Consider the following 54,861-nt stretch of genomic DNA (forward strand, 5'->3'; position numbering starts at 1 on the left):
CACCGCCTCAGCGCCGCCCCGTCGTTCGGTGAGGCGGCTTATAGACCCCATTCCGCCAAACCGTCAACAACCAATCCCAAAAAAAATGACATTTTTGTTAAGTGATTGGTTTTTATGGGTTTTGATCAGAACTCCGCGGCAAGCAGGCACGCGCGCCCTATATTGATATAGGTGGGGAATGAAGGTTCCGCCTTCAATAGGCCATTTTCGCCGTAAAAACATCAAACTGATGAGGCTCACGATGACGAGCTCTGCGACGGCGCGTCGGGGCCGGGCGGAAGATCGGCGGGGAATGGTGATTTGACACGCGCGGCGATTTTCGGCACATCAATCGGACCAGTTGCGACTTCGGCAAATCGAGCTAAAGATCACAGGCATATGAAAGAAAAGAAAAACCCTGCGCGCTCGTTCGGCAGAGGAACGCCAATTGTCGTGGACGGCAAGACGCCGCCCGCGCGGCGCGATGTCTCGATCCGTTGGCTCGCGGGCGCCTGCCTGACAGGATTGACCAGCACCGCTCTGATGGCGATCGCCCTTTCTGCCGCCGTTGACGGGCGCGAGCGTCTGGCCGCGCCGGCCTCGGCCTTTGCCAAGACGGCAGCCTCGGGTACCGATGACACGGCGGTCAGGGGCAACCGCCTGATACCCACCACGGTGATTGCCAAACCCTCCAACCGCCGCGTCCTGCAGGTGCCGACCGCCGTGCGTCAGGGCGATCGCGATGTCATTCACTACGAGCCCTTCTCCGAAGTCCGGATGGCGCTTGCGGCCAATTACGGCAAGACGCCGGACTATCCCGCCTTCGATCCCTTCGAAGTGTTTTCGACGACCGAACGCGCCGGGCCGCGCGCGCGCGCTGTCGACGTGATTTACGATACCGATGTCGAGGGCGAGGTCGAACTCAAGTTCACGCCATTCCCGGCCGCCAAGCCGCCCCTGCCCTTTGCCGCGGGCCTTTCCACCGACGAGATCGAAGAGACCATTCTCGCCAACGAGACCATGCTGCAGAACAGCGTCGGCGATCTATCCATGCTCAGCTATGTGGACCCGGACCGCTTCGAGCCCGAACAGATCATGCTGCCGCTCAAGCCCTCCATGGCGGCGCAGATCGTCGATGAGAATGTCTCCGTAAGCGCGCTGCAGTCCGTCTTCACCCAGGATTTCAACGATGACATCCTGCCGGTTCGCCAGCGGGTCGATGTCGAGGCCTTTCTTGTCGCCGCCGGGTACCCCGCGCCGCTTGCCGCCGAACTTGACCGCCTGATCGAGGAAGGATCGGGAAGCCCGATGCTGAAGGCCGGCGATATTCTGCGTATCGGCCTCATGCGCATGGGCCGCAATATGCGCGTGGTCCGGCTCAGCCTCTACCGCGACGGCGAACATGTGATGACCACGGCGCTCAACGACAAGGGCCGTTTCGTCGAGGGCGTCGAGCCGCCGATGAGCGAAGCGGTTGCCAATGCATCCGCCGACGAGACGGATCTCCTGCTCGGCACCACGCAGAAGCCGGTGCGGGTCTATGACGGCATTTTCCGCGCCATGCTGACCTACGGGCTGACCAAGGACATGGCCGGCCAGCTGATCAATCTTCTGGCGAGCAAGGTCGATCTGCAGTCCATGGCTTCGCCGGACGACCAGCTTGAGCTGTTCTTCTCCGATGCCGATCAGAATGGCAAAGCGACGGCGACGTCCGAGCTCTTCTACATCGACGCGAAAATCGGCGACGAGACCATCAGGCTCTACCGCTTTGCCAACCCGAAGACCGGCGCGGTCGACTTCTATGACGAGAACGGCCGCAGCATCCGCCGCTTCCTTCTGCGCAACCCCGTTCCGAACGGCCGGTTTACCTCCGGCTTCGGCATGCGCCGCCATCCCGTGCTTAAATATGCCCGGATGCATCCCGGCGTCGACTGGGCCGCGCCAACCGGAACGCCGATCATCGCAGCAGGCGATGGCGTGGTGGAATCGGCAGGCTGGAACAGTGGCGGCTACGGCAACCAGACCATCATCCGCCACGCCAACGGCTACGAGACTTCCTATAACCATCAGAGCAAGATCGCTTCGGGTGTAAAGGAGGGCGCGCGCGTCAAGCAGGGACAGGTCATCGGCTATGTCGGCGCCACCGGTCTCGTCACCGGCCCGCATCTGCATTACGAAGTCATGGTCAATGGCACGAAGGTTGATCCGATGAAGATCCGGTTCCCGAATTCGGACGCGCTTTCGGGCGACAATCTCGCGCGCTTCGATTCCGAGCGCAAGCGGATCGACGCCCTGCTCGGCAACGAGAACGCAACGCAAGTCGCTTCCAGCAAGCGCAACTGAAGCCAGGTTTTCTTCATCCGTTTCAGGCAAGCAGGATTGAGAGGAATCTCACCAGAGCTTGGGATTGCGTGCCTGGAGCATTTCGCAGTCAGACGGACACATCTGACGTCAAGCGAAAATGCGTCAAAACAAATAGAGAGACCGTGTCCGCGCTTCCATGAGAGCCGGAAGCGATCTGGGCGCGCTTTTGCGCGCACGCCTCAGCCCTGGCAAAATTGTCGATAGATCGACACCCGCGTCACCGTCACTGCTGATTGTCTGCTCTTCAGCCGACAGAAGGTTACGACAAGCTTGGGATCGAAGACATGGCTGATGCATGGCGCCCGTTCTCAGAACTGGCGTATCCAGCCGTTCAGCGCGGAAAAGCCTTCGGGATTGATGGCATAAAATCGCTTCGTGCCCACTGGCGTGACGCGCACGAGTTTACTGTCCAGCAAAGCCTTGAGGTGTTGGGAAACAGCCGGGCGGCTGATCGGTAACCCTTCCGAAAGCTCGGTCACTGTTTTCGGCTCGCGCCGCAGGGCCATCAGGAGATGGCGGCGATTGGGGTCTGCAATAGCGACAAAAGGGTCAGATGTGCTCATGCCGTCATATTACGTTAAAGTTACCCCCGCGACAAGTAGTTCGTTCGTTCAATAGTAGATACTAAAATCTTTCTCGATCAAAATAATCAACAATCGATCTTTGATCGGATTTACTACTATTTGTACTTACAAGACTTGCGGACTGATGCCCATTGGCCGAGCGATAACGATCGGCGCTCACGTCCGCAGTTGACCCGGCGTCCCTTGGCAGGACCGTGCCGGGACGCGCACCCTTTGTTGGCTCATCGGGTGCAGTCGCGTTGATTCGCGCAAGCGTCGGGCGGAACAGGGTGCGGAAATCATTGTCCTCGTTATAGGCGAGTTCGGTCGTATCGCCCATTGCCGCAAGCTTGCGGGCAAGCTCGCTCTGGGCCGTCTTGCGCGGGTTTTGAGCCGGCTCCGGAATGGCCGCCCTGGCGCGGCCCGCAGCCTGCAACTGCTCGGGCGTGATCGGCGCGCCCTGATCAAGCCCGGCATAACTCATGCGCGGGCTCGGCACGGGAACCTCGCCATTCATGAAGCCAAAACGATCCTCTTCGAAGGACGTCTCGCCGCCGAGGGACGCGACCTCGACCGGGGCAGGCTCGACGGGTGAAGCGGCCTCCGCCACCAGCACGTCGGAGACGGACATGCCCTCGGCATCCCCGAGCGAGGATGGTCGCGACTGCGGCACCGGAATATTGGCGGCAATCGCCAGTGCCGGTTCTGCCTCTGGCGGGTTGGGATCGACGAGCGCCGTGGCGAGCGGCGTCCCGAGATCCGCGTTGTCTGCTCCGGGACGCGACAGCGGCAACGGAATGTCAAGATTGTCGAAACTGACGGCCGCCGTCAGGATATCGACGGGGCGCTGCTGGGGTGCAGATTGCTGCGGCGCGCTCTGGCGCGAAGGCGTTGCGGCACGCTGCCGCTGGCTGCTTCCCGCATCATCGTCATTGCGGGAATTGCCGCGGTTGAACAGCATCGAAAGCAGGTTCGGACGTTCGTCCTCGTCGCCATCATCGTTGCTGGCGACGCGCACGGGCTCGGACCCGGAGACGCTGCCCTTGGCCTTGTATTCAGCCAGCGCGTCCTGATAGCCGGGAAGCGGCTTGCCGTCGGCCGGCAGATGCAGCGTATGACCTTCGGGAAAGAGCGCGACGAGCTGGCTGCGGCTCATGCGCGGCCAGGCGCGAACGCTCGCTACATCGAGATGGACGAAGGGCGAGCCGGAGCTCGGATAATAGCCGACGCCGCCGCGCTGCAACTTCATCGCCGTCGCCCGCAGCTTGGCGAGCGGCACGCCGGGAATGAAGAAGTCCATCGCGTTGCCGAGCATATGCTGCGATTTCTTGGCAACGCCTGAGGACGTCTTGCGCAGCATGGCGTTGGTCTCGGGCGAGCGATAGGCGGAGACAACGTTAATGTAATCCTTGGCGCCGACCTGCTGATAGACTTCCCAGACCAGGTCGAACAATTGCGGGTTCATATTGGTCGGTTCCTTGCGGCGCCAGTCGCGCAGGAACCAGTTGAGTTGCTCGAGCCCCTTCTTGTCATAGCGCCCGTTGCGCTTGAAGGTGATCTCGGCCTTTTCACCGGTATGAATGTAGTAGAGCTTCAGGGTTCGGGTTTCGGCCTGCGCCTCCGACACGCCAAAAAAGCAGAAAATGGCCGCAAGCAACGCCAGAACGGCAATTGTCCGTTGCAGGAATATGCTTGATGGACGGTCACTCAAACCGGACTCTCCCTGGGTACTCTGAATGTCGTGATCGGGCCCCCGCACCGTCAGCAGCCTCAGGGGCGACGGACGATGACCTTCTTGAAGGTCCAATGCGGCGCAAACGAGGCATTTTCCCGCCTGACGTTCAGCTTGCCATTTTATAGGCAACATTTGGTTAAATTCCTAGAGCCATCAATAACCGCTTAGCCTTTCACAAGCGTTAAGTCTTTGCCGCAAATCAACAACGGCAAGCGGGGAGGCCGTGCATTGGATCGGCATATTTTGACCTTTGCCGATTGCGGGGCTTGCAGGCGACACATATGTTGAGGCCCCGCGCCCCCGAGGCGGCGACCGAATAACAACAGGAAAGACAGACCCATGTTCAACGCTTCATTTCCGCGCAATCCGGCCGACGGCTCGGCTCAGGCGACGAAATCCGGCGACGAGGCCCTGGGCCGCCTGCCCGAATGGGATCTTACCCATCTTTATCCCGGCGCCTCCTCGCCCGAATTCAACAATGCCTTCGATGAAGCGGCCAAGAAGGCACGGTCGTTTTCGGCCCGCTGGAAAGGCAAACTCGAGGAAGCCTCCGGCAAGACAGGAGACGACGGGCTCGGCGCGGCCATCGAAACTTACGAGGCGCTTGGTGACACGCTCGGACGGCTCGGCTCGTTTGCCGGCCTCTCCTATTATGCCAACGCCGCCGACCCGACGCTGCGCAAGCTTTATGGCGACACCTCGGCGCGGATCACCGAAATCTACGCCGACCTCCTGTTCTTCGAGCTGGAGCTGAACCGACTGGACGAGGAAACGATCAACAGGGCGCTCGAGGCCGACGCCCGCTTTGCCCATTACCGTCCCTGGGTGCTGGATCTGAGGCTGGAAAAGCCGCACCAGCTGGATGACCGGATCGAACAATTGTTCATGGAGAAATCGACCACCGGCGGCCAGGCCTTCAACCGGCTCTTCGACCAGACCATGGACCGCATGCGCTTTGATGTCGACGGCGAGAAAATGCCGTTGGAAAAGGCCCTCAATCTCTTGAGCGATACGAAGGAACCGGTCCGCCGCAAGGCCGCGGAAGCGCTGGCTGCGACCTTCAAGGACAACCTGCCGACCTTCTCGCTGATCATGAACACGGTGGCCAAGGACACCGAGATCAACAGCCGCTGGCATGCCTTCGAGGATATCGCCGATAGCCGCCATCTTTCCAACCGGGTCGAGCGCGCGGTTGTCGATGCGCTGACCGAGGCGGTGCGCGAGGCCTATCCCCGCCTTTCCCACCGCTACTATGCGATGAAGGCGAAATGGCTCGGCATGGAGCAGATGAACTATTGGGATCGCAACGCCCCCCTGCCCGATGTCGCCGAACGCGTGATCCCCTGGGACGAGGCCCGCGACACGGTGCTTTCGGCCTATGGCGCGTTCTCGCCGGACATGGCCGATATTGCGCGACGCTTTTTCGATGAACAATGGATCGACGCACCGATCCGCCCGGGAAAACGCACCGGCGCGTTTGCGCACCCGACGGTGCCCTCCGCCCATCCTTACGTGCTGGTCAATTATCTTGGCAAGCCGCGCGATGTGATGACGCTTGCCCATGAACTCGGCCACGGCGTGCATCAGGTTCTGGCGGCGAAACAGGGCGCGCTGATGTGCTCGACCCCGCTGACGCTCGCCGAAACCGCCTCCGTCTTCGGCGAGATGCTGACCTTCCGCGCGCTGCTTTCCCAGACGGCCGACAAGGCAAAGCGCAAGGCGATGCTCGCCCAGAAGGTCGAGGACATGATCAACACGGTCGTGCGCCAGATCGCCTTCTATCAGTTCGAACGCAAGGTCCACACGGCCCGCCGCGAGGGCGAACTGACGGAAGACCAGATCAACGCGATGTGGATGTCGGTGCAGGCCGAAAGCCTCGGACCGGCGATCAAGCTTGCCGATGGCTACGAGACCTACTGGAGCTACGTGCCGCACTTCATCCATTCGCCCTTCTACGTCTACGCCTATGCCTTTGGCGATTGCCTGGTGAACTCGCTCTATGCGGTCTACCAGAACGCCGAGAGCGGCTTCCAGGACAAGTATTTCGAGATGCTGAAGGCCGGCGGAACGAAGCATCATTCCGAACTGCTGAAGCCCTTCGACCTTGATGCGTCCGACCCCGCCTTCTGGAGCAAGGGGCTTTCGATGATCGAGGGGCTGATCGACGAACTTGAAGCGCTCGACAACGAATAGCATGCCGCGCGCCGTCTTCCGGGACGACCTCGCCGGTCGCATGCTGACATTTTCCGATCCGCATGCGCTGATCGTGGCGGAACGCCCGGACGAGGTGCCGGAGGCTTTCGCACGAATGGAAGACGCGCGCGCATCCGGTCACTGGCTCGCCGGTTATGCAGCTTATGAGGCGGGGTTTCTGCTGGATCCCGCCTTCTCCGACCTTCCGTCGGGCAAGACCGAAACGCCCTATCTCTGCTTCGGCGTTTTCGACCCTCCGCAAGTGGCCGCTCTGCCGGAGATGAGCTCCGAAACGCCGTTTCTATTCGACCTCGAACCCGCCTGGGATTTTGCCGCCTATCGGAACCGTTTCGAGCCGTTGCACGCCCACCTGATGGCCGGCGACTGCTACCAGGGCAACCTCACCTTTCCCATCTATGCCCGCTGGCAGGGCGATCCGCTTGCCGCCTTTCACGCCTGTGCCGGACGCCAGCCGGTGCGCTACGGCGCCTATCTCGAACTTGCCGGGCCGTGCATCCTGTCGCGCTCGCCGGAGCTCTTCTTCAAGGTCGACGGGGATGGCTTTATCGAAACACATCCAATGAAAGGCACGGCCCAGCGCGGGGCGAGCGCCGCGGAAGACGAGGCGATCATCGCCGCCATGCTGGATGACGAAAAGACGCTTGCGGAAAACTGCATGATCGTCGACCTCCTGCGCAACGACATTTCGCGCATTGCCGAGCCCGGCAGCGTCCACGTGCCGAAGCTCTTCGAGATCGAGACCTACCCCACGCTCCACCAGATGGTGAGCCATGTCCGCGCGAAACTGAAAGCCGATGCCGGTATCGAGGCGATCTTCTCGGCGCTTTTTCCCTGCGGCTCGGTCACCGGTGCGCCGAAGATTTCGGCAATGAGGATCTTGCGCCGACTGGAGGACGGACCGCGCGGGGCCTATTGCGGGGCGATCGGCCATATCGCGCCCGGCGGCGCCATGCAGTTCAACGTCGCCATCCGCACGATCACGCTTTTTTCTGACGGCCGCGCCGTCTTCAATGTCGGCGGCGGCATCGTGCTTGATTCGACCGCACGCGCCGAATATGAAGAAGCTCTGCTGAAAGCCCGTTTTGCCGGCGACCTTTCCGCCTCGCCGGCTGGTTGAGGAGACCGCCTTGATCCTGATTTCGCTGACCTATGTCGCGCCGATGGAGGCCGTCGAAAAACATTTCGACGGGCATATCGCCTGGCTCAACCGTCATTATGCCGATGGCGTCTTTCTGGCCTCCGGGCGCAAGGTTCCGCGCACGGGCGGCGTGATCATCGCAAGCGGCAGCCTCGATCAGGTGCGCGCCATCTGCGAGACGGATCCTTTCGTCAGCGAAGGCGTCGCGCAATATGCACTGACGGAAGTGGATTTCTCGAAGACGGTCGACAGCGTTTCGGGGCTGAAACAGGCATGACCGATAGCGCAACCGCCGACCGCCCGCTTCGGCTCATGCCCTATGGCAGGGCCTACAAGCCCTTTTCCATCGGTCTATCGCAGATTGCGACAACGGACTGGCTGGAAGCGGAGCCCGACCTCGCTCGCTATCTCGACGAGAAGCAGCAGCTTCTCGAAGCGAAGCGTGACGCCGTCTTTCGGGCGACAGGCGATAGCCTTGATGCCCAAAACGAAGCCCTCGCAATGATCACCCGGCATCTCGCGGATCATCACGCCGACGTCTATCGCTTGTCCGGCGAGACGATGACCATGGCCGGCCGCAGCGTCGACCTTGCCGACGAGGCGATGCCGCCCCTGATGCGGGCCGGGCTGATGATCGCCGACGATCTTGCCGTCCTCGCAAAACATGACGGCCACTGGCATCTTGCGGCAGGCTTCATCGCCTTTCCCTCCTCCTGGTCGCTGGCCGAAAAGGCCGGCCGGCCGATGGACGAGGTGCATGCCGATGTGCCGGGCTTTCAGGGCGGCACGCGCAACGCCGCCATGGTCAGCCGCATATTCGACAATCTGAAGCCCGACCTGCCCGCCGAGCGGTTCAACTGGTCGTTCAAGGGGTCGGACGCGCTCGCCATGCCGGTTTCCAAGCATCTGCCCGAGGACCTGTTCCGCCCGGTCCGCCCGATTGGCGAGAATTTCCTGCGCGTCGAACGCCAGACGCTGCGCCGCCTGCCGGAAACCGGCGCCATCGTCTTCACGATAAAAATCTACGCCGACCCCCTGGCCATGATTGTGCGCCATCCGCAAGCCCGCGCAATCGCCTCGGCCATGCTGAAACAGCTTGACGGGTTGACGGCAGAGGAGCGCGCCTACAAGGGCATGAAAGACGCCGATATCGACGCGCTGTCGGCTTATCTGCGAGAAGTTTTGGACTGACTTCTGGAACGGCGGCGATAAATCCGCTTTACTGTTGCCTGCAGCTGTGGTCACGCTTTTTGCGCGACTGGCAGGTCACGGAACAAAATAGCCGTGTCATAATTTGCCTTTACGTTCGCGGCAATCGCCTTGCGCGCAGGTTCTAACCGAGAAGGAAACGGAAATGCTTCAGGAATACCCGATCCACGCCGAAATCACCGGACCCATTGTCATGATCGGTTTCGGGTCCATCGGGCGGGGCGCGCTGCCGCTGATCGAACGGCATTTCAATTTCGACAAGTCGCGCATGGTCATCATCGATCCGAATGACGCGCATGCCAATATCGCCGCCAATCACGGCGTCCGCTTCATCCACGCGGCGGTGACCAAGGACAATTACGAGGAACTTCTGGAGCCGCTCCTGACCGAGGGCGAGGGCCAGGGTTTCTGCGTCAACCTTTCTGTCGACACCTCCTCCCTCGACCTGATGAAGCTCTGCCGCTCGCTCGGCGTACTCTATATCGACACGGTGATCGAGCCCTGGCTCGGCTTCTACTTCGACAAGAATGCCGACAATGCATCGCGCACCAATTACGCGCTGCGCGAGACCGTGCGCAAGGAAAAGCGCAAGAACCCGGGCGGCACCACCGCCGTTTCCTGTTGCGGGGCGAACCCCGGCATGGTCTCCTGGTTCGTCAAGCAGGCGCTCGTCAACCTTGCCCGCGATACATCCATGAATTTCGTCGAGCCGATGGCGGACGACCGCGAAGGCTGGGCGCAGCTGATGCAGGATGCCGGCGTCAAGGGCATCCACATTGCCGAGCGCGACACCCAGCGCTCCAAGTTCCTGCGTCCGCAGGGAACCTTCTGGAACACATGGTCCGTCGAAGGCTTTGTCGCCGAGGGCATGCAGCCCGCCGAACTCGGCTGGGGCACCCACGAGAAATGGATGCCGAAGAACGCCAAGAAGCACAAGAAGGGCTGCAAGGCCTCGATCTATATCGAACAGCCGGGCGCCAACACCCGGGTGAGAAGCTGGTGCCCGACGCCCGGCCCCCAGTATGGCTTCCTCGTCACCCATAATGAATCGGTCTCGATTGCCGACTACTTCACCGTCAGGAACGACAACGACAAGGTCACCTACCGGCCGACCTGCCACTACGCCTATCATCCGGCCGACGTCGCGGTCCTGTCTCTGGACGAAATGTTCGGCAATGGCGGCAATCCGCAGGAAGAAAGCCTGGTTCTGGAAGAGGCCGACATCCTGACCGGCATCGACGAACTCGGCGTGCTGCTCTACGGCCACGACAAGAACGCCTATTGGTTCGGCTCGCGGCTCTCGGTCGAAGAAACCCGCGATCTCGTGCCCTACCAGAACGCAACCGCGCTTCAGGTCACCTCCGCCGTTCTCGCCGGCATGGTCTGGGCGCTGGAAAACCCGGAAGCCGGCATCGTCGAGGCCGACGAGATGGACTACCGCCGCTGCCTGGAAATCCAGATACCCTATCTCGGCCCCGTCGAAGGCCACTACACCGACTGGACGCCGCTCACCGGCCGCCAGACCTTCTTCGAGGAACGCAAGGACGAGAAGGATCCCTGGCAGTTCAAGAACATTCTGGTGCAGTTCTGAAGAAGCGGGGAAACTGACCGGCACTCACACTCATGCGTCATCCTCGGGCTTGACCCTAGGATGACGCGCGTGGAGGGGGCGCGTCTCCTCAAAAAAGCGCGATTGCGAGCCAAGCCTGCCGTTCGCCATTCTGCTTCCGAACGCCCCTTCTTCCAACTTCACCCAGCCCGAAAATGCTTCGACAGCTTCAGCCCCTGCGCCTGATAGTTCGACCCGAGCCCTGAACCGTAAAGCGCCGTCGGCGGGTCCATCATGTGCTCGTAGACGAGGCGACCAACGATCTGGCCGTGTTCGAGAATGAACGGCACTTCGTGGCTTCTGACCTCCAGCACGGCGCGCGCGCCCCTGCCGCCGGCGTCCGCATGGCCGAAACCCGGATCGAAAAAGCCCGCATAATGGACGCGGAACTCGCCGACCAGCGGGTCGAAGGGCGTCATTTCGGCGGCATAAAGCGGCGGCACATGCACGGCCTCGCGCGAGACGAGGATGTAGAATTCGTCCGGATCGAGGATCAGTTCGCCCTTGCCGCGTCCCTGGATCGGCTCCCAGTAGTCAAGAATGTCGTAACCCGCCTTGCGGTCGACATCGATGACGCCGGTGTGGTGCTTGCCGCGATAGCCGACCAACCCCTCGCCTTCCAGATCGATCGACAGCGCAATGCCGCCGTCTGAAATGTTGGGCATGTCACTGGCGACCAGCGTTTCGGCGCGATGCAGCACCATCAGCGCGTCCTCCGCCAGCACCGCATGGCCCGAGCGGAAGCGGATCTGCGACAGCCGTGAGCCCTGCCGTACGATGACCGGGAAGGTGCGCGGCGAGATTTCCAGATAGAGCGGTCCATCATAGCCCGACGGGATGATGTCGAATTCCTGCGCGAAATCCGGAATCACGCGGGTGAAGATATCCAGCCTGCCGGTCGAACTTTTCGGATTGGTCGAGGCGGAGAGATGCTCAGGAAGGTTGAGACCTTCCATCAGTTCGACGATATAGACGCAGCCCGTTTCCAGCACCGCGCCCTGGGACAGGTCGATCTCGTGCATGGAGAGCCGCGACAGCTTGTCGGCAACGCTGTGGCGCGGTCCCGGCAGGAAACTGGCGCGCACGCGGTAGGCCTTCGCGCCGAGCCTCAGATCGAGGCTTGCCGGCTGGATCTGGTCGTGATCGAGCGGCTTGATCGTGGTCAGTTTCTTCTGCTCGAGCAAGGCGGCAATGGCGTGATCGGGCAGAATTCCGGGCTTTTTGGACATGTTTTGCTCCTGTTGGCCGACAAAACCAATCTTTCAGAATTGACGCAAGCGCTTATAGGGATTATGCCGCCTTATCCCTGTGGTGATTTGGCCGGTCGGCTTGCAGCCACGTTAAACAAGTAGCTAAAAGGCCGGGTAACCGGTCCCTTCGCGACCGGTTTTTTTGTTTGGAGACATGAGAATGAAGAAGTCCTGGCGTCCGCAAACCAAGCTCGTCCATGCAGGAAGCCTGCGTTCGCAGTATGGCGAAATGTCCGAGGGAATCTTCATGACGCAGGGCTTCCTCTACGAGAATTCGGCCGCCGCCGAGGCCCGTTTCAAGGGCGAGGATGACGGCTTCATCTACGCCCGTTACGGCAGCCCGACAAACGCCATGTTCGAACAACGCATGTGTGCGCTGGAAGGCGCGGAAGATGCCCGCGCCACCGCCTCCGGCATGGCCGCCGTTTCCGCCGCTATCCTCTGCCAGCTGAAGGCCGGTGACCATATCGTCGCCGCGCGCGCCCTGTTCGGCTCCTGCCGCTGGGTGGTGGAGACGCTTGCGCCGAAATACGGCATTGACTGCACGCTGGTGGACGGGCGCGACATCGCCGCCTGGGAAGCCGCCATCCGCCCGAACACCAGGCTGTTCTTCCTCGAAAGCCCGACCAACCCGACGCTCGAGGTTGTCGACATCGCCGCCGTTGCCGAACTCGCCCACCAGGCCGGCGCCCGGCTGGTGGTCGACAATGTCTTCGCCACCGCGCTCTACCAGAAACCGCTCGAACTCGGCGCCGATGTCGTCGTCTATTCCGCGACCAAGCATATCGACGGACAGGGCCGTTGCCTTGGCGGCGTGATCCTGTCGTCGAAGGAATGGATCGAGGAGGAATTGCAGGATTATTTCCGCCACACCGGCCCTGCCCTTTCGCCCTTCAATGCCTGGCTTTTGATGAAGGGGCTGGAGACCTTCCCGCTGCGCGTGCGCCAGCAGACGGCAAGCGCGGGCAGGATCGCGGACTTCCTCGCCGACCAGAAGCAGATTGCCCGCGTGATTTATCCCGGTCGCGCCGATCATCCCCAGGCCGACATCATCAAGAAGCAGATGACGGCGGGCTCGACGCTGATCGCCTTTGAACTGAAGGGCGGCAAGGAGGCGGCCTTCGCGCTCCAGGACGCGCTCGAAATCGTTTCGATCTCCAACAATCTCGGCGATGCCAAGAGCCTGATCACCCACCCGGCGACGACCACGCACAAGAACCTCTCCGAAGAGGCGCGCGCCGAACTGGGCATTACCGGCGGCACGATCCGCTTCTCCGCCGGCATTGAGGACAGCGACGACCTGATCAACGATTTCGCCCAGGCTCTTGCAAAACTTCCGGCATAAGCGTCAGAATTGCAGACCGGCCGGAGACAGCACGTCCTGACCGCCAAGCAAACGCATTTCGTGGCCAGGTGAGCCCCAGTGGACGTCTGCGACAATGCGTCGATACGAGTGAATAGAGCAGTTCCGGCGATCCGTTTTCGCCGGGATGCGCTCTTGCGGAGCCGAGTGGTGCAAAGCGTAACGACAGACGAGATCGAGGTCAGGGTGGAAACCCGCTTTCTGGACGAGCATTCCGCGCCGGCGGAGAACCAGTTCGTCTGGGCCTATGACATCGAGATCGTCAACCACGGCGCGGTCGACGTCCAGATTGTCGCCCGCCACTGGACCATCACCAACGCCGACGGCGTCGTCGAAATCGTCAACGGCCCTGGCGTTGCCGGCAAGCAGCCGGTGCTGGCCAGCGGCGAGCGGTTTTCCTACCAGTCGGCAGCCCCGCTCGATACGTCCTCCGGCATTATGGTCGGCCATTATGTGGTCCGCACCGGAGACAATCGCCTGCTGCAGGTGAACATCCCGCCCTTTTCGCTCGATTCCCCCTATGAAGACCGCTCTCACCATTGAAGACAGCACGAAGAAGCCGCCCTTCCCGGTCAAGGAAAGGGCGGCAATCCAGATCACATAAGGAAGGTGCGGGTTACTCGCGCGTCATGACGTCCTCGACATCGGCGCCGCCATATTCCTGCAGCTCGATATCGTGCTGCTCGCGACGGAAACGATCGAAAATGTCCTGCGAGATACGGCCGCGCACCGCCATCAGGAAGACGGCAAGCGAGAACAGGGCCGCCAGCACCGAATCCACCGGATGGGGGATGACGCCGAGCCCGCCGCCATAGCCGCCGAGATAGGAGATGATGGCGACACCCGCCATATAGACCCCGAACCAGACGGCGCTCATGGGTTCCAGATCCTCGCGACCGATCACCGCCAGGCGCAGGAAGAACAGAACGGCGCCGACAACCAGCAGCACCAGCAGAACCCAGATCGTGCTCCAGCCCGACCAGTAGATCATCAGCGTCGCGATCATGAAGGCAAGCGCCCCGATCACGCCCGCTGCCGGCACCACGAAGGGACGACGCGCATTCGGCGCCAGATAGCGGAAGGCCACCATGGAGACCGGACCGGCGATGAAGGACAGCACCACCGCCGCGCTGTTGAGCGCCAGGATTTCCTGGAAGGGCAGGATGATCAGCATCAAAAGCGCGACGACGTAGTTGAGGATCAGACCCCAGAGCGGCACGCCGTATTCGTTCAGCTTGGCGAAGAGGCGCGGAAACACGCCGTTGTTCGACATGGCGAGCGCCAGACGGGCATTCGAGCTGACCGAGACGAGACCGCTGCCGGCCGGCGAAATCACGGCGGCGACATTCAGCATGCTCAACAACCACAAGACCCCGATCGATGTGGCGAGTGCCCCGAGCGGGCCGAGCTCATGGCTCGATTCGATCGTGTGCCAGCCGCCTGAAAGATCGGTCGGGTTGATGGCGCCGACAAAGGCGATCTGCAGGCCGACATAAATGGCAAGGCAGATCAGCACCGAGAGGATCAGCGCCAGCGGGATCACCCTCTGCGCGTTCTTCACCTCACCGGCAAGATCGATGGCGTGGCGGAAGCCGATGAAGGCGAAGACCACGCCGCCGGTCGAAACCGCCGCGAAGATGCCGGGAACGCCATAGGGCGCAAAGCCGCCGGCCGAGGTGAAGTTCGACGGCTCGAACCGCGATGCGACGACCACGACGATGAAGATCACCGGCACGATCAGCTTGAACCAGGTCATCGTGGTGTTGATGCGCGCGAACCAGGCGACGCCGAAGACGTTCACCACGGTCAGCACGGCAAGGAAGATCGCGGCCGCGATGTAGCCCGAGACGGTCAGGCCGCCGGTGGCATTGGTCAGCCACGGCAGATAGGACGAGGCATAACCGAGCGAGGCCTTCACCTCGATCGGCGCCGTGGTGCAGTAGCCAACCCACGCGCTCCAGCCCATGGCCAGCGCCAGAAGCCGACCGTGGGAAAATTGCGGAATACGGGCAATGCCGCCCGCGATGGGAAAGAGTGTGGAATTCTCTGCATAGGTCAGGGCGATCAGCAGCATCGCCACTGCCCCGATCAACCATGAGATAACCGAGGCCGGTCCCGCCAGTTGCGCCGTATCGAGCGGGGCGAAGAGCCACCCCGATCCCAGAACGCCGCCCACGGCGACAAACGTCAGGCCGATCAGGCCGATTTCGCGTCGCATTGCCATTTTTATGTTCCCCTAGCTAAACGCGCTTCACTGTATGCAGCCGGCCACCCCTGCTGGCTCACCGCAGCGACTGTCTATACTCACAATCTTAAGTATTCATGCGCACGCCGATTCAAGTCAATCGCTTTACGTGCCGTTCCGTCAGATTCTGACGCTGACGTGAAGGCGTCGATCGGCCTGAATGAAAAGAGAACTTGCTACCTCATTGCGATCAAAGAATGACCGATATTCTAGCCGTTATTTGCCCGGATGCGAACCAGATCCTCGACGGGGCGGAAGCTGTCGGAACTCGCCGCCCGCCACCAGTCGGCATAAATCGTGGAATCCGGGTCCGACAGCAAAATGCCTTCGGCGAGGAAGGGATGGAGCTTGTCGAGCGGCACGGAATCATGCGAGCCGACGCGATGCATGATGTGGTGCGGCTGCAGGTCCTGGGGATGGGCGAAGCCGCAGGCGGCAACAATATCGGCCAGCGCCTCGAGCGTCTTCTTGTGGAAGCGGGCGGCGTGATGTCCCTGTTCCTCGGGCACAAGCGCGCGCTGGCGCCACTTGTCCTGGGTGGTTACCCCGGTGGGACAGGTGCCGGTATGGCAGCGCTGCGCCTGAATGCAGCCGACGGACATCATGAAGGCGCGCGCGGCATTGCACCAGTCCGCGCCAAGGGCGAGGTTATGGGCGAGCCCCATGCCGGAGAACACCTTTCCGCTGGCGGCAAGCCGCACATGTTTCTTCACGCCCGCGCCGACGAGGGCGTTGCGCATCAGCACCAGCCCGTCCCACAGCGGCATGCCGACCCAGTCGGCAAGTTCCAGCGGCGCGGCGCCGGTCCCGCCTTCGGCGCCATCGATGACGATGAAATCAGGGTAGATGCCGGTCGTCAGCATCGCCTTGACAAGCGCGAAGGGCTCGTGCGGCTGGCCGACGCAGAACTTGATCCCGACCGGCTTCCCGCCCGAAAGCTCACGCATCGTGGCGGCGAAGTGAAGCATTTGCGCCGGCGTTGAAAAGGCGGAATGGCCGCGCGGCGAAAGACAGTTCTGATAGGCAGGAACGCCGCGCACCTCGGCGATCTCGGGCGTCACCTTGGAGCCGAGAAGCATGCCGCCATGGCCGGGCTTGGCGCCCTGGCTGACCTTGATTTCCGTCATCTTCACGGCGTCATTGGCGGCCTTGTCGCGGAACATGTCCGGATCGAACCGGCCGTCCTTGTCGCGCGCGCCGAAATAGCCGGAGCCGATCTCCCAGACGAGATCGCCGCCATGTTCGAGATGATGGCGGCTGAGCCCGCCCTCGCCCGTATCCTGATAAAAGCCACCGTCGCGCGCGCCAATATTCATCGCTTTCACGGCATTGGCCGACAGCGCCCCGAAACTCATTGCCGAGATATTGAGGATCGAGGCAGAATAGGGCTTCGACGTCTGCTCATTGCCGACCATGATGCGCGGAGAAAGGTCCGGATTGGCTTCCGGCGCCATCGAATGGGAAATCCAGTGATGCGGATCCTCGTAGAGTTCGAGCTCCGTGCCGAACGGGATCGTGTCGGGTTGCCCGTGCGAACGGGTCTTGATCAATTGCCGCGCGGCGTAGGAATAGGGCGTTCCGTGGGTATCATCCTCGACTGCATAGGCGCGGATGAAGGGGCGCAGCGAAAGCGCAAGCCAGCGAAAACGCCCCAGTACGGGATAATTGCGGGTAATGGTCCAGGAGGACTGAAACCAGTCATAGGCGGCGACCGCCAGAGCGGGAATGGTGAACAGCAGGATCCAGAACCATCCCGCCGCGATCGCCACAATCGTGAAGAAAGCGGCCGCGATCGGCACGATGCCCCGCAAAAGCATATCAACCATCGAGACCTCCCCTTTCATGTCCTTCATGCGCTAGCAGAACGCGCGCGCTCTGGCTAGCTGGTCTCTGCAATTTCAGGTGTTATTTCCGCAGACTGGATAAGCCCATAATGGGTGCGCTACCGTTCCCAGGGTTTCTTCCGGTGCGGCGCAAGAGGCTTCATCGGATGGCTCGCATAGCGGGTCGGCTTGCCAAGCGCCTGGGCCACGATGCGATAAGCGCGACGATAGTTCAAAAGACCGCCGATGAAGAACAGGCCGCTGCCGACGAGATATTGCCAGGCGAGAAAACCGTCGATCCGGACCTCGTCGGCGGGGCTTGAAACCTCCCAGAGATAGGGGATGGAGGCTACGGCGAAGAGCGTCGACCCGACCACGAAGGTCACCGCGGTCAGGTTCATCATCTGCAGGGTCACAAGGTCATCGGCCTGCACGATCTGGATGACGTTGATGACCGCGCCGACGACGAACAAAACGCTGCCGATGATGAAGCACCACGCCCCGGCCGTCTCCCAGCCGACGGCGGAAAGAAAGAAGATGCTGCCTGCAACGAACAGCAGCGTGCCGGCAACATAGGTCCAGGCGGCCCAGAATTCGAGCCTGTCCCACACCGTCGCCGCGCCCTTTCGCTCGCGGGCATGGACGAACACTTCGATCAGGTCATGACCGGTGACCAGCAGATAGAGCAGCGAGCCGAAGAAGAAGGTCCATGCGCCAATATCGGCAAGGAAGGAAAGGGTCGGGAAGAAGCAGATGCTGCCGAAGATGAACACCAGCCCGCCCAGCTGATAGGCGGCGGCATTGATGGTCTCCCAGCGGAAGTTCTTTCTGTTGTCCGGGTCGTCGGCGACAAAATCATGAATACGCGGTCGGTTGACGAACATATGCGGCATGGCGGATCGGGCTCCCTCTGTCGCCGCCGATAATGGCCTTTGGGAACCACATCAAACAACCCCCGCAAAGCCGAAACCTCGAAGAAGCGGCATTCCGGAAAGCCGCCACCAGACGAAATGGCGCTGCTCCGCTCCCGTTTCATCGAACCTGTCCTCTCTGGCGACACGCCCTTCCCTCTGCTACCGTCGCCGGAAAAGAACTGGGAGATATTCGATGCGCCAAATTGTTCTGCTGACAGGCTTTGCCGCGGTTCTCGCCGCCTGCACCCAATCGGCTCCGGCTCCGACAGGCCTCGCCAATCCGGCATCCGAATATTGCGCGAGCCTTGGCGGGCGCACCGAAATCCGCAACGAGGCCGGCGGTCAAGTGGGCTACTGCCAGTTGCCCGATGGCAGCATCACCGAGGAATGGGCGCTCTACCGCGCGCGCGTCGGCCAGCAGTAGAGCGCTGAGGAAGACAGGCCAACGCCCTGCCCGCGGCGCTTGCCGTCAAGGCTCCCGGGCGTTTCCCGTCAACCGCGCGTTCTCCTACTTTCCCGCCGTGAAATCGAACCGCATCAGGTGCCGGTAGGTTTCGCCGGGCCGCAGCACTACGGAGGGAAAGTTCTCGTGATGAGGGCTGTCGGGGTAGTGTTGGGTCTCCAGCGCGAAACCGGCGAATTCCCGGTAAAGCGCGCCATCTTTCCCTTCGGTGGGCTGGGCCTGATAATGGCCGGCGGTATAGAACTGAATACCGGGCTGGTTCGTGGAGAGCGTGAACCCGCGTCCGCTTGCCGGATCCTCGGCCTCAGCCACAACCCGCATCGATCCGTCGTAACCGGCCACGCAGAGATTGTGGTCATAGCCGACACCCGGCCATGTCTCGGATATCCTGTCGCCGATCGGGTGCATCTCGGTAAAGTCGTAGGGCGTGCCGGCGACCGCGACGATCTCGCCGCTCGGGATCTTGTCCTCGCTCACCACCGTATAACTGTCGCAGAGCAAGCGCAGGCGCTGGCTCTCGACGTTGCCGCTGGCGTGGCCGGCAAGGTTCCAGTAGCCGTGATAGATAATGTTGAGGATGGTCGCCCGATCCGTGACCGCCTCCATCTCGATCGCCAAGGCACCGTCTTCACATATCCGATAGGTGACCGTGGCATCAAGCGCGCCAGGATACCCCTGATCGCCATCCGGGCTTTCCATTCGGAAGGTGACGGCGTTGTTTTCCGGGGCGGGCTCGGCCTTCCAGAAACGCTTGCCGAAACCCGGCAACCCGCCATGCAGATGATGCGGGCCGGAATTGGTCGGAAGCTGATGGTCGACGCCATCAAGGGTGAACTTGCCGAGCGCAAGCCGGTTTGACAGCCTGCCGCATATCGCGCCCGCATTACCGGGCTTTGCCACGTAATCGGCCGGATCGTCATAGCCGATGACGATGTCCGCGATTCTGCCGTTGCGGTCTGAACGCATGACCCGGCGCAGGATCGCGCCATAGGTCATCACCTCGATTTCCGTGTCGCCGCCCCTCAGGCGATAGGCATCAACCGCCTGTCCGTCGATTTCGCCGATGACGGCATGTTCAATTGTGTGACCGGCCAAGGCCGTATCCTCCCGAAAATATTGGAAAATGCGTTCGCCTTCCTCAAAAGCGAAGACGTTCCCTTTCCTTGTGATGCAGCAAGCCCGGCGGCCAGCGCCGGCCATTATCCATTCAGTGCGCAAGCGCCGCCCACCCATGCCGGAGGGGCGGCGCTCTTCGATGACAGGCCCTCGCGACTAGCCGATCACCGATTTCACGGTCTTTGCGACCCCTTCGGCGGTAATGCCGAAGAGCTCGAACAGGACCGGCGGGGGAGCAGACTCGCCAAATGTGTCGATGCCGACGCAACCGCCTTCAAGACCGACATATTTGCGCCAGTACTCGGTTCCGGCGGCTTCGACGGAAACGCGCGGGATGCCGGCCGGCAGGACCTCGGCCTTGTAAGCCTTGTCCTGGCTGTCGAAGACGAAGGTCGACGGCATGGAGACAACGCGGACCTGAATGCCTTCCTTGGCAAGTGCTGCCCTGGCATCAAGTGCCTGGCGGGTTTCCGCACCCGTGGCGATGATGACGGCGGCAGGCGTTCCTTCGGCTTCCGCCAGAACATAACCGCCCCGGCGGATGGCGTCGGCCTGCGAAGCCGAGCGGGAAAGCGGCGGCAGGACCTGGCGGCTGAGCGACATCAGCGTCGGCGTGCCCGTGTGCTTCAGCGCCGTTTCCCAGGCGATTGCCGCTTCCACGGCATCGGCCGGACGCCAGACATCGAGGTTCGGCATCAGCCTGAGCGACCCCAGATGCTCGATCGGCTGGTGGGTCGGGCCGTCCTCGCCGACGGCAATCGAGTCATGCGACAGCGCATAGACGACGCCGAGCTTCATCAGGGCCGCCATGCGGATGGCGTTGCGCTGATAGTCAGAGAAGACCACATAGCCGCCGCCGAAGGGCCGGAAGCCGCCATGCAGGAAGATGCCGTTCATCATCGCGCCGAGGCCGAATTCGCGCACGCCGCAATAGATGTAATTGCCGCCCGTCTCCGCCGTCACCGGCTCGATCTTGTCCCAGATGGAAAGGCAGGAGCCGGCGAGGTCGGCGGAAAGGCCGACCAATTCCGGTAGTTCGTCGCCCAGCATCTGCAACACGTTCTGGCTGGCCTTGCGCATCGGGATCGTGTCCGTCAGCCCTTCGGCAGAGGCGATGAAGGCGCCCATTTCGGCATCGAAATCGGCAGGAAGCTCGCCGCTCATGCGACGCTGGAATTCGGAAGCCTCTGCCGGAAAAGCCTCTTCATAGGCCGCAAAGGCTTCTTCCCAGGCGCTTTCGGCTTGTTTGCCGGCCTCTTCTGCGTTGAACGTCTCATAGACATTGGCGGGCACTTCGAAGGGCGGAAGCGTCCAGCCTAGCGCCTCACGCACGCGGGCAATCTCTTCGTCGCCCAGAACATTGCCGTGGCAATGGGCGTCACCGGCATAAGAGGGCGAACCCTTGCCGATCGTGGTCTTGCAGCAGATCAGCGTCGGCTGTTTCGTGTTCTTCTTGGCTTCCGCGATCGCGGCATCGATCGCCTCGACATCATGGCCATCAACATTGCGGATCACCTGCCAGCCATAGGCTTCGAAACGCTTCGGCGTGTCATCGGTGAACCAGCCGCTGACATGGCCGTCGATGGAAATGCCGTTGTCATCGTAAAGCGCGATCAGCTTGCCGAGACCGAGCGTGCCGGCGAGCGAGCAGGCCTCATGCGAAACGCCTTCCATCAGGCAGCCATCGCCGAGAAAGACGAAGGTGTTGTGGTCGACGATCTTGTGGCGGGGCTTGTTGAAGCTTGCTGCCAGCATCTTCTCGGCAACGGCCATGCCGACGGCATTGGCAATGCCCTGGCCGAGCGGGCCGGTCGTGGTTTCAACACCGGGCGTCACGTCATGTTCGGGATGGCCCGGCGTTTTGGAATGCAGCTGGCGGAAATTGCGGATATCGTCCATCGACAGGTCGTATCCGGTCAGATGCAACAGGCTGTAGAGCAGCATCGAGCCGTGGCCGTTCGACAGCACGAAACGGTCGCGGTCAAGCCAGTCAGGATTCTTCGGATTGTGCTTCAGATGGCGGGTCCACAGCGCGACGGCGATTTCGGCCATGCCCATCGGCATGCCGGGATGGCCGGACACGGCCTTCTGCACGGCATCCATGGAGAGGACGCGGATGGTGTTTGCAAGCTCGATGGACGAGGCAGTGGCGGGGTTCTTGTTCAGCATTTTCTTGTCTCGAAAGGCTGGGGAAAGCATGAGGGGGCGCTTTGGAACGCGGGGCTCAAGGCTTCCCGGATCATTATTTGTAGGCGATCAGGGTGACTTCGATCAGGACGCCCGGGCCGAGGTCGCCGGGGCAGATGGTGGCGCGCGCCGGCAGGCTTTCGGCCGGTATCCACTCGGCCCAGACATCGCTCATGCCGGGTTTCAGGCTGAGATCGGAGAGATAGATCGTCGCGAACAGCAGTTTGGACTTGTCGGAGCCCGCAGCCTCAAGATAGGTTTCGAGCTTGGCGATGGTCTGGCGTGTCTGTCCGGCAATATCGAGACTTGTGTCGTCGCATGCGGTGCCACCGACAAAGACCAATCCGTCTTTTTCGACGACACGGTGCAGGACAGGGGTTGGAAGATATCTGTTTGTCACGGTGTTTCCTTTCCTTGTGAGGGGCTTGCCGCAATGCTTGTGGAAGGGCGCGGCAAGCCCCGTCTTCGTCTTCCGGCAGAAGCGCAATCTCCTGATCGCGTGTCGCCCGCCGGCGTGGTGTCTCCTCAGTCCGTCATTTCCGGCGTCTCCTGAGATCGTCGTCGATAAGGGCGGTCATGCGTTCAAGCGACGCCATGGCGCTCACTCCATCGGTGATATCGGGGGCAGTGTTGGCCTCGCCCCGGAAGGCTTTCGCCGCATCGGCCATCAAGGCGGCATAGCCCTTGTGGTCCTCATTGGCAGCGGCGGTGAAATTCGGCGTCCAGCTCAGCGTGTCGGCGCCGCCGGCAAGCGTTGCTGCCGGGTCCTCGGCCTTGAAGGGCGGATCGCGGAAATAGCGGACATTGATGACATTCTCGATCTCGAGGCGACGATGATCGCCCATGATCGTGATGTCTTCCGTCGGCGTGCCGCGCGACTGGATCGTGCCCATGACAATGGTGCCGATCGCGCCGTTTGCGCAGGTGAAATTGAGGTGCAGCAGCAGGTGGCCGGGCGCGGTCTCGAGCGTGCGCACCGCCATGTCCTCAAAAGCCGATCCTGCAAACCACGGGATCAGGTCCATGTAGTGGACGCAGTGGTGCAGATAGAAGCCGGAATAGTCCGGCACTCCGGCGAAATAGGCGGGACCTGACATATAGGAGCCTGTCACGCCGAGCACCTTGCCGAACCCCTCGCCGCGCAGGATGTTGCCGGCGATCCGGTTGCCCGTCGAATAGCGCTTCATGAAACCGACAATGACGGGCTTGCCCGCCTTCTCGGCGGCGGCGGCGATTTCCTGCGCACCGGCCGCGTCGCGTGCCGGCGGCTTTTCGAGAAACACCGGAAGACCCTTTTCCAGCGCCGCGATCGCTGCAACGCGGTGCAGGTCCGGCCCGACAGCCATGCAGATGGCATCAAGCCCCTTGTGGGAGAGCAGCTCCTGGTAGTCGCTGTAGATCGCCTCGGCGCCATATTGCCATGCGGCAGAGGCCGCTGCATCGCGGTTGAGGTCGCAGACGGCGGCAATGCGCATGTCATTGCGGCCGAGCTGCGGCATCAGCATGTGTGTTGCGTGGCGGCCGCAGCCGATCCAGCCGATATTCAGCGTCATGCCCGACCTCCCGTCTTCGCGAGGAGGTGACGAATGAAGGCGATGGCCGCTTTCAGCTTTTCACTCTCGTCCTCATGCGGCGCACGCCACTGGGCAATCGGCAGGCCGATGCGTTCATCGTCGTCGCGACGGAATGGCTCCAGTGTCAGCGGGCCCTGATAACCGACATCGGCGAGCGCCTGCATGGTTCCGGTCCAGTCGATATGGCCGGTGCCCGGATAGCCGCGATTGTTTTCATTCGCCTGGAAATAGACGATACGGTTCCCCGCAAGCCGGATCGCATCGGGAATGGACTTTTCCTCGATATTGGCGTGGAAGGTGTCGAAAAGGATGCCGAGGGCCGGATGGTTGACGGCATCGACAACGGTGACGGTCTGCGAGACCAGCGAGATGACGTCGGTTTCGTAACGGTTGAGCGGCTCCAGCGCGAGCCTGGTCCCGGCCGCCAGGGCTTCGGGCGCCAGAACGCCAAGCCCTTCGATCACCCGCGCGCCGCGGGCTTTCATTTCCTCTTCAGCGACAGGCGTGGGCGCGCGGCCGGCGAAGACCATGGGCGCGCCGTAGAGCGGGCCGCCGAGCGTCGAGGCGCCAAGCGCATGGGCGACCTCGAGGCAATAGCGGAGATAGCCCATGCCTCCTTCGCGGATGCCCCGGTCGGCATCGGATATCGAGCGCTGCAGATTGACGCGGGCGGCCAGCGCCACGCCAAGTCCGGCCTCGTCCAGCGCTGTCTTGAGCGCCTTGAGGTCAAGACCATCCTCGGGCTCGGGGACGAGCAGTTCGACAAGGTCGAAGCCGAGCGTCCGCATGTGCCTGAAGAGGTGCATGTGCTCCCGGCCGAAGGGCCGGGCAAACTGCATCGATATGATACCGATCGGGTTGGTCACGTTATGCTTTCTTTCTCTTTTCTACAGTTGGTGGTTAGCTATCAGCCCTTGACCGCGCCCTGGGTCATGCCGCTGATGAGACGTTTCTGGACAATCAGGAAGAGCACCGTTGCCGGCAGCGCGCCGACAATGCCGCCCGCCGTCAGCAGGCCCCACTGCACCTCGTATTCGCCGATAAGCGTCTGGATGGCGACCGTGATGGTGCGCACATTCTGGCCGCCGAGGGTGAGGGCGTAGAGGTACTCGTTCCATGAGGTGATGAAGATATAGATGCCGGTGGCCACGATGCCGGGCGTGCACAAGGGCAGGACGACGCGACGCAGCGCCCCCATCCTTGTGCAGCCATCGGTCATGGCGGCCTCGTCCAGCGATTTCGGGATACCGTTGATATAGCTCGTCATCATCCAGGTCGAGAACGGAATGGCGACCGTCGAATTGGCGATGATCAGCGCCAGATGCGTATCGAGCAGACCGAGCACGCGCATCAGAACGAAGAGCGGCAGGATCAGCAGAACGATCGGGAACATGTTGATGATCAGGAACTGGATCATCAGGTATTTCTTGCCGCGGAAGGAAAACCGCGAGAAGGCATAGGCCGCCGTGACGCTGAGCGACAGACCGACGATGACCGTGCCGACGGCAACGATCAGCGAGGCGATCATGTTGTTGAGAAAGCCGACCGTCTTGAACAGGCGAATATAGTTCTCGAAGGTGGCGCCGATAATGCTGGGACCTTCGGTAAACAGCCGGTTTTCGGCCGTCAGCGAGGTCAGCAGCATCCACAGATAGGGCCCCAGCGTGAACAACAGGATCAGCACCATCGGCAGTTCGACGAACAACAGGGTTCTGGTTCTGGACTTCTTTCCGGCGATCATTTGTTGTCACCTCCGACCTTGCGCAGATAAACGATGACAAGACCCAGAAGCATGATCGTGAAGAGCACGGCGAGTGCCGAGCCGTAGCCGAAATCGAGATTGGTGCGGGCCTTGATGAAGGCATAGAGCGGCAGCGTGTAGGTGGAGTATCCGGGGCCGCCGCCGGTCATGACGTAGATGACGTCGATCGAGTTCGCGACCCAGATGGTTCGCAGAAGCACGGCGGTGACGAGCACGCCGGAAATGCCGGGCAGCGTGATGTGCCAGAACTGTCGGAACTTGCTGGCGCCGTCAATGGAGGCAGCCTCGTAGTAGCTCTTCGGGATCGACTGAAGGCCGGCGAGGATCATCACCGCGAAGAAGGGGAACCCCTGCCATGTGAGCGTCAGGATGATGGCGTAAAGCGCGGTGTCCGGATCGGCAAGCCATGGGATCGACTGCTTGATGACGTCGATCCTGAGCAGGAAATCGTTCAGGACGCCGTAATTGCTGTCGTAGATCCACACCCACATCAGGCCGATGACGACGCTCGGCAGCGCCCAGGGAATGATAATCAGCGCGCGCGCCAGGGGCCGCCAGGAAAATTCCTGGTTCAAGAGCATGGCGGTCGCCAGGCCGAGCAGCATCTGGGCCGGGATGGTGATGCCGATCCAGATAACCGTGTGTTTCAGCGAGATCCAGAAGACCTCGTCCTGAAAGGCGGCAATGAAATTCTTCAGGCCGACGAAGGTGATCGCTTTGGGCTTCCACAACACGTAGTCGTGCAGTGACATCCAGGCCGCCTGGATCATGGGGAAGAAAACGATCGCCAGCGTCACCAGAACGGCGGGAGACAGCAGGGCATAGGGCAAGACGCGCTTGGCTAGCGCCACGCGCCCCGCCGGCATATCGGGGGCAGTCATGGTCATGGTCCGTTTTCGCCGGTTGATCCGGCGTCCTTATCGCTCCAACACCTCAGGGGCCGGCAAAAGGGTCAGTCTCGAAGGTGATACGGATGGGAGGAGCCCGGCCCGGGAAATTCGGGCCGGACGGTTTTTTACGCGGCTCTTACGGATTGAAGAGCTCTTCGATGTTCTGGTTCATCTTCTCGGCCGTGATTTCGCCGGTCAGCGCCCGCTGCATGTTGACGGGCCAGACCGTGTTGACGAAGTCCGAGGTCTCCGGCGTGTTCGGCAGCGTCACCGCGAAAGGCAGCGAGGCGACCGTGGCATCAACGAAGCGCTTGGGATGCAGGGTCCAGTTGGCCGAATCCGACTTGGTGACGGGCAGTTGGCCGGTCGCCTCGTTGAATTCCTTGTTGTTGCCGGTCGTCGACAGGAAGGAGATCCACTTCCAGGCGGCGTCCTTGCTTTCCGCGCTGGAGAAGATCGCCGTCGATTCATCGCCGAAGGTCGTCCAGTGGCCGCCGCCGCATTCCGGCACGGTGGTCGCGGAAATCTTGTCGCCAAGAGCCGCCACCATGTCATTGGCCGAGCCGATATGGTGGATGGTCATGGCCGTCTTGCCGGCCTTCAGCGCGCCCGTGACTTCTTTGAACCCGTCATTGGGGGCGGACGGCGGGAAGACATGGTCCTTCTCGAACAGGTCGACCACCCATTGCGTGCCCTCGATCGCGGTCGGATTGGTCAGGCCGCCGGGCTGATCAAGGCTGACGCCGTCACGCGAAAGCACGAGGGACCCCCAGTGTTCCTGGCCGCCCTTGGCGCCCCGGAAGCCGAAGCCGTAGATGTCGGGATTGCCGTCGCCATTGGTATCCTGGGTAAGCGCCTTTGCCGCTTCGCGGAACTCTTCGCAGGTCTTCGGCACCTCCATGCCGAGTTCAGCCAGCATATCGGCGCGGTAGTAGAGATAAAGCACCACATACTGGATCGGCAGGTAGTACTGGTTGCCGTCGGGACCCTTGGTCAGTTCCAGCAGGTCATCCTGGAGGTCAGCCTTGCCGTCCCAGCCGGCGATATAGTCGTCAATCGGCACCAGAGCGCCCATTTCGACCAGACGCGGCTGGGCGTACAGCTTGACCATGGCGGCGTCAGGCGCATTGCCGGCGATGATCGAGGTGTAGAGATTGTCGTAATAGCTGTTCCAGGGAACGTTTTCGGCCTCGATCGTGATGCCGGGGTTCTGCTCCTCGAATTTGGCGATCAGATCGGACATCGGATTGTCCGCATTGTCGAAATGATACCAGAAGCGCACGGTATCATCGGCATTCGCCGCAGCACCATACGCGATGACCGACGCTGAAAGCGCCGCAATCGTCAGTAATTTCCTCATTTGCTCCTCCGCTTTGTTCCGCCTTTTGAGCGGTTCAAGTGGTTTTCATTTTGCCCGCAACTTCCAAGAAGGCGCTCGCCGCCTCCTCTGCCGCCGTCCGGGCTTCGGCGAGAACGGGGTTCATCTGCATGAAGCCATGCACAACACCGGGATAGAGCCTGTACGTGTCCCGCCGCCCGAGCGCTTCGAGCCGGCGGGCAAGATTTGCAGTGTCAGAACGCAAGGGATCGATCGCCGCCGCATTCAGATAGAGCGGCGGCAGCTTCAAAAGCGCCGCGTCATCGGCCTTGAGCGGCGAGACGAACGGGTTTTTGCGAACGGATGTATCGGGCGTGTAGAAATCCCAGTAGCGCATCATCTTGGCACGCGTCAGACCGGGGCCCTCGGCGCTGTCGACATACGAACGAGAGGCGAAATCGTCGTCATAGACGCCATAGAAAAGAAGGCCTGCATCCGGCAGCGCCCCACCCTCATCGATCTGGCGCAGCATCAGGGCCAGGGCGAGATTGGCGCCGGCGCTGTCGCCCGACAGGGCGCGCGGCCCGTCGAGGCCTGCAAGCGGTGCCTTCCCTTCAAGCACGGCGCTCCACACCGCTGCGCAATCGTCCAGTCCGGCCGGATAAGGATGCTCCGGCGCGAGGCGATAATCGAAGGTGAGGACATGGGCGTTTGCCGCGACCGCAAGACGGCGAGCGGCATGTTCATGCGTTGCCATGCTGCAGAAGGCCCAGCCGCCGCCATGAACGAAGACGATCAGGCCATGGGCATTGGCCGAAGGGGTCATGAGACGACAGGCGACGGCATTGCCGGCAGGCCCTTCGATCGCAAAGTCGCTTGCGGCGAAAAGCGCCGGCATGTTCCGGTTCCAGCGCGCATTGACCGCCTCGGCCTGGGCGCGCCCGTCCCGGGGCCTCATCAGGGTCGGATCGCCAAGGGTTGCATCTTCTTCGGCAAGACGCGCCAGAATAGCTTCCATCTCCGGCGACAGGAGACGATCCCGCGCGTGCGCCTCGAAGCGATCGCCGCCGTTATCCCCCTGCCCGCGTCCTCCCGTCATGGCCTCATCTCCCCTCGGGCGCGTCTTCCGGCAGAATGCTGGGACCGAATTCGACGATCGTGGTGATATGATGGGACAGCGTTGCGACCGCGGCGTTGACGTCGCCGCTGTTGAGAGCCTCGACGATTGCCTCGTGCCGCTCGGCCGTCTCGACCAGATCCCGCCGATCCTTCGAGTTGAGGATCTTGAAGCGGTGATTGTGAATGAGGCAACGTCTGAGGATCGGCTGGACGGAGGGCAGGTTGGCCGCCTCGTAGAGCTTCAGATGAAATTCGCGGTCAAGCTGGGAGAGAAGATAGGCATCTTCGGCGCGCGCGGCGCGCATCATGGACATGATGATTTCGAGCAGGCTGTTGCGCAACAGCGAACCGTAGCGCTGCATGATGCGCGGCACGCCGCGGCATTCGATCTCGCGCCGGACCATGATCAACTCCCGGGCATCCTCCGCCCTGGAATCGGCGACGAACGTGCCGCGATGCGGCAGGCGGTCGACCAGACCATCATGATCAAGCGCGATCAGCGCCTCGCGCGCCGTGCTCTGGCTGCAGCCGAAACGCTCGGCGATATCAAGCTCCAGGATGGCGGTGAGCGGCGGAATGTCGCCGAGCATGATATCGCGCTGCAGGTCGCCATAGACCGTCAGGCTGCGCCGCCCGGCGCGCCGGGCGGTCGCAGCAGAAGATCCGGAGGCAGAACCACCCTGCGGTTTTCCGAAATTTTCGATCGCCATCATTCAATCCATTGCTTGCATATCGATAACGTTATCGATAATATAGCGATACCAACGGAGCTTGGCAAGACGGATTTTTCGTCAGGTTCGCCACCAGCCACCGCAAGCCCGATGACCGGTGACGACCACGCAAAACTATGAAATTAATCGAAATTCCGGGTAAACAGCATAGAGCCCGGTCACCCGGGAGGTACTGATGGCAAGCATCGAACTCGAAAAACTGGTCAAGGATTACGGCGCGTTCCGCGCGATCAAAGGTATCGACTTATCTATTGAGGATGGATCTTTTGTGACCTTTGTCGGCCCATCCGGCTGCGGCAAATCCACGCTTCTGCGCATGGTTGCCGGCCTGGAGGAAATCTCCGGCGGCAGGCTCAAGATCGACGGCAAGGTCGTCAATGACCTCGAGCCGCGCGAGCGCGACATCGCAATGGTGTTTCAGGACTATGCGCTCTATCCGCACATGTCGATTGCCGAAAACATCGGTTTCGGCCTGAAGATGCGCGGCGTGGCAAAGGCCGAGATCGAAAAGCAGGTGAAGGAAGCAGCCGACATCCTGCAGATCACCCAGTTGCTTGAGCGCAAGCCCGGTCAGCTCTCCGGCGGCCAGCGCCAGCGCGTGGCCATGGGCCGCGCCATCGTCCGCCGTCCGCAGGTCTATCTGTTCGATGAACCGCTTTCCAATCTTGATGCCAAGCTGCGCGTCGACATGCGCACGCAGATCAAACGCCTGCACACGCTGTTGAAGACCACGACCATCTACGTCACCCACGACCAGGTGGAGGCGATGACGCTGGCCGACCACATCGTCATCCTGAAAGACGGCGTGATCATGCAACAGGGCAAGCCGGTCAGCGTCTACGAGCGCCCGGTCAGCCGCTTCGTCGGCGAATTCATCGGCTCGCCGAAGATGAACATCATCGAATCCCGCCTGGCATCAGAGGGTGGAGCCGCCGAGCTGCGCTTCTACGAATTCTCCCTGCCGGTCGCAGGCGGAGACGAAAACGGCAAGGCGGTCGAGATCGGCATCCGGCCGGAGCACCTCATTCCCTGCGCGCCTGAGGAAGCACTGTTTTCGGCCCGGATCGACGTTCTTGAGCCGCTCGGCTCCGACACGCATGCCATCTGCCTGCTCGGCGATACGGAAATCACCGCGCGCCTTGCGCCCGACCCCTCCTATCACCCGGGCCAGATCCTGCATTTCACCGCGGATGCGGACAAGATCCACTTCTTCGACACGAAAACCGGCGCCCGCCTCGAGATGGCGGCCATGCCGCTTGCCGCGGGGACGACGGCCTGAGCGAGAAAACCGCCCGGCTTCCCGCCCAAACGGCGGGAAGTCGCCGACCGCCGCCGAGAAGCCAAAAACACTCAAGAAAATGGTGATCCCGACGCGATTCGAACGCGTGACCCCTCAGATTAGGAATCTGTTACTTATACATACCTACTATCGCCTTGATCTACGATCACATACCATATACTATTGATTTAACGTCATTAATTTTACGATTGAATACGATGAAGCACGCTCCGTTTCCATCCTCTCTGCTTACCCCATGCTTACCTGACGCTTACCCGAACAGGAAACAGATTTTGAGTCACGCCTTTTTCAGGCAGGTCAAAGCAAGCATCTCGCGGCAATGAAAGACAGTCGCCGTCACGGCTGTCATCGCCGTCATTGAGCTTTAAATTCAAAGAACTAAGAAAGCTGCAGTCGGCGTCAGAGGCCGTCATGCTGTCGCAGACGCCGACAGGAGCCACAATGGTCAAGCTGACGAAGCGTGTCGTCGACACACTGAAAGCAACCGATAAAGAACAGGTCATGTGGGACGACGAACTGCGGGGCTTCGGCATCCGCATCAAACCAACGGGCGTCAAGAGCTACATCGTGCAGTACCGCAATGCGGGCGGTCGATCAAAGCGCAAGACGCTTGGACGACATGGTGAAATCACCCCCGATCAAGCGCGTAAGCTCGCGGCCGACGTCCGCCACGAGGTATCGAAGGGAGGCGACCCGGTAGCGGCCCGCGCTGCATGGAAAGCCGCGCCGACTGTCGACGACCTCATGACGGAGTACGTCACGAGCCATGTCGAGATTCATAACAAGCCCACGACCCAGGCAGAGGTAAAACGCCTAGTAGATCGTCGCATCCGTCCAGCTCTGGGCAAACTCAAGGTCAAAGAGGTCACGCGGCAGGACATCGCCAAACTGCACAGGAACATGCGGGAAACACCCCGGCAGGCCAACTTTGTCCTTTCCGTGATATCAAAGGCTTTCAACCTTGCGGAGGTTTGGGGATATCGAAACGATGGCACAAACCCAGTCAACAAGCTGCAGCGCTACAAGGAAAACATCCGCAACCGACCTATCACCGATGCCGACTTGGAAAAGATCGGGGTGGCGTTTCGTGCCGCCGAACTAGACGGCTCAGTCTCGACCGGTTTGATCAACTTCTTTCGCCTGCTCGCGCTTACCGGTTGCCGCCTTTCAGAACTGCTCTCGTTGACTTGGGCAGAGATAGACTTCGAACGCGGCGTTCTTAACCTCAAAGACGCAAAGGCAGGCGCACGATCGCACGTCATCTCAACCATCGCCCTTGACCTATTCGCCTCCATGGAAAGGGTTCCGGGCAGCGAGTTTGTCTTCACCTCCGGATCGGGCACGGCACCTTTTGACAAATCCAATGCCGAACGGGCCTGGCGCAAGCTTCGTAAGAGAGCAGGCCTTGAAGACCTGAGAATACACGACCTCCGACACATGGTGGGAACCATGGCGGGCTCGAGCGGAGCGAATGCTTTTCAGATCCGCGATCTACTCGGACACAAGACACTTGCTGTTACCGGCCGCTATGTCGCACGTGATGATAATCCGATCAGGCAGATCCACGATCAGATATCAGCTCACGTCGAGCAAGGGCTATCGGGAAAAATACAATAGTAAAAGGTTGATGGACGTCCTGCAGGTATCGCCGTGAGCACGAGTCAGTAGAAAGCACAGATCATGTCGATGAGACATGCTCCGCTCCTCAGTTTGGCACGCTGTCCGCTTTGCGCCCCCATTTCGGACGTCCAGCAGACCAAAGGCACACCCGAGAAGCGGACATAGAGTCTTGCAGGGTAATGACGCATACCTTAAGCGAAGTTGTCTCCGGCAAACCCGGCGCGGTTCAGGTTTACAATTTCGCTTCGTCTCGAAGCCGGCCGTATGGACCAGCCACATGGATTTCACGATGTTTTATGCCTGTGCTTGAGGCGAACATTCGCTTGCCCGCCCCCGGATCGGACCCGTCTACTGCTTTGCCGCCCATGCCACCGCGTCCGGGCCCGCCGGCAGGACAGTGGGGCAGTCCGCCTCGGTCGCGGAACGGAAAATCGCCTCGGCAACATCGGACTCGTTGGTAATGTCCTCCGGGGGATGGGCCAGCAGGGCGGCAAGTGACTTCTGCGCGAATTCGGCATAGGCCGGCGGAAACCAGCCGCCCTTGGCGACGCGCTCTTGAATATTGGCCGCAAAATTTGTCGCGGGCGCGAGGCCGGGAACGACGACCCTTGCCCTGACATTGAACTGGGTCAGCTCACCGGCGGCAGATTCCGTCATTGCGACGACAGCGGCCTTGCTTGCACGATAAACCGCAAGCAACGGAAGTGGCGCGTAGATCGTGCTCGACGAAACATTGACGATTGTGCCGGACCGGCGTTCGCGCATGGCCGGTAGCACGGCCTGCATCATCGCAATCGTCCCGAACAGGTTGGTATCAAAGACCTCGCGCGCCGTATCGAGTGGCGTGCCCTCCAGGGCATTGAACCAGCCAATGCCGGCATTGTTGACGAGGACGTCGATCGGTCCGGCCTGCGCAATCGCGTCAGCAATGGAGTTTGCATCCGTCACGTCAAGCGGCACAACATGCAGACGCTCCGAGGCCGGCATTGTGTTGGCGGCGGGGTTGCGCATGCTGGCGAAGACGCTCCATCCCTTGTCAAGGAAATGTAGAGCGGTCGCGCGGCCGAACCCGGTCGAGCAACCGGTGATGAAAACAGTGGGCATCTGATTATCCTTGGTGTTGAAGGTTCCCTGTAATATATGAGGGTTTCCTCAGCTTTGGTAATCGCATTATGAATCGTCCGGACCCGTTGCTCCTCAAGCCCAGAAAAGCGCCGCAACAGACGCGTTCAGCCGCGACCCTGGAGGCCATCCACACGGCTACTACTCAGGTTTTGATTGCCGAAGGCGTCGCCCGGCTAACGACCGCGCGGGTTGCCGAACGCGCCGGCGTCTCTATCGGCACGATGTATCAATATTATCCGAACAAGCAGGCGCTGCTGTTTGCCATGGTCGAACAGCAGCTTGAAACCGTCACCAATTTCATGCTCGCGGCTGCCGAGCAGTTGCGCGGGCAGGACGCGGGAACGGTCGCGGAGGGTCTTGCCTTGGCCTGGCTCAATGCCAAGACCTCTGACTCCGAAGCGTTCCAGACGCTTTATGGCATTGCCGCCGAATTCGACTTGCAGGCCAGCATGGAGCGGGTGCTCGCGCAGATGAGTGAGGCGTTCTCGAGCCTTCTGGCGGCAGCACCGGACGCCCATTTTTCCGACCGCGATGCGGTCGCCTTCATGCTTGCGGTGCTGATCGGCGGGTCGGTGCGCATGGTCCTCGATGCCGCGGCCTCGCCGGACAATCTGGCCTGCCTGCGCCAAGAACTGCCGTGCGCCTGCCGCGCCTATATCGCCGCGGCGCAGCAATAACGGCCTTGCTTGATCGAGACAGTCGGCCTGTAGATCGATTTATGTTTCATGATTCCGGCGACGTACAGCTCAATGCGCATATAGAATTGAAGCCGGATTTCGGCAGTTTTCACAGAAACGGTACACTTCAATTGAGAATTTTCGATCGACATCTCAATTGAATTGAAAAAAATCTTGTATATTCTGTGCAATACTTGCCCGCCGGAAATGAGAAACCCAACAGACAATGACGGTTGTCTTTGTGACAGTGTTCTACGACACGAAATTTCACTCAGTTTTGCAGCCGCCAATACCCGCCCTTCACATCCATGAGCTGTTCATGCGTGCCGGTTTCGAGAACATTTCCGTTTTCCATGTAGACGATCATGTCCGCATCTCTGATGGTTGATAAGCGATGCGCGATGACGAAGCTCGTCCGCCCCTGGCGCAACTCCGCCATGGCTTCCTGAATCTGCATTTCCGTGCGTGTATCGACCGAGCTCGTGGCTTCGTCCAGGATGAGAATCGGCGCATCCAGCAGAAAAGCCCGCGCGATCGTCATGAGCTGGCGTTGCCCCTGCGACAGGCCGCCGCCGCCATTCTCAAGAACTGTGTCATAACCGTCTGAAAGCGTATGCACGAAATCGTCCACATGGCAGCGTCTGGCGGCGGCGATAACCTGCTCGCGGCTGGCATCGGCACGGCCGTAGGCAATATTGTCGTGAACCGTGCCGGTAAAAAGCCACGTATCCTGCAAAACCATGGCGATGGCGCGCCGCAATTCAGTGCGCGACAATAGCGCGATGTCCATGCCATCCAGGCTTATCGTCCCGCTGTCGATGTCGTAGAACCGCATCAACAGGTTGACGAGTGTGGTCTTGCCGGCGCCGGTCGGTCCAACGATTGCGAGCATCTGGCCGGGCTTTGCCTCAAGGCTGACATCCTCAAACAATGGCTGGTCCGGGAGATAACGAAAACTGACATGCTCAAAGCGAACATGTCCCGCGACCGAAGTTTCGAGCTGTTTTTCCTCTTTCGAGTCTGACGACATTTCAGGCGCATCCAGCAATTCGAAGACACGTTCCGCCGAAGCCAGGGCGGACTGCACCTGTGCGACCATGCTGCCAAGCTGTGAGATTGGCTGGCCGATCTGCCGGATATACTGAATGAACGCCTGCAGCACCCCAAGGCTCAGCCTGCCGGACAGCACCTGGAACGCTCCGAGAACGACCACCGCGATATAGGCAAGGTTGGTCACGAACATTGTGGTCGGCTGGATCAGGCTGGCGAGAATCTGTGCGCGCATGCTCACCGTGGTCAGGGTATCGTTCTTTTCCGAAAACACCTGATCGACGCGGTCGCGCGCGCCGTAGACGCGGATCAGCGCCTGGCCGGTGAAGGTCTCTTCCACCAAAGCGTTCAGATGCCCTGTTTCGCGCCACTGCTCCGTGTATTTCGGTTGCGCGGCACGGGTGATGACACGCGTTATGCCAAGCGATATCGCGATCGCGATCAACGCCACAGCCGCAAGCGGGACAGAGAGCAGGAGCATCATCGCCAAAACGCCAATGACCGTCATCAGCATCAGCATCGCCTGGCTTGCTACCTGTTGCAGGTTCTGAACCATGTTGTCGATATCGTTCGTGAAACGCGACAGAACCTCTCCGCGGGGCTGGGAGTCGAACCATCTGAGTGGAACACGGGTCAGCTTGGCCTGCGCGGCCTCACGCAGGTTCCGTCCCATGTTCTGCACCAGATCATTGATCAACCAAGCCTGCAGCAGGTTGAAACCGGAAGCGAGGATATAGATCACTGCCACGATGAGAAGCTGGCGAATGAGCGCCGGCAAGGTGTAGTCGTCGCTGATGAGAAGATTGGTCGCAAGGCCAAGCTGCCAGGGACCGATGGAGCTCCCAGCCACGCTGAAAACACCGAGGACAAACGTGAGGATCAGGGTCTTGCGGTTGCGGCCCAAAGCTGTCCATATCCGCCGCGCCGCATCCCGGGCATCTTTCGGCTTTGCTCCTCCGATAGAATCTGCGGGCGTTTTTGGATTGGAGCCGCTGTCCTGCGGTTTCGCGACGGCCTCAAGCTGGCGATCTTCCTTTCCGGTCATGCCGCGTCCTCTTCTGGCCGCGTTTGCGAGCGCACCGTTTCGGCATAGACCGGACACTCCAGCATCAAGGTCTCGTGGGCCCCAAGACCGACCATGCGCCCTTTCTCGATGACGAGAATCCGGTCTGCGTCCTGGATCGAGGCCACGCGCTGACTGACAATCACCGTGGCCGCATGGCTGACGGCCTGTCTCAGCGCAGAACGCAGCTTGCGGTCTGTCGTCTGGTCGAGGGCAGAGAAGCTGTCGTCAAACAGGTAGAGATCGGCGTCGCAGACAAGCGCCCGCGCGATTGCGAGCCTTTGGCGCTGACCGCCGGAGAAATTCGTTCCGCCCTGCGCCACCGGCGCCAAAAGACCGTCTGGAAGGGCGCGGACGAAATCGGCGGCTTGCGCAATCTCCAGTGCGGTCCAGAGCGCGTTATCGTCCGCTTCGGGATTCCCCAGGCGCAGGGTATCCGCAATGGTTCCGGAGAAAAGATAGCTTTTCTGCGGGACATAGCCGATACGCGATGACAGTTCTTTCGCAGCGATGTCACGAAGATCGACGCCGCCCAGAAAGACGTGCCCTATAACCGGATCGTTGAGGCGGGCGATCAGGTTGACAATGGTCGACTTACCTGAGCCCGTCGCCCCGATGATGCCCAGGACCTCCCCGGGCCCGAGATCGAAATTGATGTTTTCGATCACCATCGCTTCCGCACCGGGATACCCGAACCCCACCTCGTCGAAGCGCAGGTGCAGGCCGGAGCCGCGCGGCGGCAGTGGTTTGGGGGCCGATGGAGGTCCGACCTCGATAGGGGTCTGCAGCAGTGTGCCGATCCGCCTGGCGCTGACAAGGGCCCGCGGCAGCATGACAATCAGCATCCCCATCATCATCACGGCGATCAGGATCAGCGAAACATACGAGAGAAACGCAATGAGTGCGCCGATCTCGAGCTCTCCCGAGCGCACCCGGCTGGCGCCTGCCCAGATCAGGGCCACAGACGTCAGTTGCATAACCGCGCTCAGAGACGGCGTGATCATCGCCATCAACCGGCCCGAACTGACCGCTGTTTCGGTAAGTTCCGTATTCGCGGTTCCAAAACGCCGGCCTTCCCGCGCCTGTTGCAGGAAGGCGCGGATGACGCGGATGCCATCGATCTGTTCGCGCAGAATGCTGTTTACGCCATCGAGCTGCATCTGCATGCGCTGGAACAGCGGAACCGCCTTGAAAGTCAGAAAGGCGATGATGGCTGCCAGGATCGGAACCGAGATCAGCAGGAGTTGCGAAAGCCGCAGGTCCTGCTGCACCGCCATGATCGCGCCGCCGACACCCATGATGGGAGCGATCACGATCATCGTGAATGTCATGATCATCATCGTCTGAACCTGAAGGACGTCGTTGGTGCAGCGGGTGATGAGAGAGCCGACGGTAAAGCCCTGCACCTGCGACAATGCAAGGCTGTGCACCTTGTCAAACACATCGGCGCGAAGGCTTTGGCCGATGCGATACGCGACCCTGGTGCCGAAAATGACCGCAGAGGCGCTCAGCGCGAGCTGTACCAGGATTGCGATCCCCATTAGCCCGCCATAATGCCTGATGGCCGACGGATTTTCGGAAACGATCCCAGCGTCGATCACATTCGCGCTGAAACTCGGCAATAACAGCGCGGCCACAACCTGCCCCACCTGGCACAGCAAAAGTGCCAGCAGAACCCATTTGTATCGCAAAAACTTCTCGCGCCAGATTCCGGCATACGGTGTAGGTTTGTGGATACTCGCCAGCGTTTTCTCATTAAGCATGGAGATCTACGCTTCCGTTGATGGTTCTCTTCTCTAACTTCACGCGCGCTACAGATGTTGAAACGCATTGTGTCTGAGCGCTCGCGGCCGATGCAGTCGACGTTTTTCCATCCTCACCCGAGATAAGGGGCAGCACCTGGGTTGGCTTTCGCTCCCGCTGCTACAGATCTTGCCATCGCGGGATTTTGATATGTTGCCCACTCTTTCGCGAGCGCCGTTCGCGTTGACGCTGCGTCTGGCCTATTCGACCGCCGCCGCATCACTGTCCTTCCGCCGTTTTCCAAACAACCACTGGATACCGCGCACGACATCATCGATCAGCGTGTAGATCACCGGAATGACGAGCAGGCTGAGCATGGTCGAGGTGATCAGTCCGCCGATGACGACGACGGCCATGGGCTGGCGGAAGCTCGGATCACCCTCCACGAGGCTGAGCGCAGCCGGCAGCATGCCGGCCGACATGGCGACGGTGGTCATGATGATCGGCCGTGCCCGCTTGTGGCAGGCATCGACGATGGCTTCGAACCGCGCCATGCCATGACGCCGGGCCTCGATCGCGTATTCCACCAGCAGAATCGAGTTCTTCGAGACGATGCCCATCAGCAACAGGAGGCCGATCACCGCCGGCATCGAGAAGCTCGTCCCGGTGATCACCAGCGGGAACAGCGCGCCGCCGAGGGCGAGCGGCAGGGCCATCAGGATGGTGATCGGCTGGAGGAAGTCGTGGAACAGCAGGACAAGGACAGCATAGACGCAGAAAATGCCGATCGCCATCGCCGTGGCGAAGCTGTCGAACAGCTCCGTCTGACGCTTCAGGTCGCCCTGTTCGACGAATGTGATGCCGGCCGGAAGGTTCCGGTAGCTGTCGAGCTGCTGTGCTTCCCGGTTGACATCGGAGAGATTGCGGCCGTTGAGCTCGATCGTGACCGTCACGTTGCGCGAACGATCCAGCCGGTTGATTTCGCTGGGCGAGGCGCCGATGGAAATGTCGGCGATGGTTCCAAGCGTGACATTGCCGTCGGTTCCCGCCACGGGAATAAGCCCGATCTGGTCCAGCGACTGGCGCGCGCTCTGTGCCAGCAGAACGCGGATATCCAGTTGCCGCTCCGGCAGGTTGAGATGCGACAGCGCCGAATCGTAGGCCCCCGCGGTCGCCACCCGGATCGCGTCCGAAATCGCCCGGGAAGTCACCCCGTAGGAGGCGGCTTTCGCAAGATCGGGGGTGATGACGATTTCCGGCGACTGAAGCGCGGCTGACGAGGTTACATTGCCGATGCCCTTGATGTTGGCGCGGATATCCTCCTCCAGCCGGGCCGCCGCGGACTCCAGCGCCTCGGAGTTGTCGCCGGCCAGCGTCAGCTGCAATTCGGTTCCGTTTCCGCCGCCGCCAATCTCGATCCGGGCGCCGGGTATCCCGTCGACGGCCTTGCGTATCTCGCTTTCGATCTGGGTCTGGGTCACGTCGCGGTCGTCGATATTGGTCAGGTTGACGACCAGGGTCGCCGATGTGACCGAGTCGGAATTGTTGCTACTGCCGCCCATGCCGCCGGTTGACGCGCTGCCGGTCGCCTGGAAAATCCCGGTGACATGGTCGACGCCGGAGGCCAGTTCGGCGGCCTTCTTCGCAACCGCGTCGGTCTGTTCGATGGTCGAGCCGGGCGTCGTCGTGATCGATATCTGTGTCTGGCTGTCATCGGAAGCCGGGAAGAAGCCCGTGGACAGATTGCCCAAAAGCAGGACAGTCGCCGCGAAGAACACGATGACGCCAAGGACCGGAACCCAACGGCGCCTCAGTTCGCCCCGCACCACCGCGAGATAGTGGCGCATCATCCAGCCGTCCCCGGACTTCGTCTTCGCCGGTGTCTTCATCATATAGGCCGCCATCATCGGCGTCACGAAACGGGCCACGAGCAGGGAGCAGAGCACCGCGACCGAGGCGGTGATTCCGAACTGTTTGAAGACGATGCCGATGACGCCGCTCATGAAGGCGGTCGGCAGGAACACGGCGATCAGGGTGAAGCTTGTGGCGATCACCGCAAGGCCGATCTCGTCGGCAGCCTCCATCGAGGCATCATAGGCGTTCTTGCCCATATGCATGTGTCGCTCGATATTCTCCACCTCGACGATCGCGTCGTCGACGAGGATGCCCACGACCAGCGACAGGGCGAGCAGGGTCACCGTGTTCAGTGAATAGTTCAGGAGGTCCATGACAAGGAATGTCGGAATGATCGACAGCGGCAGGGCTACTGCCGACAGCAGGGTCGCCCGCCAGTTAAGCAGGAACAGAAACACCACGGCGACGGCGATCGCCGCGCCTTCATAGAGCATGTTCATCGATGCCTTGTAGTTCTGCTCCGTCGGCAAGACGGTGTTGTAGGCCTCCTCGAGCGTGACCTCGGGATGGGACGCCGCGAAACCTGTCATCGCCTCGCGGATAGCGTCGGTCACGGCAAGGTCGGAATATCCCTTGAGGCGTTTGATCTGGGCCGCGATCACAGGCTTGCCGTCAAGATAGGCGAGCGATGTCAGATCGGCATGGGTGTCGGTGACGGTTCCAAGCTCATCGAGGCGCACCCATCCGCCATTCGGTAGCGGGATCGGCATGCGGCGCAGTTCATCGACGCTCTCGGCTGCCGCGGCAACCCGCACGTTCTGCTTGTTGCCGCCGACCTCCGCCTCGCCTCCGGAGAGGTCGCGCTGAACCTGTTCCAGCCGCGTGTTGATGTCGCCCGCGGTCAGGCCCATGCCATCCAAAAGGGCGGGATCGAGTTCGACGCGGATTTCGCGGTCGATGCCGCCGAGCCGGCCGACTTCGCCGACGCCGTCCACCCGCATCATCGCCTTCTCGAGATCGTTGTCGATGAACCAGCTCAGTTCGGCATCGTCGAGCTTGTCCGAACTCACCACATAGGTGATCAGCGGCGACGACCCGATATCGCTTTTGGAGACGGTCGGCGTGTCCATGTCGGAGGGCAGGTCGCTCTGCGCCTGGTCGACGGCATTCTGAACCTCGTCCAGCGCGACCTGGGTGTCCTTGCCGACCTGGAAGGCGACCGAGATCGAGACCGATCCGTCGGTGATGGTTGTGGTCACCGAATCCAGCATCGGCAGGCCGGTAAGCTGGTCCTCGATCTTGCGCGCCACCTCGGTTTCAAGCTGTGCGGCGGCAGCGCCGTCCTGAGTTGCCGAGATGTTGATCGTCGGCAGGTCCATGTCCGGGAAATTCTGCACGTCCAGACGGTTGAAGGCCATCAGGCCCATGACCGTGAGCAGGAAGAAGGCGAGGATCGGCGGGACCGGATAGCGGATTGCCCATGCGGAGAAATTCATTGTGCAGTCTCCTGGCCGGCGGTCTCGGTCTCATCAGCGACCACGTTGACGGTCACGCCCTCGGAAAGGAACGCGCCCCCCGACTGGACCACCTCGGCATCGGCGGGAAAATCGCCGAGAAGCTCGACCCGGTCGTCCTGGCGGCGTCCGGTTTCGACCTTCACGCGCGTCACCTTGCTGCTGCCTTCATCGTCAAGGACGAAGACATAGGAAAAGCCGTCGGCCACGACGATCGCCGTCGAGGGGACGCTCAGCGCCTCGCTTTCGCCGAGCCTGAAGACACCACTCGCCATCATGCCGATCGTTGGCTGAGGGGCGTCTTTCGGCGGCGAGAGTTCGACATAGACGATCACGCGACCATTCTTTGAAGAGGCCGAAGGGGCGATCTGCCGCACCGTGCCGGAAACCGTTCCCCTGGGGGAAAAGATCTCGGCCGGGGTCCCGACCTCGATCTTCTCGAGTTGTTTCGCCGGCACTTCTGCCTGCCATTCGATCCTGTTGTCACGGATAAGCCGGAACAGTTCCTCGCCCTGGCTCACCACGTCGCCAAGTGCGGCGCTGCGGGAAGAAATGACGCCGTCGCTGACGGCAACGATCCGGGTCCGCTCAAGGTCGAGTTTCGAGGACGCCAGATCGGCCTTGGCGGAATCGAGATCGGCTTTTGCCTTGCGCTCGTTGACCAGGTATTCGACGATCTGCTGGTCGGAAACCGAGCCGGACCCCTTCAACTGGCGGGCCCGGTCGGCATCCGCCGTCGCCTTGTCGAGGGCGGCCTCTGCCGAATCCACCGAGGCCTGCAGGGCGGCGATGTCGTTCTTCAGGCGGTCCTGAGACAGTTCGGCGAGAACGTCGCCTTTGGAAACGCTGTCCCCGACATCCGCATTGACCGCCGTGACCCTGATCTGCCCGACCTCTGCCGAGATGATGGCTTCCTGCCACGCTTCAAGCCAGCCGCTCGCCGAAAGCTCCTCTGGCCATACCGCGCTCGTGGGCCTGGCGACCTTCACCGACAATGCGGCCGGCGACGATTGCGTCTGCTCGGCCCCGCTCGCTTGGCGTGCCGCGACCATGTATCCGAGTCCCAGGCTGCCCATCAGGCACAACATAACTGCGACAAGTCGAGAGAGGGTCGTCATCCGTGTTCCCTTTTGATCTGTACGAAGCGAATGGATGCCTCGCGCGATGTCGTTTTCCATGGAGGCCGCGCCGGCGTGGGGGAGCGGGGAGAGGCTCGGACAGCTGCCCGGCGCGTCATTTGCGTGCGATGACATGCGGGCCTTCCTGTGTGTCTTCTGCCAGCGGCTGCGACACGTCGATCATGCCGCTCCAGCCGCCGCCGAGCGCCTTGTTCAGAGCGACATAATACGTGGCGACATCGGCTCTCGACTGAATGAGGCTTTCCTCGGTGGAGTAGAGCGAACGTTCTGAATCGAGCGTATCGAACAAATCCGTCTCGCCCGCTTCATAGGCTTGTTTTGAAAGCCGCACGGCGGCGCGATATCCATTGACGGAGGAGGACAGGGAGCCGATCCGTGTCCGCGTCCGGTTCAGCGCGATGATCGCATTGTCGACCTCTTCCAGCGCGTTCAGGACCGACGACTGATAGTTGGCAAGGCTCTGGTCGCGCTGTGCCTTGGCGACGTCGACGGCGGCCTTCAACTGTCCGCCCTGGAAGATCGGTATGCTCAGTTGCGGTCCCCATGACCAGCCGATCGTCGACTTCTCGCCGAGTTCGCTGAGCGACGTCGCCGATGTGCTGATCGAGCCCGTCAGCGACAGCGAGGGATAGCGGTTCGCCTCGGCCTCACCGATTTTCGCCGTGGCCTCGGCAAGCTGACGCTCGGCCGAACGCACGTCGGGGCGCGTGACCAGGACTTCGGCTGGAATTCCGACGGCAGTCTTGCCGGGCGGGGCGGGAATTGTCTTTCCGGCGCCAAGCATCGCATCGATTTCGGAGGCGGGCCTCGCCACGAGAACGGCCAGCCTGTTCACCGACTGCGTGTACGAAATCTGGTAGGAGGGGACATCGGCTTCGGTCGAGGCTGCCTGTGCCTCTGCCTTGCGCAGGTCGAAATCGGAGACGAGGCCGACGTCGAGACGGGTCTTGGTGAGCTTGGCCGTCTGCCACTGGGAGGCGGCGGAACGTTGCGCCAGGCTTGCGAGTTGCTGATAGGCGCGTGCGTCGATGTAATAGGACGCGACATCGCCAATCACGGTCACCAGCGTGTCGCGCAGTTCCTCTTCCGTGGATTGCGCGGCATAGCGCTGAGCCTCGACGGCCCGTTTATTGCCGCCGAAAAGATCGAGTTCCCAACTGGAATCAAATCCGCCCTCGTACTGGGCATAGTCGCTCGAACCCGAAGCGTTCGACTGGGCGCGATTGTCTGTCGCCGAGGCGGAGCCGGACAGGGAGGGGAACAGGCTTCCCGACTGTTCACGCGCCGTGGCGCGCGCCTCGCGGACCGCTGCTTTGGCCTTCGCGATGTCGCGGTTCGACTGGATCGCCTGGTCCACGAGCTGGTCGAGAACGGGATCGTTGAAGCGCTTCCACCAGTCGGCAAGCACGGGCGCGGACTGGGCATCGGTCGCCGATCCGCTGGAGGCCCATTTGGCCGGAAGCGAAAGTGAAGGAGCGCGATAATCCGGTCCGACCACGCAACTGCTCAAGGCTACGGACAGCGCCGCGAGCGCAGAAAGACGAACGCCGTTCACCATTGGCGCACCTCCGGCGCCGCGATTGCAGGGCGGCCGTTCTGCCATGTATCGGCTATGTGATAGGAAAGGGTGGGACGCAAGGTACGATACTCCGGCTGGCGGTTATCGGACCTACATAAAGGCGGGGATGTGAAGCGCCGTTAAGACTGTGTAAAGATAGGTAAAACTTCTTCTGTGTGCTGCCGCCGAATGTATGACTGCCGGTGGAAGAGGCCAACGAACATGCCAAATGTACTTCTGATCGACGACGACACGGAATTTACAGCGCTGCTGGGAGAGTATCTGCGTGACGAGGGTTTTCAGGTCGAAAGCTCCGTCGACGCACGCGTCGGACTTTCTGCCGCCGAGGACGGTCACGTGGATATCATCGTGCTGGATATCATGATGCCGCATATCAACGGGATCGACGCCCTGCAGCGCATCCGCCGCAGAAGCGATATTCCGGTGATCATGCTGACGGCCAAGGGCGACGATGTGGACCGCATCGCGGGGCTCAATCTCGGCGCCGACGATTACATCGCCAAACCGTGCATGCCCGGTGAGCTGGTTGCCCGGATCCGCGCGGTCCTCAGGCGAACGGTAGCGAAGCCGGCGGGCGATGCCGATGGACTGGGGGCCGGCGCGCTGCTGCTCTATCCCGGCACGCGTACGGCGCAATGGCAGGGCGAACTGCTGGAGCTTACCGGCACGGAGTTCAGCATCCTTGAAATCCTCGCCCGCAACGGCGGCCAGCTTGTTTCCAAGCAGGACATCTCGCGCCGCGTCTTCGGGCGCAATCTCGCGCCGTTCGATCGCCGGATCGATGTGCATATCAGCAGTATCCGGCAGAAACTCGGCAACCGCGCCGACGGAACCACGTGGATCAAATCGGTTCGCGGCCAGGGGTACCAGCTTCTTCAGGAGACCTGATGCAGAAGCTCTTTCTAAATGCCTTCATCATGATCTGGCTGGCGATCGCCTGCTCGCTCGTCGGCGTTCTGCTCGTCGCCTATGTCAGCCGGGCGACGCCCTATGAAGAGGAGCTGCTGCAGCGGCAATCCGACTTCGCCCTGACGGCAGCGGCAGGCATGCTGGAGAATTCCGGCCCGGTGGCGGCACGCGAATTCATCGCCGTCGCCGGCAGCCCGCCACTCGATGTCGGGCTGGAACTCACGGAAGCTCCCGACCCGAACGCCTGTGTGGGAAGCGACAACACCGGGCGTGAACGGTTCATCGCCGTCGGCGCGACGTGCTACAGGCTTGCGGCAGACGATCTCGAGCAAAGCCTTTTTTCCCGGCTGCTTCCCCGCAGCATTCCCTGGGTTTCGGCCATCATCGCCGCAGCACTGGCGGCGTTCTGGCTCGCCCGGTATCTCACGCACCCTGTGCAGGAGATCAAGATCGGTCTGAGGGCGCTGGCCGAGGGCCGTTTCAGCACCCGCATCGGCGACCGTATCGACCGCAAGCGTGACGAGATCGCCGGCCTTGCCTATGATTTCGATCTAACCGCGGAGCGGCTGGAAGAATTCCAGGATGTCCAACGCCGGCTGTTTCACGATGTCTCCCACGAACTGCGCTCCCCGCTGGCGCGGTTGCAGGTTGCGATCAGCCTTTTGAAGAAGAATCCGGCGCGCATGGAAGCGATGGCGGACAGGCTGGAGCGTGAGATCACCCGGATCGACGATCTTGTCGAGGAGATCCTGACCCTAGCGAAACTCAATGCCTCGGAGCAGTTGCCACTGCAGCGGCAGACCGTCGACATCATCGATCTCATCGCGGATATCATCGATGATTGCCGGTTTGAAAGTCTCACGAAGAACGTGACGATCAGCTATGATGGGCTGTCATCCTCTGTCGCCACAGTCAACGGCGAACTGATCTACAGGGCGATCGAGAATGTCATCCGTAACGCGGTCAAATACTCTCCGCCAAGCTCCGAGGTCGCGGTCGCCGCGATCCGTCGCATCGACGGTCTGGAGATCAGGGTCCAGGATAGCGGGCCGGGCATACCACGCGAGCACCTGAAGAGCATTTTCCGGCCCTTCGAACGTGTCGATACGGGCGGCGAAAGCCAGCTCGGCTTCGGCCTCGGCCTCTCCATCGCCCAGAGAGCGCTTCACGTCCACGGCGGCGACATTCGCGCCGACCTCAACGACAATGGCGGTCTTTCGGTGGTCCTGCGCATTCCTTTGTGACTGAGGTGGGGCTTGGGGTCCTATCTACACAGTTCGGGAGCCAAATCTTTCGTTTAGGACGATAGTTCAGTTCTTTGCAGGCAATGGCTCGAGCTCCTGGCATTAAAATATCACTTTCTTGCCTTCGGGTATCGTCAGAAACTCCCCGTCCGAGATCCCTTTTTTGTTCAGGGCCACGCAGAGATCCCGCTCCGGTTGGTCAAAACCCTCGGATGAGAGTTGAAAAGTTCCGTAGTGCATACCGATGCTGAGCTCCGCCCCTAGATCCTTGTGCGCCTGGACGGCTTCGGCAGGGTCCATGTGGATAGGTTTCATGAAACTCCTCGGCTGATAGGCGCCAATGCCGAGGAGTGCGATGTCGGGCGCGCCAAGACGCTTGCGGATGTCCCCGAAATGCCTCGAATAGCCAGAATCCCCACCAAAATAAACCGACCAGTTTTCGTTTTGGATAAAGTAGCTCCCCCAGAGGCTTCTATCACGATCGAACAGACTTCTCGCGGAGGAATGCTGTGTCGGAGCAAACGTGATCATCGTTTCCGCATTGAACTTGACTTCGTCCCACCATTCGAGTTCCTGAACATCTTCGATACCGATGGACTCGATGAGTGGCTTGTCCCCGACAGGTACAAGTATCTTCGGACGATAGCGCGTGTTCAGTTGTTTCAATGTCGCGGTGTCGAGATGGTCATAGTGATTGTGACTGATCAGAATAAGATCGATTAGCGGCAAATCCTCAAGCCTCATGCCCGGCTCTCGCACACGCTTGGGGCCAAACCAGCGTATCGGGCTGACCCTGTTCGACCATATCGGGTCGGTCAGTATGTTCAAGCCAGCAAACTGGATCAGAAAAGTGGCATGATTGATGAAGGTGATGGCAACCTCGTCAGGACTTGGCGCCATGTCCTGAAAGGCTGGCTGAGCATTCTCAACGTGCGCGGGCCATTTAGCCCGACCCTGCCGCATCATATCGATGACATCAGAAAAACCGGGAGAAAATTGGTCTTCGAGCGTCGGATTGAAGAATTTGCTACCATCGAAATGATCAGACATCTTTTGCTCCGCGTATGTTTTCCACCTGATAAGGCCAACAAGAAAGGCGATCCCGCAGACACTCATCAGCAATACGAAAGAGCCGACAACTCCATTAAGTATTTTCCGGAAGTGCGGAGGATCGCGCGATGCGTGCAGAGGACACGCGGATCGTGGCCGTCAGTATCCGGTTGCTGGCCTCGACGCTATTCTCCGCGTGTTCACGGCACTCTCTTTACGGCTTTTGTGTTTGGATTCGGCTTGCTGCCAACGCGGGAAACGCTGACTATGGAAGCACAGTAGCGTTGTGGACGTTAACGACAGTCAAGACTTTGTAAAATTGTGTAAAATAAATCCAGATAAGAGAACGCAGGCATCCACAGAGACCCTATGCTGTAAGTCGGTATGGGCGTTCGACGCCGATCGGCGCGATAAATCTTTGGAAGATTTAAAGCCTGTGGGTCCCGATGCCACGCCGAGTGACACCAACGAAGTCAGTCGGGCGGCGTTTCACACCGCCCGACCAACTGCTAGCCGATCAAGCGCAGGCGCGCATTTTCGAAAGCGTAGCCATCATCATCAAGAGGACGGCGTGACAGCTCTCGAAACCCAAGCCCGATGTAGAAAGCTACTGCCTGCCGGTTGGCGGTGTATACCTCAAGCTCCAGCTTACCTTTGAGGCTCAGAGCGTGAGCGACAAGCTGGCGTCCGATGCCAAGCCCTTGCCGATCGGGAGCAACAAAAATTCCGCCAATGAAGGTGTCGAGCAGGCTGATGAAGCCGCACGGGTGACCACCCACGCATGCCACCCACGTCTCAGCACTAGGCAGATATCGATCTTCGATCAGCGCTCGTTGCGCAAGCAAGCGCTGTTCGCCGATGAAAGGATGAGCCAATAGAGATGCATCGAGCCAGATGCGTGACAGCTTTTCCAAATCGCCTTCCGGCGCATAGGGCCGGATTACGACGTCATGATTCTTCATGAGAACTCCGAAGAAGAAATATGCAAAAGGTTCCGGCAGCCAATTCTTGGTGCCAGGTGAAGCCGCTATTTGCGGTCGGAATCACAAGCCTCTGCGCATAAATCTCCTTCTGCTGTCCGCTCAGTTCTCAGCCGCAGCCGAAACGCGGTCAATCACCGAAATGGGGTCGGAAGCGGTCATGGTGTTGACCCGCGACCCATGGCTTATATGATGCCGCCAGCCCCCATTATCAGACATACCGTTTCCGGCCCCGTTTCTGCCGGTCTGGAAAGCGCCCCCGTTTCAGTGGTTCGAGATTTCCAGCCTAATCCTGATCGCTGACATTCGTTGACAATTGCTTGAACAATCTAAAAGAGCGAAAGTAGTCATTCGATGTTTTGTCTACGAGCTGGGCCGAAAATCAAGTGGCGGACCTTCGGCTCGACTCGACTCAGGCGTCTGGCCCAAAGTCACTGCACCCTTTACCCAGACGCCGTCTGGAGAATAGCTGAATGTTAAGAGTGAACAACAAGTCTTCCCCGTCCGACACTCGGCAAAAGGCTTATTGATGGCACCCACGCCGTGTTCGTTCTGTATATAATTCGCCTAATTATACCGGACAATTGTGGTTCAATGACTTCTGTCAAGAACGTGGAGGATCGCATGGCCGGTGGACGGCCATAGCAGCAAATGATGGAACATCATCGGTCTTGCTTGGTTTGCCAAAGGGAGTTCATTTCAAGGCAAGAGATTTATTTCGTGGGCAATGACGACCGGCAAAGCCAGTATGAAGAAGGTTCGATATCCCTAAGCGGCACTGTCGCCATGGGGACCGGCGTAATGATCGGTGCGGGCATTTTTGCGCTGACAGGCCAGATTGCCGAACTGGCCGGTCCACTTTTTCCGCTGGCGTTCATTGCCGGCGCAATCGTGACAGGCCTCAGCGCTCATAGCTATGTAAAAATGTCCAATGCCTGGCCGTCGTCCGGCGGTATCGCAATGATCCTGAACAAGTGTTACGGCCCGGGTGCCATCACCGGCGGTGCGGCCTTGCTGATGGCTTTGAGCATGGTGATTGCCGAAAGCCTGGTGGCCAGAACATTCGCCTCCTATCTGTTGCGGCCCTTCGACATTACAAGTGGCCTGCTCATCCCTGCACTTGCTGTCGCTGTGATCGTCTTCGCCTTCCTCATCAATATTTCCGGAAACCGCTCTGTCGGCACGTTTTCAATCATCATGGCGGTTGTGAAAATCGGCGGCATCGCCCTGTTCGGCATTGCTGCACTTTGGTCCAGCGGTTTTGCGTTTTCGAGCGCGTTTGAGGGCGGCGAAGATTTCGGGGTTATCGGCTTTGTTGCATCGGTGGCGCTTGCCATCCTGTCTTTCAAGGGGTTCACCACCATCACCAATAGCGGGGCGGAAGTCACTGATCCGCACCGCAATGTCGGACGGGCAATTGCAATTGCCATCACGCTATGCGTCGTCATCTATCTCCTGGTCGCCTTCGCTGTCGGCTCAAGCCTTTCAATCGAGGAGATTATTGCTGCCCGCGACTATTCGCTCGCACAGGCCGCCGAGCCGGCGCTTGGCCAGATCGGCTTTATCCTCACGGTGGTCCTGGCCGTCGTTGCAACGGCCTCAGCCGTGCTGGCAAGCGTCTTCGCCGTTTCTCGCATGCTGGCCATGCTTACCAACATGGAGCTGATTCCACACAGCCATTTCGGCATGCCAGGCCCCATCCAGAAGCACACGCTCGTTTATACGGTCGTTATCGCATCCGTGCTGTCGATCTTTTTCGACCTCAGCCGGATTGCCTCACTCGGCGTCTATTTCTACCTCATCATGGATATGATCATTCACTGGGGCGTATACCGTTATCGGCGCGAGGAAACCGGCGCCAACACGGCCGTTCTGTTTGCCGCGTTGATTGCGGATGCCGTCGTGCTGGCAGCATTCACGGCCATGAAGTTTCAATCAGACCCGCTCATCGTTGTAACCGGTTTCGGGAGTGTAATTGCAGTCATGGCGTTTGAGAGGTTCTATCTCGGAAAGTGGTTCGCGCCACTGGAGGAAGAACATTCGCATGACCAGTGACAGCCTTTTTGTATGCGTATTGCCTCTTTTTCGTAAGAGGCAATCCTGTATACTGGATATATGATTCGCACGTTTAGAATATTGGCTTGCCTCGCCGCACTTGTCCTTGCTTCTTCAGGCGGCATGTTTACGCACAATTCTGAAGCGTACGAAGACCATCACGCTGGCTTTACAGTCGTGAGCGCTGATTCCGGGCATCGACACGCCAGTTCATCGCCAGACCCAGCACAGGATCATGAGCTTCACTGCGGCGCGTTCATCTTAACGCTTCCTGCCGAACTCAGGCTTGCCGTGCTCCCATCGGTGGCTGTCGTACCCCGCCATATCGAACCTGCCTACCGGGCAGCCGAGTTGTTCTTCGATACTCCGCCACCTCGCCTTTTCTCTTGATCATGTGCTTGCGGGCCGAGCCCGCTTCAATCAACATATCAAGAGGCAATCCCATGAAAAAACAAACAATCCTTGCCGGTTGCGTGCTCGCAACATCCGGTCTCGCCACCCTTGCGCTCGCCCATGGTGGTGCAACAGGCATCGTGAAGGAGCGCATGGACGGCATGATGGCTATGTCCGAAGCGATTAAGTCGCTTTCCGCCATGATGCGCGGCGACACGGAATACGATGCGAATGCCGTAAGAGAAAGCGCCGATGTTATCAAATCGCATGCGGGCGAAGCACTGACAGCCCTTTTCCCCGAGGGAAGCGTCAGTGATGTATCGGAGGCAAAGTCGGACATCTGGTCTGAGTGGGAGACTTTTTCCGCTTATGCAAATCGGCTTGACGTTTACGCGGAAGGGCTTGCGGCTGCAGCCGATAACGGACTGATGCACGAGGATCGCCCGTCTGTGACGGGCGGCCAGTCGGATATGATGGGCAGCAGCGACAACATGATGGGCGGTTCCACCACGATGGGGGCCAGCATGATGGGTTCCGGCATGGGTGGCAATGGTATGATGGGCGATGCTGCAACCATGATGGATACGGATCAGCTCGCACAAATGCCAGCCGATGGTGTCTTCAACATGTTGACCCAGACATGCTCGGCCTGCCACACGCAATTCCGCGCTGAAAAGAACTGAGCATGAAGAAATTCGCGCTTTTGGCCTTGCTCGCTGTTGTCGTTGCGACGGCGGGCTGGGCCGCAGTCGTGCTTTGGCCAATTGGTCATTCAGAGGGCATTGGTGAGTTGGAAGGAGATCCTGACCACGGAGCTTACCTGGCTCGCATGTCAGGCTGTATTGCCTGTCATACAAATACGGGCACAAGGCGGCCCTCCGCTGGCGGGTGGCCTTGCGCTGAAGACCGATTTCGGCACGTTTTACACGCCGAACCTGACGACGGACAAGCAAGAAGGAATGGGTGACTGGACCGTTGATCAGTTCGCCAATGCCGTTCGGCGAGGCGTTTCTCCGGGGGGAGAGCCCTACTATCCGGCCTTTCCATATCCGTTCTATTCGAAATTCTCCGATCAGGATCTCGCCGACCTTTGGGCCGCGTTCCAAACAGTGCCCGCCGATGCGTCGCCATCCAGGGAACATGCGCTGGTATTTCCATTTAATATCAGGAGCGGGCAGAAGCTTTGGCGCGCCGCCTACCTAGATTTGGAACCTTTTGAACCCGACCCCTCACGGTCGGACCGATGGAACCGCGGCAAGTACATTACTCGGGGCGCGGCCCATTGCGGTGCCTGCCATACGCCACGCAACTTTGCCGGGGCCCGACAGGCTGCGCTTGCCCTACACGGTGCGGATAGTCTGCCAGACGGCGGAACGTCTCCGCCGATCACGGCAAAGGCCCTCATTGATGGCGGCTGGACTGTCAGCAATCTGACCTACGCCCTGCAAACCGGTGTAATGCCGGATGGTGATACCTTTGGCGGCTCCATGGGGGAAGTCGTCCGTGATGGAACCCAATATCTTACGAAACAGGACCGCGAAGCCATTGCGTCCTATCTCTTGAACAAGGACTGATCACAGATGTTCTGGACCAGACGTCATTTCCTGAAATCAGCTTCAGCGGTCACTTTCGCAACAGCATTCTCACAGTTCGGTAGACCGGCGATTGCAGAGGACGGTTTTCTCGAAATTTCGGCCGGTCCATCCAGACAGAAGCTCTATCGCAACGATGGCATGGCGTCGGACCTCTGGACCTATAATGGAACCTCGCCGGGACCTGAAATTCGTGTCCGGCGTGGTGAGCCTATCCGTGTGCGTTTCACCAACAATCTTCAGGAGCCAAGTTCCATCCACTGGCATGGCGTTCGCATCGCCAACCCCATGGACGGTGTTGCAGGTCTGACCCAGAAGGCCGTCGCGCCGGGAGAAACCTTCGAATATGACTTCGTGGCGCCGGATGCCGGCACATTCTGGTACCACGCACATAACAAAAGCTGGAACCAGGTCGGGCGTGGTCTCTATGGCCCCCTGATTGTTGAAGATGACGAGGCTTTCTTCGATCAGGTACATGACCTGACGTTGGTCATTGATGATTGGCAGCTTGGTGAAGGCGGCGTCCTGGATAACGCCAGCTTCGGTGGTCTGATGGAATGGGCCCATGGCGGACGCATGGGCAACTGGATTACGGTCAACGGCGAACCCTTGCCAGCTTTCGAACTGAACAAGGGAGAACCCTACCGGCTGCGGCTTATCAATGCCGCGAATGCCCGCATCTTTGCGCTGGACCCCAACAAGTTTGGCGCACGCATATTGGCCTATGACGGTCAGAGCTTGGGTCGGGCCGAAACCTTGACTTATGAACCGTTCCTGCTTGGGCCAGCACAAAGAGCGGATCTTTTGGTGATACCAGAGGACGGTTTCGCACTTGAGGACGTCTCCGGTGATCGGCCGTTCGCCTTCGCCACGTTCCAGGTCAGGGGCAACGGAAATATCCAGGATGATCCCAAATTGCCCAAACCCAACCCAATTCCCGAACCGGATCTGGAAAATGCAAGGCGCATCAAGCTCGACATGACGGGCGGCGCAATGGGTGACCTATCAAACATCATCTATCAGGGCAAAAAACAAAATGGGGACGATTTCCAGCGAACGGGCCAAGTATGGGCCTTCAACGGTATCGCCAACCTAGCTGAAAATCCGATGTTTTCCTCCAAGGCAGGCGAAACGATCATCGTGGAGATAAGCAACAACACACGCTGGCCGCACGCCATGCACGTCCATGGTCACCATTTTCGCGTGATTTCACGCAGTGCTTCGGAGATTGACGCTGGCAAGCCATGGCGCGATACGGCGCTCATTGGTCCCGAGCAAACAATTGAAATCGCATTTGTCGTCGACAACAGGGGTAAATGGCTTTTTCATTGCCACATGCTGGAACATGCCGCTGCAGGCATGACGACTTGTTTTGAAGTGTCTTAGGACGAGTCGACATCCATCGGTTCCAAATGGCGATTGCGAAAAGGTCGGCAAATCCCTCGAAGTGACGCCTTCGCCTGTCATATCGCATGGCGAGACGTCGGAGGTGCTTGAGCTGATTGAAGCAACGTTCGATGCGGTTGCGATGTCGGTAGGCTTCCGTGTCGTGGGGATGTCCGCTTCGGCCTTCATGACGGCAGTCCTCACATGTAGAGTATTGCTGCCATAGGTGTCAGTCGGCGTGGTGCAGCCCCCTGTTTTAAATATTCCAAAGGCCTATCGCGCCGATCGGCGTCGAGCGCTCATGCCAAATTAAAATGAGACAGAAACCGAGACCGCAGGAGACGGCCGAAAGGTTGGCGCAGGCGAGCCTCAGACTGGTTGCCCAAGAAAACCCGCCGGCGCAGTTTTTCCTTGGAAACAATGCGTCGAATTTGATGAACAACCGGCTCGAACGCATGAAGCAAGAAATCGCGGTTTGGGATGAACTGAACCGATCGGCAGGCGGCTGACTGTGCATTCAAGTCAGGCGTCAACGTCGCCTTGCGACCGAAAAAGAAAATAGGACCAATTCGGGATTTGGCGCTTGCGCGGGCATGCAGGCTCCATATTCTCGCTCGGTGTGCAGATGAAACGACACGAGAAGACAATCCATGACGGGCCAACTCGGTCTCCTGAAGACCGCCAAAACCGATATTCTGGAAATCGCATACTGCCAGAGCGGACCTGACGATGGCTGGCCCGTAGTGCTGTCCCATGGGTTTCCCTATGACGTTCACGCCTAATGCTGTACGACGCGCCGGACTATCCGCTTGCGCGCAGCGAAAAGTGATGGAAGCTCTCGCTCCCAAGGGGCTATCCCGGCACTGTCCGCACGCTCGTTCAGGTGTTGAATGACGATTTTTTCGGTGCGCCATCTCACCGTCTATCGCTATCGACGGCCGGTCGGTTTCGGGCGTCATCGATTGATGTTCCGGCCCCGCGACAGTTTCGACCAGACGCTTTTGAGCTGCACTCTGAACGTT

45 protein-coding genes, 1 tRNA gene and 1 riboswitch are annotated in these 54,861 nt (G+C 60.3%); of the genes, 21 read left to right on the forward strand and 25 right to left on the reverse strand.

All coding sequences use genetic code 11. From position 1 onward, the window contains the following. Nucleotides 1-378: 378 nt before the first annotated feature. Nucleotides 379-2,322, forward strand: coding sequence for a M23 family metallopeptidase (locus FF124_RS19835; protein ID WP_138750224.1), 1,944 nt, complete (start codon nucleotides 379-381; stop codon nucleotides 2,320-2,322). 329 nt (nucleotides 2,323-2,651) lie between these two features. Here FF124_RS19835 and FF124_RS19840 read toward each other — a convergent pair whose 3' ends face one another. Both FF124_RS19840 and FF124_RS19845 read right to left on the reverse strand, forming a co-directional pair. Beyond that, nucleotides 2,652-2,906: an ArsR/SmtB family transcription factor gene (locus FF124_RS19840; RefSeq protein ID WP_024707741.1), complete on the reverse strand. Its 255-nt coding sequence runs from the start codon at nucleotides 2,904-2,906 to the stop codon at nucleotides 2,652-2,654. 61 nt (nucleotides 2,907-2,967) lie between these two features. Then, nucleotides 2,968-4,578 (reverse strand): peptidoglycan L,D-endopeptidase MepK, encoded by a 1,611-nt coding sequence (locus FF124_RS19845; RefSeq protein ID WP_425462556.1) that lies wholly within the window; start codon nucleotides 4,576-4,578, stop codon nucleotides 2,968-2,970. Nucleotides 4,579-4,980: 402 nt separating this feature from the next. Here FF124_RS19845 and FF124_RS19850 point away from each other — a divergent pair, with 402 nt between their 5' ends. The 5 genes from FF124_RS19850 to FF124_RS19870 all read left to right on the forward strand — a co-directional run bounded on the left by FF124_RS19850 (nucleotide 4,981) and on the right by FF124_RS19870 (nucleotide 10,793). Beyond that, complete coding sequence (locus FF124_RS19850; protein WP_138750226.1) at nucleotides 4,981-6,834, forward strand: M3 family oligoendopeptidase; 1,854 nt, start codon at nucleotides 4,981-4,983, stop codon at nucleotides 6,832-6,834. Between the two features lies 1 nt (nucleotide 6,835). Continuing rightward, nucleotides 6,836-7,972: an aminodeoxychorismate synthase component I gene (locus FF124_RS19855; protein ID WP_138750227.1), complete on the forward strand. Its 1,137-nt coding sequence runs from the start codon at nucleotides 6,836-6,838 to the stop codon at nucleotides 7,970-7,972. A gap of 10 nt (nucleotides 7,973-7,982) precedes the next feature. Beyond that, on the forward strand, nucleotides 7,983-8,270 hold the full coding sequence (locus tag FF124_RS19860; protein ID WP_138750228.1) for a YciI family protein: 288 nt from the start codon (nucleotides 7,983-7,985) through the stop codon (nucleotides 8,268-8,270). After that, on the forward strand, nucleotides 8,267-9,184 hold the full coding sequence (locus FF124_RS19865) for a heme-dependent oxidative N-demethylase family protein (protein WP_246072597.1): 918 nt from the start codon (nucleotides 8,267-8,269) through the stop codon (nucleotides 9,182-9,184). The genes FF124_RS19860 and FF124_RS19865 overlap by 4 nt, the downstream gene beginning before the upstream one ends. Before the next feature lie 163 nt (nucleotides 9,185-9,347). Beyond that, the gene (locus tag FF124_RS19870; RefSeq protein WP_138750229.1) at nucleotides 9,348-10,793 is read left to right on the forward strand and encodes a homospermidine synthase; all 1,446 of its coding nucleotides are present in this window, start codon (nucleotides 9,348-9,350) and stop codon (nucleotides 10,791-10,793) included. 158 nt (nucleotides 10,794-10,951) lie between these two features. Here the strand turns inward: FF124_RS19870 and FF124_RS19875 are convergent, their stop codons facing one another. Next, nucleotides 10,952-12,040: a 2'-deoxycytidine 5'-triphosphate deaminase gene (locus FF124_RS19875; protein ID WP_138750230.1), complete on the reverse strand. Its 1,089-nt coding sequence runs from the start codon at nucleotides 12,038-12,040 to the stop codon at nucleotides 10,952-10,954. 69 nt (nucleotides 12,041-12,109) lie between these two features. Then, nucleotides 12,110-12,187, forward strand: a riboswitch (SAM riboswitch). Between the two features lie 34 nt (nucleotides 12,188-12,221). On the opposite strand from FF124_RS19875, the gene FF124_RS19880 reads away from it, so the two are divergent. Further along, nucleotides 12,222-13,406 (forward strand): O-succinylhomoserine sulfhydrylase, encoded by a 1,185-nt coding sequence (locus FF124_RS19880; protein ID WP_138750231.1) that lies wholly within the window; start codon nucleotides 12,222-12,224, stop codon nucleotides 13,404-13,406. Nucleotides 13,407-13,574: 168 nt separating this feature from the next. Beyond that, nucleotides 13,575-13,967: a Co2+/Mg2+ efflux protein ApaG gene (gene apaG / locus FF124_RS19885; protein ID WP_138750232.1), complete on the forward strand. Its 393-nt coding sequence runs from the start codon at nucleotides 13,575-13,577 to the stop codon at nucleotides 13,965-13,967. 73 nt (nucleotides 13,968-14,040) lie between these two features. Here the strand turns inward: apaG and FF124_RS19890 are convergent, their stop codons facing one another. The 3 genes from FF124_RS19890 to FF124_RS19900 all read right to left on the reverse strand — a co-directional run bounded on the left by FF124_RS19890 (nucleotide 14,041) and on the right by FF124_RS19900 (nucleotide 18,385). Then, the gene (locus FF124_RS19890) at nucleotides 14,041-15,648 is read right to left on the reverse strand and encodes an APC family permease (RefSeq protein ID WP_138750233.1); all 1,608 of its coding nucleotides are present in this window, start codon (nucleotides 15,646-15,648) and stop codon (nucleotides 14,041-14,043) included. A 230-nt stretch (nucleotides 15,649-15,878) separates the two neighbouring features. Next, nucleotides 15,879-17,495, reverse strand: a complete 1,617-nt coding sequence (locus FF124_RS19895; protein WP_138750234.1) for an FMN-binding glutamate synthase family protein — start codon at nucleotides 17,493-17,495, stop codon at nucleotides 15,879-15,881. Between the two features lie 116 nt (nucleotides 17,496-17,611). Beyond that, entirely contained in the window at nucleotides 17,612-18,385 is a 774-nt protein-coding gene (locus FF124_RS19900; protein WP_138750235.1) for a YrhK family protein, read from the reverse strand. Nucleotides 18,386-18,599: 214 nt separating this feature from the next. Between FF124_RS19900 and FF124_RS19905 the strand changes: the two genes are divergently transcribed. Continuing rightward, entirely contained in the window at nucleotides 18,600-18,830 is a 231-nt protein-coding gene (locus tag FF124_RS19905; RefSeq protein WP_138750236.1) for a putative hemolysin, read from the forward strand. 84 nt (nucleotides 18,831-18,914) lie between these two features. Here the strand turns inward: FF124_RS19905 and FF124_RS19910 are convergent, their stop codons facing one another. From FF124_RS19910 to FF124_RS19955, 10 genes are all read right to left on the reverse strand, one after another. Beyond that, entirely contained in the window at nucleotides 18,915-19,964 is a 1,050-nt protein-coding gene (locus FF124_RS19910) for an aldose epimerase family protein (RefSeq protein WP_246072599.1), read from the reverse strand. A gap of 177 nt (nucleotides 19,965-20,141) precedes the next feature. Next, nucleotides 20,142-22,154 (reverse strand): transketolase, encoded by a 2,013-nt coding sequence (gene tkt / locus FF124_RS19915; protein ID WP_138750238.1) that lies wholly within the window; start codon nucleotides 22,152-22,154, stop codon nucleotides 20,142-20,144. A gap of 73 nt (nucleotides 22,155-22,227) precedes the next feature. Next, complete coding sequence (locus FF124_RS19920) at nucleotides 22,228-22,572, reverse strand: RidA family protein (RefSeq protein WP_132313911.1); 345 nt, start codon at nucleotides 22,570-22,572, stop codon at nucleotides 22,228-22,230. A 133-nt stretch (nucleotides 22,573-22,705) separates the two neighbouring features. Beyond that, complete coding sequence (locus tag FF124_RS19925) at nucleotides 22,706-23,725, reverse strand: Gfo/Idh/MocA family protein (protein ID WP_138750239.1); 1,020 nt, start codon at nucleotides 23,723-23,725, stop codon at nucleotides 22,706-22,708. Next, nucleotides 23,722-24,612: a sugar phosphate isomerase/epimerase family protein gene (locus tag FF124_RS19930; RefSeq protein ID WP_138750240.1), complete on the reverse strand. Its 891-nt coding sequence runs from the start codon at nucleotides 24,610-24,612 to the stop codon at nucleotides 23,722-23,724. Before FF124_RS19930 ends, FF124_RS19925 begins: the two co-directional genes overlap by 4 nt. A gap of 41 nt (nucleotides 24,613-24,653) precedes the next feature. Continuing rightward, a complete protein-coding gene (locus FF124_RS19935) occupies nucleotides 24,654-25,487 on the reverse strand; it encodes a carbohydrate ABC transporter permease (RefSeq protein WP_138750241.1) in 834 nt (277 codons plus the stop codon). Then, the gene (locus FF124_RS19940; protein ID WP_138750242.1) at nucleotides 25,484-26,395 is read right to left on the reverse strand and encodes a carbohydrate ABC transporter permease; all 912 of its coding nucleotides are present in this window, start codon (nucleotides 26,393-26,395) and stop codon (nucleotides 25,484-25,486) included. The genes FF124_RS19935 and FF124_RS19940 overlap by 4 nt, the downstream gene beginning before the upstream one ends. Before the next feature lie 139 nt (nucleotides 26,396-26,534). Then, complete coding sequence (locus FF124_RS19945) at nucleotides 26,535-27,758, reverse strand: ABC transporter substrate-binding protein (RefSeq protein ID WP_138750243.1); 1,224 nt, start codon at nucleotides 27,756-27,758, stop codon at nucleotides 26,535-26,537. A 34-nt stretch (nucleotides 27,759-27,792) separates the two neighbouring features. Continuing rightward, a complete protein-coding gene (locus FF124_RS19950; RefSeq protein ID WP_138750244.1) occupies nucleotides 27,793-28,815 on the reverse strand; it encodes an alpha/beta hydrolase in 1,023 nt (340 codons plus the stop codon). Nucleotides 28,816-28,819: 4 nt separating this feature from the next. After that, nucleotides 28,820-29,545 (reverse strand): GntR family transcriptional regulator, encoded by a 726-nt coding sequence (locus FF124_RS19955; RefSeq protein WP_138750259.1) that lies wholly within the window; start codon nucleotides 29,543-29,545, stop codon nucleotides 28,820-28,822. A gap of 196 nt (nucleotides 29,546-29,741) precedes the next feature. On the opposite strand from FF124_RS19955, the gene FF124_RS19960 reads away from it, so the two are divergent. Further along, the gene (locus FF124_RS19960) at nucleotides 29,742-30,845 is read left to right on the forward strand and encodes an ABC transporter ATP-binding protein (RefSeq protein ID WP_138750245.1); all 1,104 of its coding nucleotides are present in this window, start codon (nucleotides 29,742-29,744) and stop codon (nucleotides 30,843-30,845) included. An 80-nt stretch (nucleotides 30,846-30,925) separates the two neighbouring features. Here the strand turns inward: FF124_RS19960 and FF124_RS20470 are convergent. Then, nucleotides 30,926-31,013: transfer RNA gene (locus tag FF124_RS20470), tRNA-Ser, on the reverse strand. Between the two features lie 294 nt (nucleotides 31,014-31,307). Between FF124_RS20470 and FF124_RS19965 the strand changes: the two genes are divergently transcribed. Next, nucleotides 31,308-32,483 carry a tyrosine-type recombinase/integrase gene (locus tag FF124_RS19965; protein ID WP_187327016.1) on the forward strand — a complete coding sequence of 392 codons (1,176 nt, stop codon included), beginning with the start codon at nucleotides 31,308-31,310 and terminating at the stop codon, nucleotides 32,481-32,483. Between the two features lie 351 nt (nucleotides 32,484-32,834). On the opposite strand, the gene FF124_RS19970 is transcribed toward FF124_RS19965, so the two are convergent. Next, the gene (locus FF124_RS19970) at nucleotides 32,835-33,590 is read right to left on the reverse strand and encodes an SDR family oxidoreductase (RefSeq protein WP_138750247.1); all 756 of its coding nucleotides are present in this window, start codon (nucleotides 33,588-33,590) and stop codon (nucleotides 32,835-32,837) included. A gap of 68 nt (nucleotides 33,591-33,658) precedes the next feature. On the opposite strand from FF124_RS19970, the gene FF124_RS19975 reads away from it, so the two are divergent. Further along, nucleotides 33,659-34,288 (forward strand): TetR/AcrR family transcriptional regulator, encoded by a 630-nt coding sequence (locus FF124_RS19975; RefSeq protein ID WP_138750248.1) that lies wholly within the window; start codon nucleotides 33,659-33,661, stop codon nucleotides 34,286-34,288. Between the two features lie 271 nt (nucleotides 34,289-34,559). Here FF124_RS19975 and FF124_RS19980 read toward each other — a convergent pair whose 3' ends face one another. The 5 genes from FF124_RS19980 to FF124_RS20000 form a co-directional block, all read right to left on the reverse strand. After that, nucleotides 34,560-36,383 (reverse strand): ABC transporter ATP-binding protein, encoded by a 1,824-nt coding sequence (locus tag FF124_RS19980; RefSeq protein WP_138750249.1) that lies wholly within the window; start codon nucleotides 36,381-36,383, stop codon nucleotides 34,560-34,562. Beyond that, nucleotides 36,380-38,164, reverse strand: coding sequence for an ABC transporter ATP-binding protein (locus FF124_RS19985; protein ID WP_187327017.1), 1,785 nt, complete (start codon nucleotides 38,162-38,164; stop codon nucleotides 36,380-36,382). Before FF124_RS19985 ends, FF124_RS19980 begins: the two co-directional genes overlap by 4 nt. 240 nt (nucleotides 38,165-38,404) lie before the next feature. Next, nucleotides 38,405-41,494: an efflux RND transporter permease subunit gene (locus FF124_RS19990; RefSeq protein ID WP_138750250.1), complete on the reverse strand. Its 3,090-nt coding sequence runs from the start codon at nucleotides 41,492-41,494 to the stop codon at nucleotides 38,405-38,407. Further along, on the reverse strand, nucleotides 41,491-42,564 hold the full coding sequence (locus tag FF124_RS19995; RefSeq protein ID WP_246072601.1) for an efflux RND transporter periplasmic adaptor subunit: 1,074 nt from the start codon (nucleotides 42,562-42,564) through the stop codon (nucleotides 41,491-41,493). The genes FF124_RS19990 and FF124_RS19995 overlap by 4 nt, the downstream gene beginning before the upstream one ends. Nucleotides 42,565-42,745: 181 nt before the next feature. Further along, nucleotides 42,746-44,209 carry an efflux transporter outer membrane subunit gene (locus tag FF124_RS20000; protein ID WP_138750251.1) on the reverse strand — a complete coding sequence of 488 codons (1,464 nt, stop codon included), beginning with the start codon at nucleotides 44,207-44,209 and terminating at the stop codon, nucleotides 42,746-42,748. Between the two features lie 222 nt (nucleotides 44,210-44,431). Between FF124_RS20000 and FF124_RS20005 the strand changes: the two genes are divergently transcribed. Beyond that, nucleotides 44,432-45,118, forward strand: a complete 687-nt coding sequence (locus tag FF124_RS20005; protein ID WP_138750252.1) for a response regulator — start codon at nucleotides 44,432-44,434, stop codon at nucleotides 45,116-45,118. Further along, entirely contained in the window at nucleotides 45,118-46,383 is a 1,266-nt protein-coding gene (locus FF124_RS20010; RefSeq protein WP_138750253.1) for a HAMP domain-containing sensor histidine kinase, read from the forward strand. Before FF124_RS20005 ends, FF124_RS20010 begins: the two co-directional genes overlap by 1 nt. 102 nt (nucleotides 46,384-46,485) lie before the next feature. Here FF124_RS20010 and FF124_RS20015 read toward each other — a convergent pair whose 3' ends face one another. Together FF124_RS20015 and FF124_RS20020 are read right to left on the reverse strand one after the other, a co-directional pair. Continuing rightward, entirely contained in the window at nucleotides 46,486-47,433 is a 948-nt protein-coding gene (locus tag FF124_RS20015) for an MBL fold metallo-hydrolase (RefSeq protein WP_138750254.1), read from the reverse strand. Between the two features lie 509 nt (nucleotides 47,434-47,942). Next, entirely contained in the window at nucleotides 47,943-48,395 is a 453-nt protein-coding gene (locus FF124_RS20020; protein WP_138750255.1) for a GNAT family N-acetyltransferase, read from the reverse strand. Between the two features lie 738 nt (nucleotides 48,396-49,133). On the opposite strand from FF124_RS20020, the gene FF124_RS20025 reads away from it, so the two are divergent. From FF124_RS20025 to FF124_RS20050, 7 genes are all read left to right on the forward strand, one after another. Further along, a complete protein-coding gene (locus FF124_RS20025) occupies nucleotides 49,134-50,468 on the forward strand; it encodes an APC family permease (RefSeq protein WP_246072602.1) in 1,335 nt (444 codons plus the stop codon). A gap of 443 nt (nucleotides 50,469-50,911) precedes the next feature. Continuing rightward, nucleotides 50,912-51,544, forward strand: coding sequence for a c-type cytochrome (locus FF124_RS20030; RefSeq protein ID WP_138750256.1), 633 nt, complete (start codon nucleotides 50,912-50,914; stop codon nucleotides 51,542-51,544). Between the two features lie 102 nt (nucleotides 51,545-51,646). Then, complete coding sequence (locus FF124_RS20035; RefSeq protein WP_210237514.1) at nucleotides 51,647-52,435, forward strand: c-type cytochrome; 789 nt, start codon at nucleotides 51,647-51,649, stop codon at nucleotides 52,433-52,435. Nucleotides 52,436-52,441: 6 nt separating this feature from the next. Then, nucleotides 52,442-53,839, forward strand: coding sequence for a multicopper oxidase family protein (locus FF124_RS20040; RefSeq protein WP_138750257.1), 1,398 nt, complete (start codon nucleotides 52,442-52,444; stop codon nucleotides 53,837-53,839). A gap of 353 nt (nucleotides 53,840-54,192) precedes the next feature. After that, nucleotides 54,193-54,348: a hypothetical protein gene (locus FF124_RS20655; protein WP_187327018.1), complete on the forward strand. Its 156-nt coding sequence runs from the start codon at nucleotides 54,193-54,195 to the stop codon at nucleotides 54,346-54,348. A 141-nt stretch (nucleotides 54,349-54,489) separates the two neighbouring features. After that, the gene (locus FF124_RS20935; protein ID WP_281285289.1) at nucleotides 54,490-54,621 is read left to right on the forward strand and encodes a hypothetical protein; all 132 of its coding nucleotides are present in this window, start codon (nucleotides 54,490-54,492) and stop codon (nucleotides 54,619-54,621) included. A 108-nt stretch (nucleotides 54,622-54,729) separates the two neighbouring features. After that, nucleotides 54,730-54,861, forward strand: a 132-nt coding sequence (locus FF124_RS20050; protein WP_281285288.1) for a transglutaminase N-terminal domain-containing protein, incomplete at its 3' end; no start/stop codon positions are given.

Source organism: Martelella lutilitoris, from assembly GCF_005924265.1.
GTDB classification, from domain to species: domain Bacteria; phylum Pseudomonadota; class Alphaproteobacteria; order Rhizobiales; family Rhizobiaceae; genus Martelella; species Martelella lutilitoris.

Coding starts and splice junctions, on each gene's coding strand:
- FF124_RS19895 (WP_138750234.1), bottom strand. CDS start 17,495: ATGGTTGATATGCTTTTGCGGGGCATCGTGCCGATCGCGGCCGCTTTC.
- FF124_RS20015 (WP_138750254.1), bottom strand. CDS start 47,433: ATGTCTGATCATTTCGATGGTAGCAAATTCTTCAATCCGACGCTCGAA.
- FF124_RS19940 (WP_138750242.1), bottom strand. CDS start 26,395: ATGACCATGACTGCCCCCGATATGCCGGCGGGGCGCGTGGCGCTAGCC.
- FF124_RS20030 (WP_138750256.1), top strand. CDS start 50,912: ATGAAAAAACAAACAATCCTTGCCGGTTGCGTGCTCGCAACATCCGGT.
- FF124_RS19875 (WP_138750230.1), bottom strand. CDS start 12,040: ATGTCCAAAAAGCCCGGAATTCTGCCCGATCACGCCATTGCCGCCTTG.
- FF124_RS19870 (WP_138750229.1), top strand. CDS start 9,348: ATGCTTCAGGAATACCCGATCCACGCCGAAATCACCGGACCCATTGTC.
- FF124_RS19850 (WP_138750226.1), top strand. CDS start 4,981: ATGTTCAACGCTTCATTTCCGCGCAATCCGGCCGACGGCTCGGCTCAG.
- FF124_RS19855 (WP_138750227.1), top strand. CDS start 6,836: ATGCCGCGCGCCGTCTTCCGGGACGACCTCGCCGGTCGCATGCTGACA.
- FF124_RS19840 (WP_024707741.1), bottom strand. CDS start 2,906: ATGAGCACATCTGACCCTTTTGTCGCTATTGCAGACCCCAATCGCCGC.
- tkt (WP_138750238.1), bottom strand. CDS start 22,154: ATGCTGAACAAGAACCCCGCCACTGCCTCGTCCATCGAGCTTGCAAAC.
- FF124_RS20000 (WP_138750251.1), bottom strand. CDS start 44,209: ATGGTGAACGGCGTTCGTCTTTCTGCGCTCGCGGCGCTGTCCGTAGCC.
- FF124_RS19945 (WP_138750243.1), bottom strand. CDS start 27,758: ATGAGGAAATTACTGACGATTGCGGCGCTTTCAGCGTCGGTCATCGCG.
- FF124_RS20010 (WP_138750253.1), top strand. CDS start 45,118: ATGCAGAAGCTCTTTCTAAATGCCTTCATCATGATCTGGCTGGCGATC.
- FF124_RS20935 (WP_281285289.1), top strand. CDS start 54,490: ATGACGGGCCAACTCGGTCTCCTGAAGACCGCCAAAACCGATATTCTG.
- FF124_RS19890 (WP_138750233.1), bottom strand. CDS start 15,648: ATGGCAATGCGACGCGAAATCGGCCTGATCGGCCTGACGTTTGTCGCC.
- FF124_RS19925 (WP_138750239.1), bottom strand. CDS start 23,725: ATGACGCTGAATATCGGCTGGATCGGCTGCGGCCGCCACGCAACACAC.
- FF124_RS19955 (WP_138750259.1), bottom strand. CDS start 29,545: ATGGCGATCGAAAATTTCGGAAAACCGCAGGGTGGTTCTGCCTCCGGA.
- FF124_RS20040 (WP_138750257.1), top strand. CDS start 52,442: ATGTTCTGGACCAGACGTCATTTCCTGAAATCAGCTTCAGCGGTCACT.
- FF124_RS19970 (WP_138750247.1), bottom strand. CDS start 33,590: ATGCCCACTGTTTTCATCACCGGTTGCTCGACCGGGTTCGGCCGCGCG.
- FF124_RS20020 (WP_138750255.1), bottom strand. CDS start 48,395: ATGAAGAATCATGACGTCGTAATCCGGCCCTATGCGCCGGAAGGCGAT.
- FF124_RS19835 (WP_138750224.1), top strand. CDS start 379: ATGAAAGAAAAGAAAAACCCTGCGCGCTCGTTCGGCAGAGGAACGCCA.
- FF124_RS19935 (WP_138750241.1), bottom strand. CDS start 25,487: ATGATCGCCGGAAAGAAGTCCAGAACCAGAACCCTGTTGTTCGTCGAA.
- FF124_RS19900 (WP_138750235.1), bottom strand. CDS start 18,385: ATGCCGCATATGTTCGTCAACCGACCGCGTATTCATGATTTTGTCGCC.
- FF124_RS19865 (WP_246072597.1), top strand. CDS start 8,267: ATGACCGATAGCGCAACCGCCGACCGCCCGCTTCGGCTCATGCCCTAT.
- FF124_RS19965 (WP_187327016.1), top strand. CDS start 31,308: ATGGTCAAGCTGACGAAGCGTGTCGTCGACACACTGAAAGCAACCGAT.
- FF124_RS19990 (WP_138750250.1), bottom strand. CDS start 41,494: ATGAATTTCTCCGCATGGGCAATCCGCTATCCGGTCCCGCCGATCCTC.
- FF124_RS19980 (WP_138750249.1), bottom strand. CDS start 36,383: ATGACCGGAAAGGAAGATCGCCAGCTTGAGGCCGTCGCGAAACCGCAG.
- FF124_RS20005 (WP_138750252.1), top strand. CDS start 44,432: ATGCCAAATGTACTTCTGATCGACGACGACACGGAATTTACAGCGCTG.
- FF124_RS19995 (WP_246072601.1), bottom strand. CDS start 42,564: ATGGTCGCGGCACGCCAAGCGAGCGGGGCCGAGCAGACGCAATCGTCG.
- FF124_RS19975 (WP_138750248.1), top strand. CDS start 33,659: ATGAATCGTCCGGACCCGTTGCTCCTCAAGCCCAGAAAAGCGCCGCAA.
- FF124_RS19985 (WP_187327017.1), bottom strand. CDS start 38,164: ATGCTTAATGAGAAAACGCTGGCGAGTATCCACAAACCTACACCGTAT.
- FF124_RS19960 (WP_138750245.1), top strand. CDS start 29,742: ATGGCAAGCATCGAACTCGAAAAACTGGTCAAGGATTACGGCGCGTTC.
- FF124_RS19880 (WP_138750231.1), top strand. CDS start 12,222: ATGAAGAAGTCCTGGCGTCCGCAAACCAAGCTCGTCCATGCAGGAAGC.
- FF124_RS19950 (WP_138750244.1), bottom strand. CDS start 28,815: ATGACGGGAGGACGCGGGCAGGGGGATAACGGCGGCGATCGCTTCGAG.
- FF124_RS19905 (WP_138750236.1), top strand. CDS start 18,600: ATGCGCCAAATTGTTCTGCTGACAGGCTTTGCCGCGGTTCTCGCCGCC.